The 55,763-nt window shown below is 60.1% G+C and carries 56 protein-coding genes (2 of these 56 cut by a window edge); 30 read left to right on the plus strand and 26 right to left on the minus strand.

Annotated elements, in window-relative coordinates; translation table 11 throughout:
- The 10 genes from ACYZTZ_RS26215 to ACYZTZ_RS26260 form a co-directional block, all read left to right on the plus strand.
- Positions 1–487, plus strand: the 3' portion of a protein-coding gene (locus tag ACYZTZ_RS26215; protein ID WP_429533151.1) for a YggS family pyridoxal phosphate-dependent enzyme. 200 nt of this gene lie to the left of the window's left edge; only the last 487 of its 687 coding nucleotides appear in the window; its start codon lies off the left edge, out of view; its stop codon occupies positions 485–487.
- Between the two features lie 35 nt (positions 488–522).
- Entirely contained in the window at positions 523–1,341 is an 819-nt protein-coding gene (proC, locus tag ACYZTZ_RS26220; RefSeq protein WP_056738949.1) for a pyrroline-5-carboxylate reductase, read from the plus strand.
- A gap of 10 nt (positions 1,342–1,351) precedes the next feature.
- Positions 1,352–1,942 carry a YggT family protein gene (locus tag ACYZTZ_RS26225; protein WP_008152625.1) on the plus strand — a complete coding sequence of 197 codons (591 nt, stop codon included), beginning with the start codon at positions 1,352–1,354 and terminating at the stop codon, positions 1,940–1,942.
- Between the two features lie 4 nt (positions 1,943–1,946).
- On the plus strand, positions 1,947–2,243 hold the full coding sequence (locus ACYZTZ_RS26230) for a DUF167 domain-containing protein (RefSeq protein WP_415758753.1): 297 nt from the start codon (positions 1,947–1,949) through the stop codon (positions 2,241–2,243).
- Between the two features lie 181 nt (positions 2,244–2,424).
- On the plus strand, positions 2,425–3,564 hold the full coding sequence (gene metX / locus ACYZTZ_RS26235) for a homoserine O-succinyltransferase MetX (RefSeq protein ID WP_462000111.1): 1,140 nt from the start codon (positions 2,425–2,427) through the stop codon (positions 3,562–3,564).
- Between the two features lie 7 nt (positions 3,565–3,571).
- Complete coding sequence (gene metW / locus ACYZTZ_RS26240; protein WP_008152632.1) at positions 3,572–4,192, plus strand: methionine biosynthesis protein MetW; 621 nt, start codon at positions 3,572–3,574, stop codon at positions 4,190–4,192.
- A 26-nt stretch (positions 4,193–4,218) separates the two neighbouring features.
- Positions 4,219–4,653 carry a DUF4426 domain-containing protein gene (locus ACYZTZ_RS26245; RefSeq protein ID WP_046045223.1) on the plus strand — a complete coding sequence of 145 codons (435 nt, stop codon included), beginning with the start codon at positions 4,219–4,221 and terminating at the stop codon, positions 4,651–4,653.
- Positions 4,650–5,246 (plus strand): RdgB/HAM1 family non-canonical purine NTP pyrophosphatase, encoded by a 597-nt coding sequence (gene rdgB / locus ACYZTZ_RS26250; protein ID WP_056738946.1) that lies wholly within the window; start codon positions 4,650–4,652, stop codon positions 5,244–5,246. Before ACYZTZ_RS26245 ends, rdgB begins: the two co-directional genes overlap by 4 nt.
- On the plus strand, positions 5,243–6,448 hold the full coding sequence (hemW, locus tag ACYZTZ_RS26255) for a radical SAM family heme chaperone HemW (RefSeq protein ID WP_462000112.1): 1,206 nt from the start codon (positions 5,243–5,245) through the stop codon (positions 6,446–6,448). The genes rdgB and hemW overlap by 4 nt, the downstream gene beginning before the upstream one ends.
- A gap of 22 nt (positions 6,449–6,470) precedes the next feature.
- Positions 6,471–6,794 carry a DUF3392 domain-containing protein gene (locus ACYZTZ_RS26260; RefSeq protein ID WP_462000113.1) on the plus strand — a complete coding sequence of 108 codons (324 nt, stop codon included), beginning with the start codon at positions 6,471–6,473 and terminating at the stop codon, positions 6,792–6,794.
- 131 nt (positions 6,795–6,925) lie between these two features.
- On the opposite strand, the gene trmB is transcribed toward ACYZTZ_RS26260, so the two are convergent.
- From trmB to ACYZTZ_RS26280, 4 genes are all read right to left on the minus strand, one after another.
- Entirely contained in the window at positions 6,926–7,651 is a 726-nt protein-coding gene (gene trmB, locus ACYZTZ_RS26265; protein WP_046053677.1) for a tRNA (guanosine(46)-N7)-methyltransferase TrmB, read from the minus strand.
- 9 nt (positions 7,652–7,660) lie between these two features.
- Positions 7,661–8,455, minus strand: coding sequence for a thiazole synthase (locus ACYZTZ_RS26270; protein WP_008068101.1), 795 nt, complete (start codon positions 8,453–8,455; stop codon positions 7,661–7,663).
- 60 nt (positions 8,456–8,515) lie between these two features.
- Entirely contained in the window at positions 8,516–8,716 is a 201-nt protein-coding gene (gene thiS / locus ACYZTZ_RS26275; RefSeq protein ID WP_054044430.1) for a sulfur carrier protein ThiS, read from the minus strand.
- Positions 8,717–8,806: 90 nt separating this feature from the next.
- On the minus strand, positions 8,807–9,178 hold the full coding sequence (locus tag ACYZTZ_RS26280) for a DUF423 domain-containing protein (protein ID WP_074871674.1): 372 nt from the start codon (positions 9,176–9,178) through the stop codon (positions 8,807–8,809).
- A gap of 74 nt (positions 9,179–9,252) precedes the next feature.
- On the opposite strand from ACYZTZ_RS26280, the gene mtgA reads away from it, so the two are divergent.
- Positions 9,253–9,975, plus strand: a complete 723-nt coding sequence (gene mtgA, locus ACYZTZ_RS26285; protein ID WP_462000114.1) for a monofunctional biosynthetic peptidoglycan transglycosylase — start codon at positions 9,253–9,255, stop codon at positions 9,973–9,975.
- 211 nt (positions 9,976–10,186) lie between these two features.
- Here the strand turns inward: mtgA and rpoH are convergent, their stop codons facing one another.
- From rpoH to ftsY, 4 genes are all read right to left on the minus strand, one after another.
- The gene (rpoH, locus tag ACYZTZ_RS26290) at positions 10,187–11,041 is read right to left on the minus strand and encodes an RNA polymerase sigma factor RpoH (RefSeq protein ID WP_007897890.1); all 855 of its coding nucleotides are present in this window, start codon (positions 11,039–11,041) and stop codon (positions 10,187–10,189) included.
- Positions 11,042–11,154: 113 nt separating this feature from the next.
- On the minus strand, positions 11,155–12,177 hold the full coding sequence (gene ftsX / locus ACYZTZ_RS26295) for a permease-like cell division protein FtsX (protein ID WP_008152652.1): 1,023 nt from the start codon (positions 12,175–12,177) through the stop codon (positions 11,155–11,157).
- Positions 12,174–12,845: a cell division ATP-binding protein FtsE gene (ftsE, locus tag ACYZTZ_RS26300; protein ID WP_008152655.1), complete on the minus strand. Its 672-nt coding sequence runs from the start codon at positions 12,843–12,845 to the stop codon at positions 12,174–12,176. The genes ftsX and ftsE overlap by 4 nt, the downstream gene beginning before the upstream one ends.
- Positions 12,842–14,350 (minus strand): signal recognition particle-docking protein FtsY, encoded by a 1,509-nt coding sequence (gene ftsY / locus ACYZTZ_RS26305; protein ID WP_462000115.1) that lies wholly within the window; start codon positions 14,348–14,350, stop codon positions 12,842–12,844. The genes ftsE and ftsY overlap by 4 nt, the downstream gene beginning before the upstream one ends.
- 609 nt (positions 14,351–14,959) lie before the next feature.
- Here ftsY and ACYZTZ_RS26310 point away from each other — a divergent pair.
- The 5 genes from ACYZTZ_RS26310 to ACYZTZ_RS26330 all read left to right on the plus strand — a co-directional run bounded on the left by ACYZTZ_RS26310 (position 14,960) and on the right by ACYZTZ_RS26330 (position 20,303).
- Positions 14,960–16,315, plus strand: a complete 1,356-nt coding sequence (locus ACYZTZ_RS26310; RefSeq protein WP_046045214.1) for a M16 family metallopeptidase — start codon at positions 14,960–14,962, stop codon at positions 16,313–16,315.
- Positions 16,308–17,798 (plus strand): M16 family metallopeptidase, encoded by a 1,491-nt coding sequence (locus tag ACYZTZ_RS26315; protein WP_462000116.1) that lies wholly within the window; start codon positions 16,308–16,310, stop codon positions 17,796–17,798. Before ACYZTZ_RS26310 ends, ACYZTZ_RS26315 begins: the two co-directional genes overlap by 8 nt.
- Positions 17,798–18,409 (plus strand): 16S rRNA (guanine(966)-N(2))-methyltransferase RsmD, encoded by a 612-nt coding sequence (gene rsmD / locus ACYZTZ_RS26320; protein WP_462000117.1) that lies wholly within the window; start codon positions 17,798–17,800, stop codon positions 18,407–18,409. The genes ACYZTZ_RS26315 and rsmD overlap by 1 nt, the downstream gene beginning before the upstream one ends.
- A 63-nt stretch (positions 18,410–18,472) precedes the next feature.
- Positions 18,473–19,471: a hydrolase gene (locus ACYZTZ_RS26325; protein ID WP_462000118.1), complete on the plus strand. Its 999-nt coding sequence runs from the start codon at positions 18,473–18,475 to the stop codon at positions 19,469–19,471.
- Positions 19,472–19,475: 4 nt separating this feature from the next.
- Positions 19,476–20,303, plus strand: coding sequence for an AraC family transcriptional regulator (locus tag ACYZTZ_RS26330; RefSeq protein ID WP_462000119.1), 828 nt, complete (start codon positions 19,476–19,478; stop codon positions 20,301–20,303).
- An 85-nt stretch (positions 20,304–20,388) separates the two neighbouring features.
- Here the strand turns inward: ACYZTZ_RS26330 and ACYZTZ_RS26335 are convergent, their stop codons facing one another.
- Entirely contained in the window at positions 20,389–21,243 is an 855-nt protein-coding gene (locus tag ACYZTZ_RS26335; protein WP_462000120.1) for a sulfurtransferase, read from the minus strand.
- A 33-nt stretch (positions 21,244–21,276) separates the two neighbouring features.
- Entirely contained in the window at positions 21,277–21,948 is a 672-nt protein-coding gene (locus ACYZTZ_RS26340) for a TetR/AcrR family transcriptional regulator (RefSeq protein ID WP_056738925.1), read from the minus strand.
- Between the two features lie 146 nt (positions 21,949–22,094).
- Here ACYZTZ_RS26340 and ACYZTZ_RS26345 point away from each other — a divergent pair, with 146 nt between their 5' ends.
- The 5 genes from ACYZTZ_RS26345 to ACYZTZ_RS26365 all read left to right on the plus strand — a co-directional run bounded on the left by ACYZTZ_RS26345 (position 22,095) and on the right by ACYZTZ_RS26365 (position 26,772).
- The gene (locus tag ACYZTZ_RS26345; RefSeq protein WP_462000121.1) at positions 22,095–23,525 is read left to right on the plus strand and encodes a coniferyl aldehyde dehydrogenase; all 1,431 of its coding nucleotides are present in this window, start codon (positions 22,095–22,097) and stop codon (positions 23,523–23,525) included.
- Positions 23,526–23,553: 28 nt separating this feature from the next.
- Positions 23,554–24,099: a twin-arginine translocation pathway signal protein gene (locus ACYZTZ_RS26350; protein WP_462000122.1), complete on the plus strand. Its 546-nt coding sequence runs from the start codon at positions 23,554–23,556 to the stop codon at positions 24,097–24,099.
- A gap of 128 nt (positions 24,100–24,227) precedes the next feature.
- Positions 24,228–25,823, plus strand: coding sequence for a GMC family oxidoreductase (locus ACYZTZ_RS26355; protein ID WP_462000123.1), 1,596 nt, complete (start codon positions 24,228–24,230; stop codon positions 25,821–25,823).
- A 115-nt stretch (positions 25,824–25,938) separates the two neighbouring features.
- Entirely contained in the window at positions 25,939–26,418 is a 480-nt protein-coding gene (gene coaD, locus ACYZTZ_RS26360; protein WP_008150570.1) for a pantetheine-phosphate adenylyltransferase, read from the plus strand.
- Positions 26,419–26,520: 102 nt separating this feature from the next.
- Positions 26,521–26,772 (plus strand): YfhL family 4Fe-4S dicluster ferredoxin, encoded by a 252-nt coding sequence (locus ACYZTZ_RS26365; protein ID WP_048722619.1) that lies wholly within the window; start codon positions 26,521–26,523, stop codon positions 26,770–26,772.
- 131 nt (positions 26,773–26,903) lie between these two features.
- On the opposite strand, the gene ACYZTZ_RS26370 is transcribed toward ACYZTZ_RS26365, so the two are convergent.
- The 3 genes from ACYZTZ_RS26370 to ACYZTZ_RS26380 are packed head-to-tail and all read right to left on the minus strand — an operon-like array spanning position 26,904 to position 28,937.
- Positions 26,904–27,227 carry a multidrug transporter gene (locus ACYZTZ_RS26370; RefSeq protein ID WP_462000124.1) on the minus strand — a complete coding sequence of 108 codons (324 nt, stop codon included), beginning with the start codon at positions 27,225–27,227 and terminating at the stop codon, positions 26,904–26,906.
- A gap of 53 nt (positions 27,228–27,280) precedes the next feature.
- Complete coding sequence (gene mutM, locus ACYZTZ_RS26375) at positions 27,281–28,093, minus strand: bifunctional DNA-formamidopyrimidine glycosylase/DNA-(apurinic or apyrimidinic site) lyase (protein WP_008150567.1); 813 nt, start codon at positions 28,091–28,093, stop codon at positions 27,281–27,283.
- Positions 28,094–28,121: 28 nt separating this feature from the next.
- Positions 28,122–28,937 (minus strand): HDOD domain-containing protein, encoded by an 816-nt coding sequence (locus ACYZTZ_RS26380; protein WP_462000716.1) that lies wholly within the window; start codon positions 28,935–28,937, stop codon positions 28,122–28,124.
- A 234-nt stretch (positions 28,938–29,171) separates the two neighbouring features.
- Between ACYZTZ_RS26380 and ACYZTZ_RS26385 the strand changes: the two genes are divergently transcribed.
- The 5 genes from ACYZTZ_RS26385 to ilvD all read left to right on the plus strand — a co-directional run bounded on the left by ACYZTZ_RS26385 (position 29,172) and on the right by ilvD (position 36,144).
- Positions 29,172–30,368, plus strand: a complete 1,197-nt coding sequence (locus ACYZTZ_RS26385) for a class I SAM-dependent rRNA methyltransferase (RefSeq protein WP_046045202.1) — start codon at positions 29,172–29,174, stop codon at positions 30,366–30,368.
- Positions 30,369–30,792: 424 nt separating this feature from the next.
- Positions 30,793–31,872: a SagB family peptide dehydrogenase gene (locus ACYZTZ_RS26390; RefSeq protein ID WP_462000125.1), complete on the plus strand. Its 1,080-nt coding sequence runs from the start codon at positions 30,793–30,795 to the stop codon at positions 31,870–31,872.
- Positions 31,869–32,846, plus strand: coding sequence for a diiron oxygenase (locus tag ACYZTZ_RS26395; RefSeq protein ID WP_462000126.1), 978 nt, complete (start codon positions 31,869–31,871; stop codon positions 32,844–32,846). The genes ACYZTZ_RS26390 and ACYZTZ_RS26395 overlap by 4 nt, the downstream gene beginning before the upstream one ends.
- Complete coding sequence (locus ACYZTZ_RS26400; protein ID WP_462000127.1) at positions 32,839–34,044, plus strand: multidrug effflux MFS transporter; 1,206 nt, start codon at positions 32,839–32,841, stop codon at positions 34,042–34,044. The genes ACYZTZ_RS26395 and ACYZTZ_RS26400 overlap by 8 nt, the downstream gene beginning before the upstream one ends.
- Positions 34,045–34,302: 258 nt before the next feature.
- Complete coding sequence (ilvD, locus tag ACYZTZ_RS26405) at positions 34,303–36,144, plus strand: dihydroxy-acid dehydratase (RefSeq protein WP_008150549.1); 1,842 nt, start codon at positions 34,303–34,305, stop codon at positions 36,142–36,144.
- Between the two features lie 72 nt (positions 36,145–36,216).
- Here ilvD and ACYZTZ_RS26410 read toward each other — a convergent pair whose 3' ends face one another.
- Both ACYZTZ_RS26410 and ACYZTZ_RS26415 read right to left on the minus strand, forming a co-directional pair.
- Complete coding sequence (locus ACYZTZ_RS26410; protein ID WP_462000128.1) at positions 36,217–37,431, minus strand: SGNH/GDSL hydrolase family protein; 1,215 nt, start codon at positions 37,429–37,431, stop codon at positions 36,217–36,219.
- Between the two features lie 178 nt (positions 37,432–37,609).
- Entirely contained in the window at positions 37,610–38,665 is a 1,056-nt protein-coding gene (locus ACYZTZ_RS26415; RefSeq protein WP_462000129.1) for an HAD family hydrolase, read from the minus strand.
- Between the two features lie 255 nt (positions 38,666–38,920).
- On the opposite strand from ACYZTZ_RS26415, the gene ACYZTZ_RS26420 reads away from it, so the two are divergent.
- A complete protein-coding gene (locus ACYZTZ_RS26420) occupies positions 38,921–40,312 on the plus strand; it encodes an L-cystine transporter (RefSeq protein WP_462000130.1) in 1,392 nt (463 codons plus the stop codon).
- Between the two features lie 99 nt (positions 40,313–40,411).
- Here the strand turns inward: ACYZTZ_RS26420 and ACYZTZ_RS26425 are convergent, their stop codons facing one another.
- Positions 40,412–40,924, minus strand: coding sequence for a dihydrofolate reductase (locus tag ACYZTZ_RS26425; protein ID WP_462000131.1), 513 nt, complete (start codon positions 40,922–40,924; stop codon positions 40,412–40,414).
- An 85-nt stretch (positions 40,925–41,009) separates the two neighbouring features.
- Between ACYZTZ_RS26425 and ACYZTZ_RS26430 the strand changes: the two genes are divergently transcribed.
- Positions 41,010–42,389, plus strand: coding sequence for a DUF2868 domain-containing protein (locus ACYZTZ_RS26430; protein WP_462000132.1), 1,380 nt, complete (start codon positions 41,010–41,012; stop codon positions 42,387–42,389).
- Complete coding sequence (locus ACYZTZ_RS26435) at positions 42,382–43,758, plus strand: GTPase/DUF3482 domain-containing protein (protein ID WP_462000133.1); 1,377 nt, start codon at positions 42,382–42,384, stop codon at positions 43,756–43,758. Before ACYZTZ_RS26430 ends, ACYZTZ_RS26435 begins: the two co-directional genes overlap by 8 nt.
- A gap of 49 nt (positions 43,759–43,807) precedes the next feature.
- Here the strand turns inward: ACYZTZ_RS26435 and ACYZTZ_RS26440 are convergent, their stop codons facing one another.
- The 8 genes from ACYZTZ_RS26440 to ACYZTZ_RS26475 form a co-directional block, all read right to left on the minus strand.
- On the minus strand, positions 43,808–44,314 hold the full coding sequence (locus tag ACYZTZ_RS26440) for a hypothetical protein (protein ID WP_462000134.1): 507 nt from the start codon (positions 44,312–44,314) through the stop codon (positions 43,808–43,810).
- A 111-nt stretch (positions 44,315–44,425) separates the two neighbouring features.
- Positions 44,426–45,025: a phosphonate degradation HD-domain oxygenase gene (locus ACYZTZ_RS26445; protein WP_462000135.1), complete on the minus strand. Its 600-nt coding sequence runs from the start codon at positions 45,023–45,025 to the stop codon at positions 44,426–44,428.
- Positions 45,025–46,158, minus strand: a complete 1,134-nt coding sequence (locus tag ACYZTZ_RS26450) for a TIGR03364 family FAD-dependent oxidoreductase (protein ID WP_462000136.1) — start codon at positions 46,156–46,158, stop codon at positions 45,025–45,027. The genes ACYZTZ_RS26445 and ACYZTZ_RS26450 overlap by 1 nt, the downstream gene beginning before the upstream one ends.
- Before the next feature lie 140 nt (positions 46,159–46,298).
- Entirely contained in the window at positions 46,299–47,324 is a 1,026-nt protein-coding gene (locus ACYZTZ_RS26455) for a putative 2-aminoethylphosphonate ABC transporter substrate-binding protein (RefSeq protein WP_415758727.1), read from the minus strand.
- Between the two features lie 36 nt (positions 47,325–47,360).
- Positions 47,361–49,085 (minus strand): putative 2-aminoethylphosphonate ABC transporter permease subunit, encoded by a 1,725-nt coding sequence (locus ACYZTZ_RS26460; protein ID WP_046045184.1) that lies wholly within the window; start codon positions 49,083–49,085, stop codon positions 47,361–47,363.
- On the minus strand, positions 49,085–50,161 hold the full coding sequence (locus ACYZTZ_RS26465; protein WP_415772062.1) for a putative 2-aminoethylphosphonate ABC transporter ATP-binding protein: 1,077 nt from the start codon (positions 50,159–50,161) through the stop codon (positions 49,085–49,087). Before ACYZTZ_RS26465 ends, ACYZTZ_RS26460 begins: the two co-directional genes overlap by 1 nt.
- A gap of 240 nt (positions 50,162–50,401) precedes the next feature.
- On the minus strand, positions 50,402–51,265 hold the full coding sequence (locus tag ACYZTZ_RS26470; protein ID WP_033060537.1) for a LysR family transcriptional regulator: 864 nt from the start codon (positions 51,263–51,265) through the stop codon (positions 50,402–50,404).
- Between the two features lie 16 nt (positions 51,266–51,281).
- Entirely contained in the window at positions 51,282–53,555 is a 2,274-nt protein-coding gene (locus ACYZTZ_RS26475; protein WP_462000137.1) for a heavy metal translocating P-type ATPase, read from the minus strand.
- Between the two features lie 85 nt (positions 53,556–53,640).
- On the opposite strand from ACYZTZ_RS26475, the gene cadR reads away from it, so the two are divergent.
- Positions 53,641–54,090: a Cd(II)/Pb(II)-responsive transcriptional regulator gene (gene cadR, locus ACYZTZ_RS26480; protein WP_056738877.1), complete on the plus strand. Its 450-nt coding sequence runs from the start codon at positions 53,641–53,643 to the stop codon at positions 54,088–54,090.
- 124 nt (positions 54,091–54,214) lie between these two features.
- Here the strand turns inward: cadR and ACYZTZ_RS26485 are convergent, their stop codons facing one another.
- The gene (locus tag ACYZTZ_RS26485) at positions 54,215–55,186 is read right to left on the minus strand and encodes a thymidylate synthase (protein WP_462000138.1); all 972 of its coding nucleotides are present in this window, start codon (positions 55,184–55,186) and stop codon (positions 54,215–54,217) included.
- A 48-nt stretch (positions 55,187–55,234) separates the two neighbouring features.
- A protein-coding gene (gene lgt / locus ACYZTZ_RS26490) for a prolipoprotein diacylglyceryl transferase (RefSeq protein WP_056738876.1) crosses the window boundary here: on the minus strand, positions 55,235–55,763 show its 3' portion. The gene runs 278 nt beyond the window's last position; the window shows 529 of its 807 coding nt (coding positions 279–807); its start codon lies off the right edge, out of view; the stop codon is at positions 55,235–55,237.

The raw sequence follows: 55,763 nt of genomic DNA on the forward strand, positions 1-55,763 counted from the left end.
CGAATTGGCCGACCTGCCCTTGATCTGGCACTTCATCGGCCCCATTCAATCGAACAAGACTCGCGCTATCGCCGAGCACTTCGCCTGGGTGCATTCCGTGGATCGTTTGAAAATCGCACAACGCCTGTCCGAACAACGTCCTGCCGATTTGCCGCCACTGAACATCTGCATCCAGGTCAACGTCAGCGGTGAAGCCAGCAAGTCCGGCTGCACCCCGGCCGACCTGCCGGCCCTGGCCAATGCCATCAGCGAACTGCCACGCATCAAGCTGCGCGGGCTGATGGCAATCCCCGAGCCGACTGAAGATCGCGCCGCCCAGGATGCCGCTTTTGCTGCCGTACAAAGCCTGCAAGCCAGCCTGAACCTGCCGCTCGACACACTTTCCATGGGCATGAGCCACGACCTTGAGTCGGCCATCGCCCAAGGCGCCACTTGGGTCCGTATCGGTACGGCCCTGTTTGGCGCCCGCGACTACGGTCAGCCTTGAAAAATGGCTGACTCCTCTCTTTATAAGGACCTGACATGAGCAAGACTCGTATTGCCTTTATCGGTGCCGGCAACATGGCCGCCAGCCTGATTGGCGGCCTGCGCGCCAAAGGTCTGGACGCCGCGCAGATCCGCGCCAGCGATCCGGGCGCTGAAACCCGCGCTCGCGTGAACGCTGAACACGGTATCGAGGTGTTCGCCGACAACGCCGACGCCATCCAGGGTGCCGAAGTCGTCGTATTGGCGGTCAAACCTCAAGCGATGAAAGCCGTCTGCGAAGCGCTTCGCCCAAGCCTCAAGCCAAATCAACTGGTGGTCTCGATTGCGGCCGGCATCACCTGCGCCAGCATGAACAACTGGCTTGGCGCCCAACCGATCGTGCGTTGCATGCCCAACACCCCGGCGCTGCTGCGTCAGGGCGTGAGCGGCTTGTTCGCCACGGCTGAAGTGAACACCGAGCAACGCAAACAGGCACAAGAACTGCTGTCCGCCGTCGGCATCGCACTGTGGCTGGATGAAGAGCAACAACTGGACGCGGTCACCGCCGTCTCCGGCTCGGGCCCTGCATACTTCTTCCTGCTGATCGAAGCCATGACCGCCGCGGGCGTGAAGCTCGGTCTGCCAGCAGACATCGCCGCACAACTGACCCTGCAAACCGCTTTGGGCGCTGCTCACATGGCCGTGGCCAGTGACGTCGACGCTGCGGAACTGCGTCGCCGCGTGACCTCGCCTGCGGGCACGACGGAAGCGGCGATCAAGTCGTTCCAGGCCGGCGGCTTCGAAGCCCTGGTAGAAAAAGCACTCGGCGCCGCTGCGCACCGCTCGGCCGAGATGGCCGAACAATTGGGTCAATAAGGAGCCTTACATGATTGGATTGAACACTGCAGCGGTCTACGTGCTGCAAACCCTCGGCAGCCTGTACCTGCTGATCGTGCTGCTGCGCTTCGTGCTGCAACTGGTACGCGCGAACTTCTACAACCCGCTCTGCCAGTTCGCCGTGAAAGCCACCCAGCCGCTGCTCAAGCCACTGCGCCGGATCATCCCTAGCATGTTCGGCCTCGACATGTCCTCGCTGGTGCTGGCAATCCTCGTGCAACTGGCGTTGATGGCCCTGACCCTGCTGCTGACTTACGGCACCACTGGCAACCCGCTGCAGTTGCTGATCTGGTCGCTGATCGGCGTGACCGCGCTGTTCCTGAAGATTTTCTTCTTTGCCCTGATCATCAGCGTGATCCTGTCCTGGGTCGCACCGGGTAGCCATAACCCTGGCGCCGAGCTGGTGAACCAGATCTGCGAACCGGCCCTGGCGCCGTTCCGCAAGATTCTGCCAAGCCTTGGCGGCCTGGATATTTCGCCGATCCTGGCGTTCATGGTGCTCAAGCTGATCGACATGCTGGTGATCAACAACCTCGCCGCCATGACGATGATGCCGGAAATCCTGCGTCTGCTGATCTGACCCGGTGAGCTACTTTCGCTGGGACGGTGACGACCTGATTCTGGAATGTCACCTGCAACCGGCGGCCCGCAGCGATGATTTCTGCGGGCTGCATGGTGATCGATTGAAGATTCGCCTGACGGCACCGCCGGTTGAAGGCAAGGCCAATGCGTATTTGATAGCGTTTCTGGCCAAGGCGTTCGGGGTGTCCAAGAGTCAGGTGAGTTTGATTAGCGGCGAGTTGAACCGGCAGAAGCGGGTGCGGATTTGCTCGCCGAAGAAGTTGCCGGACTTGCCTGACCTGCTGCGCCCGGCAGGCTGACCGCGTCATCGTTCATCGCGAGCAGGCTCACTCCCACAGGGGAATGCAATCCAATGTGGGAGTGAGCCTGCTCGCGATTGCAACACCTCGGTCTAACTGAATGAAATCAGGCCCGGCCTTAGCTTGCTGCTAAAGGCAGCGGTCTTTAGACTTACGCCTCATTTCAACGAGAGCAGGGTCGATGCCAGCTGCCTTTCCCCCCGATTCTGTTGGTCTGGTGACGCCGCAAGTGGCGCACTTCAGTGAACCCCTGGCCTTGGCCTGCGGCCGTTCGCTCCCAGCTTATGACCTGATCTACGAAACCTACGGCACGCTGAACGCCGCGGCGAGCAACGCCGTGCTGATCTGCCACGCCTTGTCGGGTCACCATCACGCTGCCGGTTTCCATAGCCCCGACGACCGTAAACCCGGTTGGTGGGACAGCTGCATCGGGCCTGGCAAGCCAATCGACACCAACAAATTCTTCGTGGTCAGCCTGAACAACCTCGGCGGTTGCAACGGTTCTACCGGCCCGAGCAGCACCAACCCGGAAACAGGCAAGCCGTTCGGTGCCGACTTCCCGGTGTTGACCGTGGAAGACTGGGTTCACAGCCAGGCGCGCCTGGCAGACCTGCTCGGCATCAACCAATGGGCCGCCGTGATTGGCGGCAGTCTCGGTGGCATGCAGGCGATGCAGTGGAGCATCACCTACCCGGATCGCATTCGCCACTGCCTGGCCATCGCCTCGGCCCCCAAGCTGTCGGCGCAGAACATTGCCTTCAACGAAGTGGCGCGCCAGGCGATCCTCACCGACCCCGAGTTCCACGGCGGTTCGTTCCAGGAAGCGGGCGTGATCCCCAAGCGTGGCTTGATGCTGGCGCGGATGGTCGGGCACATCACGTACCTGTCCGATGACTCCATGGGCGAGAAATTCGGCCGGGGCCTGAAGAGCGAAAAGCTCAACTACGACTTCCACAGCGTCGAATTCCAGGTCGAAAGCTACCTGCGTTATCAGGGCGAAGAGTTCTCCGGGCGCTTCGACGCCAACACGTACCTGCTGATGACCAAGGCGCTGGATTACTTCGACCCGGCGGCGAACTTCGACGACGACCTGGCGAAAACCTTCGCCAACGCCCAGGCCAAGTTCTGCGTGATGTCCTTCACCACCGACTGGCGCTTCTCCCCTGCCCGCTCGCGGGAACTGGTGGACGCGCTGATGGCGGCCAAGAAAGACGTCTGCTACCTCGAGATCGATGCTCCGCAAGGCCACGACGCCTTCCTGATTCCGATCCCGCGCTACTTGCAGGCATTCAGCAATTACATGAACCGCATTACGTTGTGAGAAAGCCATGAGAGCTGATCTGGAAATCATCCAGGAATGGATCCCCGCCGGCAGCCGCGTGCTCGACCTCGGTTGCGGCGATGGCGAATTGCTGACCTGGCTGCGCGATAACAAGCAAGTGACCGGCTATGGCCTGGAAAACGACCCGGACAACATCGCCGAGTGCGTGGCCAAGGGCATCAACGTGATTGAGCAGGACCTGGACAAGGGCCTGGGCAACTTTGCCAGCAACAGCTTCGACGTCGTGGTCATGACCCAGGCGCTGCAAGCCGTGCACTACCCGGACAAGATCCTCGACGAAATGCTGCGCGTCGGTCGCCAGTGCATCATCACCTTCCCCAACTTCGGTCACTGGCGCTGCCGCTGGTACCTGGCGAGCAAGGGCCGGATGCCGGTGTCCGATTTTCTGCCGTACACCTGGTACAACACGCCGAACATCCACTTTTGCACCTTCGAAGACTTTGAAGCGTTGTGTCGCGAACGTGAAGCCAGGGTCATTGATCGGCTTGCCGTGGATCAACAGCATCGGCACGGGTGGGCCAGTAAGCTATGGCCTAATCTGTTAGGTGAGATCGGTATTTACCGTGTCAGCAGCCCCGGGCTGCAGGATCACAAGGTCGCTGTCTGAACCACGCCATTCCAAGGAGAACGAACATGGGTCGTCTAGCGCTGTTTTTACTCACTGCCTGCCTGAGCGTCACCGCCATGGCCGCCGACGTCATCAAAGGCGAGCGCAAGGAAACCTTTGGCGATGTAACGGTGCACTACAACACCTTCAACTCCACCTTCCTGACACCCGACATCGCCAAAGCGGCCGGGCTGACGCGGAGCAAGAACCAGGGGGTGATAAACGTCTCCGTGCTCAAGGATGGCAAGCCACTGACCGCTGACGTCAGCGGATCGGTGAAAGACCTGACCAGCCAGACCGTGCCGTTGAAGTTCAAACAGATCACTGAACAAGGCGCGATCTACTACATCGCCCAGTTTCCGGTCGATCAGCAGGAAGTCCGGACCTTCGACATCAAGGTGCAGAACGGCGATAAAATCAACACCATCAATTTCAACCAAGAGCTCTTCCCCGGCGAATGATCAACTTCACGCAACTCGTACTGGCCAGCCACAACGCCGGCAAACTCAAGGAACTTCAGGCCATGCTCGGCGAATCGGTGCAATTGCGCTCGATCGGCGAGTTCAGCAGCGTCGAACCTGAAGAAACCGGCCTGTCGTTCGTCGAAAACGCCATCCTCAAGGCCCGCAATGCCGCGCGCATCTCCGGCCTGCCGGCGCTGGCCGACGATTCGGGGTTGGCCGTGGATTTCCTCGGCGGTGCGCCGGGTATCTACTCGGCTCGTTATGCCGACGGCCAAGGTGATGCGGCGAACAACGCCAAACTGCTCGACGTATTGAAGGATGTGCCGGAAGCCGAGCGCGGTGCGCAGTTCGTCTGTGTGCTGGCGCTGGTGCGTCACGCCGATGATCCGCTGCCGATCCTCTGCGAAGGCCTGTGGCACGGTCGTATCCTGCCTGCGGCCAGCGGCGAACACGGTTTTGGTTACGATCCGCTGTTCTGGGTGCCGGAGCGCGATTGCTCCAGCGCCGAGTTGAGCCCGAGCGACAAGAACCTCATCAGTCACCGCGCCCGTGCAATGGATCTGCTGCGCCAGCGTCTGGGCCTGAAATGATCCATGACTCATCCGCATCGCCGCTGATCTTCGGCGGCGATGCCCACTCGCCTCGGGCCGCGCTGCCTGTGCTGCCGCCCCTGGCGCTGTACATCCACATCCCGTGGTGTGTGCGCAAATGCCCTTATTGCGACTTCAATTCCCACACCGCCAGCCCGGTGCTGCCGGAAGAGGAGTATGTGGACGCGCTGTTGGCCGACCTCGATCAGGACCTGCATGCGGTTTACGGCCGTGAGCTGAGTTCGATCTTCTTTGGTGGCGGCACGCCGAGCCTGTTCAGCGCTGAAGCCCTGGGCCGCTTGCTTAAAGGTGTCGAGGAACGCATCCCGTTTGCCAGCGACATCGAAATCACCCTGGAAGCGAATCCCGGGACGTTCGAACAAGAGAAGTTCGTTGCCTACCGCGCGCTGGGCATCAATCGCCTGTCGATCGGTATCCAGAGCTTTCAGGAAGAGAAACTCAAGGCGCTGGGGCGGATTCACAACGGTGACGAAGCGGTACGTGCCGCCGGCATGGCCCGTCAGGCCGGGTTTGATAACTTCAACCTGGACTTGATGCACGGCTTGCCCGATCAGTCCCTGGACGACGCATTGAGCGACCTGCGTACAGCCATCGCCCTGAAGCCGACTCATCTGTCCTGGTATCAGCTGACCCTGGAGCCGAACACGGTGTTCTGGAACCAGCCGCCGACGCTGCCGGAAGACGACACGTTGTGGGACATTCAAGAGGCCGGTCAGGCGCTGTTGGCCGAGCACGGTTACGCGCAATACGAAGTCTCGGCTTATGCGCAACCTGGTCGCCCGGCGCGGCATAACCTTAACTATTGGAGTTTCGGCGACTTCATCGGCATCGGCGCCGGGGCTCATGGCAAACTCAGCCACCCGGACGGGCGCATCGTCCGTACCTGGAAGACCCGTCTGCCGAAGGACTACCTCAACCCGGCCAAAAGCTTCAAGGCCGGCGAGAAAGCGCTGACCAACGATGAAATGCCGTTCGAGTTCCTGATGAACGCGCTGCGCCTGACCGAAGGCGTCGAATCGCGGCTGTATCCGGAGCGCACCGGGATGACCCTGGAAAGCCTCGCCGAAGGTCGCCGGGTCGCCGAACAAAGTGGCTTGTTGCAGGTCGAACCGTCACGTCTGGCGGCCACCGAGCGCGGACAGCTGTTTCTCAATGACTTGCTGCAGACATTTCTGAGCTGATTTCAGCCTTAAGGGAAAACGAATGGATTTGATACTCGACCTGCTCGCCACCGCGTCCCGCTGGAGCCGTAGCAACCTGTCTGAAATCGCTCTGGCACTGGTGGGCTGCCTGCTGGTGTTGTTTGGCTCCGATATCAAAGGCTGGGTCGACCAACGCTTGGGCAGCATCGCCGGCGCCTTGCGCGTCCCGCTGATGGCCCTGCTGTGCATGATCGGCAGCGGCGTCGCGCTGATCTACGCCACGCCGTGGATCATCAAAGGCCTGAGCCAGTTCAACAACTACAGCCTGGCGCCGGTGTTGTTGGTGGTGCTGGTACTGATCGGCGTAGTCGCCGACCGCCGCTGAATTCAGCTACAACCGAAAACAACTGTGGGAGCGAGCCTGCTCGCGAAGAGGGAGTGTCAGTCGACATTAATATCGACTGATACACCGCCTTCGCGAGCAAGCCCGCTCCCACATTGGGTATTGCGTAGGGCTTAGGACTGCTTTTCGAACTTCAAATCCCACACGCCATGCCCAAGACGTTCGCCGCGGCGTTCGAATTTGGTGATCGGGCGCTCGGTCGGGCGCGGGACGCATTTGCCGTCTTCGGCCAGGTTGCGATAACCCGGCGCGACGTTCATCACTTCCAGCATGTACTCAGCATATGGTTCCCAGTCGGTGGCCATGTGCAGCACACCGCCGACCTTCAACTTGCTGCGCACCAGTTCAGCGAACGACGCCTGAACGATACGGCGCTTGTGGTGACGGCTCTTGTGCCACGGGTCCGGGAAAAACAGCATCAAGCGATCGAGGCTGTTGTCGGCCACGCAGCGGTTGAGCACTTCGATCGCATCGCAATCGTAGACCCGCAGGTTGGTCAGGCCCTGAGTCAGCACGCCGTTGAGCAGCGCACCAACACCCGGACGGTGCACTTCCACGCCGATGAAATCCTGCTCCGGCGAGGCCGCGGCCATTTCCAGCAGCGAATGGCCCATGCCGAAACCGATTTCCAGCGAGCGCGGTGCCGAACGACCGAACACCTGATCGAAGTCCACCGGCGCATCGGCCAGAGGCAACACGAACAGCGGCGTGCCTTGCTCCAGACCTTTTTGCTGGCCTTCGGTCATGCGCCCGGCGCGCATCACGAAACTCTTGATGCGGCGGTGTTGGCGCTCTTCGCCTTCTTCCGGCTGGATAGGCGTTTCGTTTGATTCAGTCATCAATGGCTCTTACTTGATCAGACCATCCAGCGGCGAGGAGGCGCTGGCATAGAGTTTTTTCGGCATGCGGCCGGCGAGGTAGGCCAGGCGGCCTGCAACGATGGCGTGTTTCATGGCTTCAGCCATCATGATCGGCTGCTGGGCGTGGGCGATGGCCGAGTTCATCAGCACCGCTTCGCAACCCAGTTCCATGGCAATGGTAGCGTCGGAAGCAGTACCGACACCGGCGTCCACCAGCACAGGAATCTTGGCTTCTTCGAGGATGATCTGCAGGTTGTACGGGTTGCAGATCCCCAGGCCCGTGCCGATCAGACCGGCCAGCGGCATCACCGCGATAACACCGATTTCCGCCAATTGACGGGCGATGATCGGGTCATCGCTGGTGTAAACCATCACGTCGAATCCTTCCTTGACCAGCACTTCGGCGGCCTTGAGGGTTTCGATCACATTGGGAAACAGGGTTTTCTGATCCGCCAGCACTTCCAGCTTCACCAGGTTGTGGCCACCGAGCAGCTCACGGGCCAGGCGGCAGGTGCGCACAGCCTCGGTAGCGTCGAAGCAACCGGCGGTGTTAGGCAGGAAGGTGTAGCGATCCGGCGACAGGACTTCGAGCAGGTTCGGTTCGCCCGGGTTCTGGCCGAGGTTGGTGCGGCGCACGGCGAAGGTGACGATCTCGGCACCCGAGGCTTCGATGGCCAGGCGGGTTTCTTCCATGTCGCGGTACTTGCCGGTGCCTACCAGCAAACGCGACTGGTAAGTACGACCGGCCAGGACGAAGGGCTTGTCGCTACGAACGATGCTCATGGGAAATCCTCTGTAGGGGTGAGGTTCTTGCAGAATTCTGTGCCCTTGCGGGCCGGACGACTAGCCGCCGCCGATGGCGTGGACGACTTCAACGCTGTCGCCGTCGTTCAGCGTGGTGTCGGCATGCTGACTGCGCGGGACGATATCCAGATTGAGTTCGACCGCCACCCGGCGTCCGGTCAGATCCAGACGGGTCAGCAGGGCCGCAACGGTTTCGCCGTCGGGCAGTTCAAGGGATTCGCCGTTCAACTGAATGCGCATGCCGAATGCCGCCATCATTTTTAGGGGCTGGCATTCTAGCCCGATCAGTCTTGGCGACCCAAGCCATTCGTCATGAAATGGACCACCCGGTCAGCTCAACCGCCAGGCGGCAAGCCCCAGGCATAACCAGCCGACCAGAAATGCCAGGCCGCCGAAGGGGGTGATGATCCCTAGCTTGCTGACGCCGGTCATGGTCAACAGGTACAGACTGCCGGAAAACAGCAGGATGCCGACGACAAACGATGCTCCCGCCCAGGTGATCAGGCGCCCGGGAATCTGCGTGGCCAGCAGTGCAACGCCCAGCAATGCCAATGTGTGCACCAACTGATAGGTCACGCCGGTGTGGAAAATTGCCAGGTACTCGGGCGTCAGACGGCTTTTCAAGCCATGGGCGGCAAACGCGCCAAGGGCAACGCCGGTGAAGCCGAAAAAAGCGGCCAGCATCAGAAAGCCACGCAGCATGAAGAACTCCAGTCAGACTCGATCCACAGGGTCTGTATAATGGCCCGCTCAACGGGTTCGGCCAAGCCATCTCTATGCTGCGTATATTTTTGCGACGATTCACGAAGGCCCTGCTCTGGTTCGCGGGTGGCAGCGTATTGCTGGTGCTGATCTTTCGCGTGGTACCGCCACCAGGAACCGCGTTGATGGTCGAGCGCAAGGTCGAATCCTGGTTCGACGGCGAGCCCATCGACCTGCAACGCACCTGGAAACCCTGGGATGAAATCTCCGATGACCTGAAAGTCGCAGTGATTGCCGGCGAAGATCAGAAATTCCCGGAGCATTGGGGCTTTGACTTTGGCGCGATCCAGGCTGCACTGGCCCACAACGAACTCGGCGGAACGATTCGCGGCGCCAGCACCTTGAGCCAGCAGGTCTCGAAGAATCTGTTTCTGTGGTCCGGCCGCAGCTGGTTGCGCAAAGGCCTGGAAGCCTGGTTTACCGGGCTGATCGAAGTGTTCTGGCCCAAGCAGCGAATTCTTGAGGTGTACCTCAACAGTGTCGAGTGGGATGACGGTGTGTTTGGCGCTGAAGCAGCAGCCAGGCATCACTTTGGCGTCGGCGCTCGCTCGCTGTCCCGGCAGCAGGCCAGTTTGCTGGCGGCGGTGCTGCCTAACCCGCGGGTGTGGAGCGCCAGTCATCCAACTAACTACGTCGCACGGCGAGCGGGATGGATTCGACAGCAGATGAGTCAGCTCGGCGGCGATAGCTACCTTGTAGGAATCAATGATTCACGCCGCGCACCTTGGGCTCAGTAGCCGATCACTATCTTATGAACACTGAAGCCCCCCCTGTGGGAGCGAGCCTGCTCGCGATGGCGGTGGATCAAACAACATTTACAGTGCCTGACCTGACGCCATCGCGAGCAGGCTCGCTCCCACATTGGTTTTGCGGCGGAGCAGGAATATCGGCCACAAACAAAAACGCCCCGATCAATGATCGGGGCGTTTTTTTATGCCGGAGCTGCGGTTAGGCAGCAATCGACAACTTGAGCTTGTTCATCGCGCTCTTCTCGAGCTGACGAATACGCTCGGCCGACACGTTGTACTTCTGCGCCAGGTCGTGCAGCGTGGCTTTTTCTTCCGCCAGCCAGCGCTGGTAGAGGATGTCACGGCTGCGATCGTCCAGCACTTCAAGCGCTTCGTGCAGGTTGTGGTTGGAGTTGTCGCTCCAGTCGGCATCTTCCAGTTGACGGGCCGGGTCGTACCGGTGGTCTTCCAGATAGTTGGCCGGCGATTGGAAAGCACTGTCGTCGTCCGCTTCCGCGGCCGGGTCGAAGGCCATGTCATGGCCGGTCAGGCGACTTTCCATCTCACGCACTTCCCGAGGCTCTACACCGAGGCTTTCCGCCACGCGGTGAACTTCCTCGTTGTTCAGCCACGCCAGACGTTTCTTCTGGCTGCGCAGGTTGAAGAACAGCTTGCGCTGGGCCTTGGTGGTCGCGACTTTCACAATGCGCCAGTTGCGCAGGATGAACTCGTGGATTTCCGCCTTGATCCAGTGCACAGCGAACGAAACCAGGCGCACACCCATTTCCGGGTTGAAGCGCTTCACCGCCTTCATCAGGCCGACGTTGCCTTCCTGGATCAGGTCAGCCTGAGCCAGACCGTAGCCGGAATAGCTACGGGCGATATGTACAACAAAACGCAGGTGGGCGAGCACCATCTGCCGAGCCGCCCCCAAATCCTGCTCATAATAGAGACTCTCGGCCAGTTCACGCTCCTGCTCCGGCGTCAGCAATGGAATGCTGTTCACGGTGTGCACATAGGCCTCCAGGTTCGCACCCGGGACCAGAGCATATGCAGGTTGCAAAGAATTGGTCATACGAAAAAACCTCCGACTTACATAACTCGTGCAGTTCAGCACTGCGAAAATTGACCGGAAACCGAAAGACAAGTTCCCATAAACGCTGAAAGGTCAATACGAGCAAAATGACATTACTTTGGCGCAAGCTCCCGCAGGTGGCGTGCGACTGCAATCCATGCACCGATATACCCCAACAGCACCGCGCCAAGCAAGAGAGACAGACCGTCGGCAACTGGCACTCCGGCCAGCGCAAAATCACTGCCGTACAGACCGGCCAACCCAACCACCGCGTCGTTCAGCCAATCAAGGCCGAACGCCAATACGCCCCAGGAAAGAATCCCCGCACCGAAGCCATAAAGCGCGCCCATATACAGAAAGGGCCTGCGCACATAGCTGTCAGTGCCGCCGACGAGTTTAATCACTTCTATCTCTGTGCGGCGGTTTTCAATATGAAGACGAATGGTATTGCCTATCACCAAAAGTAATGCAGAAACCAGAAGCACGGTCAGACCGAAGACAAAACGGTCACCCAGCTTGAGGATGGCTGCCAGACGCTCGACCCAGACTAGATCAAGTTGCGCCTGTTGTACCTTCGGCAGCTCGGAAAGTTTTTGTCGTAATGCTTCAAGCGCGGGCTTGTCGACTTCGTTCGGGGTGACCAGAACCACGCCTGGCAGCGGGTTTTCCGGCAGTTCCTTGAGCGCCTCACCCAGACCTGACTGCTGCTGGAACTCTTCCAGCGCCTGATCACGGCCGACATATTCAGCATCAGCTACGCCAGGCATGCCTTTGATCTGCTCGCGCAACGACTCGCCTTCAGCGGGGCTGGCCTCGATTTGCAGGTACAGGGAAATCTGCGCCGCCCGCTGCCAGGAACCGCCGAGACGCTCGACATTACTTAGCAAAAGTGACAGGCCCATCGGCAAACTCAGGGCAACCGCCATCACCATGCAGGTGAAGAAACTACCGATTGGCTGCTTGCCCAAACGACGCAAGCTATCGAGCAGGCTGGCGCGATGACTCTCGACCCAGGCACGGAACAGTGTGGCGAAATCCGGGCCGTCATCATCGTCGCGTTTTTTCTTCTGCGGCTGCTGGTCGGCGGCCTTGGGGGCCACGCGCTCGGAAACCTTGGGGCTGCGGGTCGCACTCATACGCCGGCCTCCCCGTCACCGATCAATCGGCCGCGTTGCAGGGTCAGCATGCGGTGGCGCATGCGGGCGATCAGTGCCAGGTCGTGACTGGCAATCAGCACGCTGGTGCCCAGACGGTTGATGTCTTCGAACACGCCCATGATTTCTGCCGCCAGACGCGGGTCGAGGTTACCGGTCGGTTCGTCCGCCAGCAGCAGGGCCGGGCGGTGAACGATGGCGCGGGCGATGCCGACGCGCTGCTGCTGACCGGTGGACAGGTCGCCGGGGTACAAATCGGTTTTATCCGACAGCGCCACGCGCTCCAGCGCCGAATCCACGCGCTTGGCGATCTCGGCCTTGGACAGCCCAAGGATCTGCAAGGGTAGCGCGATGTTGTTGAACACGGTGCGATCGAACAGCAGTTGGTGATTCTGGAACACCACGCCGATCTGGCGTCGCAGGTAAGGAATCTGTGCGTTGCTGATGGTGCTCAGGTCTTGCCCGGCCAGCAGTAATTTGCCGGTGGTCGGACGCTCCATCGCCAGCAGCAGGCGCAACAAGGTGCTTTTACCGGCGCCAGAGTGGCCGGTCACAAACAAAAACTCGCCCCGACGGACTCGAAAGCTCAGCTCATGCAAGCCGACGTGACCGTTCGGGTAGCGCTTACCGACCTGTTCGAAACGAATCATGAACGCTCCCGCTCGGCAAACAATGCCTGGACAAAGGGTTCTGCTTCAAAGGTACGCAAATCATCGATGCCTTCACCGACGCCGATGTAGCGAATCGGCAGGCCAAACTGCTTGGCGAGGGCGAAAATCACCCCACCTTTGGCGGTGCCATCGAGCTTGGTCAGCGCCAGGCCGGTCAGTTCAACGGTCTGGTTGAATTGTTTGGCCTGGCTGATCGCGTTCTGGCCAGTGCCGGCATCGAGCACCAACAGCACCTCGTGAGGCGCGTCGGCGTCGAGCTTGCTGATCACCCGGCGAACCTTCTTCAGCTCTTCCATCAAGTTGTCTTTGGTGTGCAAACGACCGGCGGTGTCGGCGATCAGCACGTCAATGCCACGGGCCTTGGCGGCTTGCACGGCGTCGAAGATAACCGAAGCCGAGTCAGCGCCGGTGTGCTGGGCGATGACCGGGATCTTGTTGCGCTCGCCCCAGACCTGCAATTGCTCGACGGCGGCGGCGCGGAAGGTATCGCCGGCCGCGAGCATGACTTTCTTGCCTTCGAGCTGCAGCTTCTTCGCCAGTTTGCCGATGGTGGTGGTCTTGCCCGCTCCGTTGACGCCGACGACCAGAATTACGAACGGCTTGTTCTGCGAAGTGATTTTCAGCGGTTGCTCGACGGGTTTGAGCATCGCCGCCAGTTCCGCTTGAAGGGACTTGTACAGCGCGTCGGCATCGGCCAGTTCTTTACGGGCGACCTTCTGGGTCAGATGCTGAATGATCACCGAAGTCGCCTCGACGCCCACATCGGCGGTCAGCAGGCGGGTTTCGATGTCTTCGAGCAGCTCGTCATCGATGATCTTCTTGCCCAGAAACAGGCTGGCCATGCCTTCGCCGATGCTGGCGCTGGTCTTGGACAACCCTTGTTTCAGGCGGGCGAAGAAACCGGCTTTGGTTTCTTCTGTACGCACAGGCTCGGCAGGCGCTTCGACGGGAACGACAGGTGCGGCGGGAGCGACGACCGGTGCCGGCGCGTGAACAACCGGAACAACCGGAGCAACGAATGCGGGCACCACAGGTTCCGGAGCAACCGGTTCAGGCTCGGCCACCACCACTGGCGCGACAACCGGCTCAACCACTGGCGTTTGAACAGGCTCAGGAGCAAAGGGAGTCGGTGCTGGAATGGGTGGTGTAACGTGCGGCGCCAGATCATCTACGACCAATGCCACCGGCTCTTCCGCCACGGGCAACGTCAGCCATGGCTCGGCAACGGGCGTGAGCGGCACCTGGGTCACGACTTCGGCGACGACATCAGGCTCAGGCTCGGCGACCGGTTGCAGCACCGGCTCGGCGATTGACAGGGCAATCGGCGCGGGCTCTTCTTCTATTACCGGCGCAGGCGTGGGCTCAGGAAGTGGCTGTGGCTGTTCGACGACGGGTTCCTGCGGCTTTTTGCGCAGCCATCCGAACAGGCTTTTCTTCTCACCAGCCGCAGCTGGGGCTTTCTTGTCGTCGTTGGAACCAAACATGGAGGACGGCTATCTCACGGTAGCGACGCGCCAAAGGGCGCCTCGGCAAATAAATATTCGATGCAGAACAGACTGCGATTGACCCAGCTTGTTCACGCGCAACATTTTGTCGAGGTGCAAACAGCACCTCAAAGGTCGACTAATACGAAGGACTGGAACGGCATCGTCGGCGAAAACGCAGAGTTTAGCTGACAAACTCAAAGCTTCCGCCGTAAACCCAAACAACCTGCTGACCGATCAAAGGCCTGATAGGCGTGGCCGCCAGTAAAACGGATCAGTATCCTAGGGCGTGTCATCAATCATTACCAGTACCGCGTGGCCGCCTGAAAACGGGCCAGGCAAGGCGCAGGCCGCAGGGAATGTGCTTTCCTTGCCAAGGACTGCAACGCAGCATGGCCCGTTTTCAGGCACCACCCGGAGGGCCGGGCCTGATAGTGTGCAGGGCTGCGTTGCTCGGAGTTTATTTGGAATGACCAAACTACACTCCTCGCGCCTTGCCCTGCGCACTATCAGGCTCCGGCGCGGTACTGGTAATGATTGATGACACGCCCGACCTCCTCGCCCGCCTAGGCTAAGACCAAGCGGGCAGCCCCAAAGGTTTAAAAACGAATGAATGCTCTAGCCCGCCGCGCTGCAGGCCTGCTGCTCAGCACAGTTTGTCTGCCCCTCTCGGCCCTGGCTGCCGATCCACAACCCACCCACGAATTCACCCTCGATAACGGCCTGAAGGTCGTCGTGCGCGAAGACCATCGTGCACCGGTGGTGGTTTCCCAAGTCTGGTACAAGGTCGGCTCTAGCTACGAGACGCCGGGTCAGACCGGTTTGTCCCACGCCCTGGAACACATGATGTTCAAGGGCAGCGAGAAAGTCGGCCCTGGCGAAGCGTCGCTGATCCTGCGCGACCTCGGCGCCGAAGAGAACGCTTTCACCAGCGACGACTTCACCGCTTATTACCAGGTGCTGGCCCGCGACCGTCTGGGCGTGGCCTTCGAGCTGGAAGCCGACCGCATGGCCAGCCTGCGCCTGCCGGCCGACGAGTTCGCCCGCGAGATCGAAGTCATTAAAGAAGAACGTCGCCTGCGCACTGACGACAAGCCGATGTCCAAGGCCTACGAACGCTTCAAGGCCATGGCTTACCCGGCCAGCGGTTACCACACGCCGACCATCGGCTGGATGGCTGACCTGGACCGCATGAAAGTCGAAGAGCTGCGCCACTGGTACCAATCCTGGTACGTGCCGAACAACGCCACGTTGGTGGTGGTGGGCGATGTGACCCCGGACGAGGTCAAAACCCTGGCCCAGCGCTACTTCGGCCCGATCGCCAAACGTGACGTGCCACCGGCGAAAATCCCGTTGGAACTGGCCGAACCCGGCGAGCGGCAGATCACCCTGCATGTGCAGACTCAACTGCCAAGCCTGATGCTGGGCTTCAACGTGCCAAGCATCGCCACCGCTGAAGACAAACGCTCAGTCAACGCCTTGCGCCTGATCTCCGCCCTGCTCGACGGCGGCTACAGCGGACGTATCCCGACACAACTGGAGCGCGGCGAAGAGCTGGTGTCCGGCGGTTCGTCGAGTTACGACGCCTATACCCGAGGCGACAGCCTGTTCACCTTGTCGGCAACGCCCAATACCCAGAAAAACAAAACCATGGCTCAGGCTGAAGCTGGCCTGTGGAAGCTGCTCGAACAGCTGAAAACCACCGCGCCGTCCGCTGAAGAACTGGAACGCGTCCGCGCCCAGGTCATTGCCGGCCTGGTTTTCGAGCGTGACTCGATCACCAGTCAGGCGACCGCCATTGGCCAATTGGAGACCGTCGGCCTGTCCTGGAAGCTGATGGACACCGAACTCGCCGACCTGGAAAGCGTGACCCCGGAAGACATCCAGAAAGCCGCCAAGCTGTATTTCACCCGCGAACGTCTCAGCGTCGCCCATGTATTGCCAGAGGAGACGACTCATGAGTGAGCGTAAAAAACCGCGCTTGGCGCTGATTGGCCTGATCGCTGTCGCATTGATCGGGTCTGCCGCGTTTTACTTCTCGAAGACCGACGAATCCAAGGCCAGCGAAGCCCTCGACAAGGCCAAGACCAGCCAGAAGCTGCAATCGCTGGCCGAACTCGACGGCAAAGCGCCAGGCCACCGCACCCTGGACGTGCAGACCTGGAAAACCGCCGAGGGCGCCAAGGTGCTATTCGTTGAAGCCCGGGAACTGCCGATGTTCGACATGCGCCTGATCTTCGCCGCCGGCAGCAGCCAGGACGGCGACGCTCCTGGCCTCTCCGTGCTGACCAATGCCATGCTCAATGAAGGCGTGGCCGGTAAAGATGTCGGCGCCATCGCTCAGGGCTTCGAAGGCCTGGGCGCAGACTTTGGCAACGGCGCATTTAAAGACATGGCATTGGCGTCCCTGCGCAGCCTCAGCGCCGCGGACAAACGCGAACCGGCCCTGAAGTTGTTCTCTGAAGTCGTCGGTAAACCGACCTTCCCTGCCGATTCCTTTGCGCGCATCAAGAACCAGATGCTCGCCGGTTTCGAGTACCAGAAGCAGAACCCCGGCAAACTGGCGAGCCTGGAGCTGATGAACCGTCTGTACGGCGATCACCCGTACGCGCACTCCAGCGACGGTACGGCGAAAACCGTTCCAGCGATCACACTGGCTCAACTGAAGGCGTTCCATGAGAAGGCCTACGCGGCTGGCAACGTGGTGATTGCGCTGGTGGGCGACCTGTCTCGTGCCGAGGCGGAGGCGATTGCTGCGCAAGTCTCCAGCGCGCTGCCAAAAGGCCCGGAGCTGGCGAAAATCCCGCAACCGGAGGAACCGAAAGCCAGCATCGGTCACATCGAATTTCCGTCCAAGCAGACCAACCTGATGCTCGCGCAATTGGGCATCGACCGTGACGACCCGGACTACGCGGCACTGTCCATGGGTAACCAGATTCTTGGCGGCGGTGGCTTCGGCACCCGGTTGATGAGCGAAGTGCGCGAGAAGCGCGGCCTCACGTACGGCGTGTATTCGGGCTTCACCCCGATGCAGGCTCGCGGCCCGTTCATGATCAACCTGCAAACCCGCGCCGAGATGAGCGAAGGCACGCTGAAACTGGTGCAGGACGTGCTCGCCGACTACCTTAAAACCGGCCCGACCCAGAAAGAACTCGACGACGCCAAGCGTGAACTGGCCGGCAGCTTCCCGCTGTCCACCGCCAGCAACGCCGATATCGTCGGCCAACTCGGCGCCATGGGTTTCTACAACCTGCCGCTGAGTTATCTGGATGACTTTATGCGCGAGTCCCAGAGCCTGACGGTCGAGCAGGTCAAAACCGCACTGAACAAACACTTGAGCACGGACAAAATGGTCATCGTCAGCGCTGGCCCGACCGTGCCGCAAAAGCCGTTACCGGCCCCAACTGATAAACCTGCCGAGCAACCGCTCGGGGTTCCGGAGCATTAATGGCCACTCGTCCTAAAAAACCCGTACACAACGTCCATAACGGCGTGAACCAACTGCGCATCATCGGCGGTGAATGGGGCAGCCGAAAACTGAGCTTCCCGGATGCACCGGGCCTGCGCCCTACCCCGGACCGGGTGCGTGAAACCCTGTTCAACTGGCTCGCGCCTTATGTGGCTGGCGCCAAGGTTCTGGACCCGTTCGCCGGCAGCGGCGCGTTGTTCCTCGAAGCCTTGTCCCGTGGCGCGGCCATGGGTCAGGCGCTGGACGCCAGTAACATCGCGGTCGCCAGCATCAAGGAACATCTGGGCACGCTGCGCTGCACCACCGGCCAGATTCAGACCGCCGATGCCCTGCGCTACCTGGAAACCCAAGCAGCGACCGCTTACGACCTGGTGTTCCTCGATCCGCCGTTCAACCAGAACCTGTTGCCGGGCGTTTGCGCATTACTTGAAGAGCGTCAGTGGCTGGCTGATGAAGCCTGGATCTACACTGAAAGCGAGAATGCGCCATCGAGCCTTGGCTTACCAGGCAACTGGCGCCTGCACCGGGAGCAGAAATCCGGGCGGGTGTATTACGCGTTGTGGCAACGTATGGCAGAGATTGCCGGTTAACCAACCGGCCTGAAAAAGGTGCGCGCCTCAAGCGAGGCTCGCACCGCTGCATCGAGAACCATCGTGCCCCAAACGCCAGAACGCTTCACCCCCGCCTTCGGCCTCGGCAACCCGCACTTGCAAACCTTGTGGGGACCGCTGTGGCGCAAAACCACACACATCGAACGCCAGCGCGAACGCTTGTGGCTTGAGGATGGCGACTTTCTCGATCTCGACTGGCATGGCCCGCACAGCGCCGATGCACCACTGGTGTTGGTGTTGCACGGCCTGACCGGTTCTTCCAATTCGCCTTACGTGGCCGGGGTGCAGAAAGCACTGGGTGCCCAAGGCTGGGCCAGCGTCGCGCTGAACTGGCGCGGCTGTTCGGGCGAGCCGAATCTGCTGCCGCGCAGCTACCATTCCGGCGCCAGTGAAGACCTGGCCGAAACCATCAAACACCTGAAGGCCCAACGACCGCTCGCGCCGTTGTATGCGGTCGGCTATTCCATGGGCGGCAATGTGTTGCTCAAGCACTTGGGCGAATCCGGCAGCAATAGTGGCGTGGTCGGTGCGGTGGCGGTGTCGGTGCCGTTTCGTCTCGATCAATGCGCCGACCGTATCGGCCAGGGTTTCTCCAAGGTCTATCAGGCGCATTTCATGCGCGAGATGGTGGCCTACATTAAAAACAAGCAGCGCCAGTTCCAGCACGATGGGCGCGAGGAAGGACTGGCGGCATTGGCCGCGCTGGGCTCGCTGGAGAACATGCGCACGTTCTGGGATTTCGATGGCCGGGTCACCGCGCCGCTGAACGGTTTTGCCGATGCCAAGGATTACTATGACCGCGCCTCAAGTCGCTATTTCCTTGGCGAAATTCGTACGCCAACCCTGATCATTCAAGCGACCGATGACCCGTTTATATTTCCTCATAGCCTGCCGCACGCCGACGAATTGTCCGCCTGCACTCAATTCGAGTTGCAGACCAAGGGTGGGCATGTCGGCTTCGTCGATGGTTCGTTCCGGCAACCGGGTTACTACCTGGAACGCCGCATCCCGCAGTGGCTGACCGCCGTGGGTCGTCAGTAAGGCCATGGACGTCGATCAGGTCGAGTCGATCCGGTTCTGGCAAACAGCGCCGTTGGCCGGCGTCGAGTTATTGTCCGCACGCTACATCGAACACCGTTTCGCGCCCCATGTGCATGACGGTTACGTGATCGGCATGATCATGGCGGGCGCCCAGCGCTATCGTTATCGCGGTGCCGAACACCTGGCCGGTAGCGGTACGCTGGTGCTGATCAATCCGGACGAACTGCACACCGGCCATAAAGGCACGGAGGATGGCTGGCTGTATCGGGCGTTTTATCCGGACAGCGGTCAGATTCTGTCGCTACTCGATGAACTGGAACTGCCGACCAACGACTTGCCAGCATTTGGCGCCACGCTGTATCGCGATCCGGATCTGGTGAAGGGTTTCTGCCAACTGCATCGTCTACTGGAAAGTCCGTCCACTGCCTTGCAACAACAAACAGTCTGGCGGGAAATGATGCTGTCGCTGCTGCAACGGCACGCCGCCGTGCCGATTGCAGGCAAGCCGGGAAAGGAACATCGGGCGGTGACACTGGCCAAGGATCTGATGCAGGCACAATTGGCGACGCCGCCTTCGCTGGAAGAACTGGCAGCGGCAGTCAACCTTTCACCCTTCCACTTCGCCCGGGTGTTCCGCCGCGCCACGGGCATGCCGCCGCACACCTGGCTGATGCAGCAGCGCATCGCTCGGGCGCGAGCGCTGTTACAGAACGGCTGTTTGCCGCTGGAAGTGGCGACGCAGTTGGGGTTTGCTGACCAGAGTCATCTGAGTCGGCAATTCAAGCAGGTTTACGGCGTGGGACCGGGCGCGTATCGCAGCGCCCGGCTTTAGAATCAAAAGATCGCAGCCTGCGGCAGCTCCTACAGGTGTACACATTCCACTGTAGGAGCTGCCGCAGGCTGCGATCTTTTGATCTTCATTCACCGATGGCGACGCCCCGCGCAGGATCGTTGATCCACTCGCTCCATGAACCGGCATACAACGCGCCCAACGGATAACCCGCCAGGCACAACGCGAACAGGTTGTGACAGGCTGTCACGCCAGAACCGCAGTACGCCACCAGATCGGTTGGCGAACGATCACCGAGCTTCGCGGCAAAACGCTGTTTGAGCAGATCGGCCGGCAGAAAACGCCCGTCGCTGCCCAGGTTGTCGGTGAACGCCGCACATTGCGCGCCTGGGATGTGCCCGGCAATCGGGTCGATCGGTTCTACTTCGCCCTTGAAACGCGGCAAGCCACGAGCATCAAGCAGGGTCAGCGCAGGCTGGCCGAGACGTTGCTGGAGCTGTTCGGCGCTCAAGACCAGCGCGTTGTCCGGTGTCCCCGTGAAGGTGCCACGTTCAATCTGTGGCGCATCAAGACTCAGGGGCAAACCGGCCGCGTGCCAGGCCTTGAGCCCGCCATCCAGAATGAACACGCCATCACGTTTGCCCAGCCAGGCCAGCAACCACCAGGCCCGCGCCGCGTACGCACCCGGACCGTCGTCGTACAAAATCACATCGCTGTCGGCGTTGACGCCCCAGGCTTGCAGACGTTCGATCAAGTCTTCAGGTTCAGGCAACGGATGACGCCCGGTCACACCCTTGACCACTGTCCCGCTCAAATCACGCTCAAGATCGGCAAAGCTCGACCCTGCGATATGCCCTTCGGCATAACTGCGTTGACCGTAATCCGGGTCTTCGAGGGCAAAACGACAATCCAGAATCACCAGCCCCGGCTGCTCCTTTTTCAGGTCCAACGCTTGCGGGCTGATCAGTTGAGCAATGGGCATAACGGGCTCCTGTGATTAAGTCTGTTTTGAATCCTACTGCACTTCTTCCAGCGCTTGGGCCAGCGGCACGTAAAACTCCTCGAACAACGCGTTTACCGCGTCGCGAGACTGATCCGTGACAAAACCGGCCTCAAGCACCAGCACCTGATACACACCACGTTTAATAGCCTGTTCGCTCAGGTGATTGGAATTTTCACGGGTGGTGCACAGAAAACGCACCCAGGACGTCAGGATGATCCAGGCATTGAGCGTCAGGGATTCGATCTGAACCTTGTCCATTTGCAGGATGCCGGCCTCGACGAAGCCCGCGTAGATGTGCGTGCCATGGATCAGGCAGCGCTGGGAAAAGCGCCGATAACGGGCGGCCAACTCCGGATCACTGTCGAGCAGGTGCTCCAGATCGCGGTGCAAAAACCGGTAGCGCCACATGGCGGCCAGCAATTCCTGGAGGTAGAAACGCTTGTCTTCGACCGTGGCGGCACGACCCTGGGGCGGGCGCAGGAAGCTGTCCACCAGGCTTTCGTACTCACTGAACAACACGGCGATGATCGCCTGCTTGTTGGGGAAGTGGTAGTACAGGTTGCCCGGGGAAATTTCCATATGGGCAGCAATGTGGTTGGTGCTGATGCTGCGCTCACCCTGCTGATTGAACAGCTCCAGGCTGTTCTGCACGATGCGCTCACTGGTTTTGATCCGAGGGGCCATGGCTTGGGCTTTAATTCAAAGTGCGTTGACCGGCATCTTACGACCTATCTGCGAGTGGATAAAACAAAGCTGCACCATGATGTCATTTGACTTTCTAGAGTATAGACTCTAAAAAGTCCCTCATTACAATAAATCCGGAGCCGACCATGACTGCTGACATCGCCTACTTGCAGAACCTGCAGCTGCCCCTGGAAGAGCTCCAGACCCTGTTCGACGCCCAACGCGCGGCGTATGCCGCCAACCCGATGCCACCCGCCGCCCAGCGCCAGCAATGGCTGAAAGCCCTGCGCGATCTGTTGAGCAATGAGCGTCAGGCATTGATCGATGCCATCAGCCAGGATTTCAGCCATCGCAGCGCCGATGAAACCCTGCTCGCCGAACTGATGCCCAGCCTGCACGGCATTCACTACGCCAGTCAGCACCTCAAAGGCTGGATGAAGGCGTCGAAGCGCAAGGTCGGGATTGCCTTTCAACCCGCGGCGGCCAAAGTCGTTTATCAACCTTTGGGTGTGGTCGGGGTGATCGTGCCATGGAACTACCCGCTGTATCTGGCCATCGGGCCATTGGTCGGCGCGTTGTCGGCAGGCAATCGGGTGATGCTCAAGCTCAGCGAATCGACCCCCGCCACCGGTGTGTTGCTCAAGGAACTGCTGGGTCGAATCTTCCCGCAAGACCTGGTCTGCGTGGTACTGGGCGAAGCCGATATCGGCGTAGCGTTCTCCAGATTGCGGTTCGATCACCTGCTGTTCACCGGCGCCACCAGCATCGGCAAACATGTGATGCGTGCGGCGGCCGAGAACCTGACCCCGGTGACCCTCGAACTCGGCGGCAAATCCCCGGCCATTGTGTCCCGCGACGTGCCGCTCAAGGACGCTGCCGAACGCATCGCCTTCGGCAAGACGCTCAACGCCGGGCAGACCTGCGTGGCCCCGGACTATGTGCTGGTGCCGGAAGATCGCGTAGGCGCTTTCGTCGAAGCCTATCGTCAGGCGGTTCGCGGGTTTTATCCGACCTTGACCGACAACCCGGACTACACCGCGATCATCAATGACCGACAATTGGCGCGCCTCAACGGCTACATCAGCGACGCCACCAGCAAGGGCGCGCTGCTGATTCCGCTGTTCGACAAGGGCCAGGGGCGTCGCATGAGCCACAGCCTGCTGCTCAACGTCAGCAACGACATGATGGTGATGCAGGACGAAATCTTCGGTCCGTTGTTGCCGATCGTTCCCTACAAGGATCTGGATCAGGCCTTTGCCTACATCAATGAACGACCTCGTCCGCTGGCCCTGTATTACTTCGGCTACGACAAGCGTGAGCAACACCGCGTACTTCACGAAACCCATTCCGGCGGCGTGTGCCTGAACGACACCCTGCTGCACGTCGCTCAGGACGACATGCCATTCGGCGGCATCGGCGCCTCGGGCATGGGCCACTACCACGGCCACGAAGGTTTCCTGACCTTCAGCAAAGCCAAAGGTGTGCTGATCAAACAGCGGTTCAATGCGGCGAAACTGATCTACCCGCCGTACGGTAAATCCATTCAGAAGCTGATTCAGAAACTGTTTATCCGCTAACGATCATTCCCTTCGGGTAATAACAATAATGAGCCCAAGTCTGTCCGATACCCCCGCGCTGTCACGGCGCGGCTTGCTTAAATTCAGCCTGGGTGCCAGCGCGTTTCTCGCCACCGTCGGTTTGGGCGCGAGCCTCAGCGGCTGCTCATCGAGCCTGCCGGCCAGCGGTTTCGCGATTCTGCGCAGCGGTGACTTGCTGTTTCTGCGGGCACTGATTCCGGTGATGCTCGACGGCGCTGTGGCCGTCGAAAAAATGCCGACGGCCGTCGGTGAAACCCTGCACTGCCTGGATAACGGTCTGAATCACCTGTCGTCGGAAATGCTCAAGCTGACCCTGCAGTTGTTCGATGTGCTGGGAATGGCCGTGACTCGCGGGCCTCTGACCGGGATCTGGGGCAGCTGGGAAAACGCCAGTGCCGACGAGATCCGGCACTTTCTCGATCGCTGGGAAAACAGCTCGTTGAGCTTGCTGCACATGGGCCACAGCTCCTTGCTGCAACTGGTGATGATGGCGTGGTACAGCCGGTCGGAATCGTGGGCGCATTGCGGGTATCCCGGGCCGCCCACCGTCTGAAACCGAGTTGACCCTATCGCGAGCAAGCTCGCTCCCACAGGGGTTACGCGATCCATGTGGGAGCGAGCCTGCTCGCGATAGCGTCTTCTGCCTCACCACCGAATCCAAAACAAGAAGAGAGCCTGAAAATGCCCGTACCCGATCCGTTCCGCGAAGGCCTGGCCCGTGGCTGGAAAGCCTATAACGGCTCACAACTGACCCAGGACCTGACCCTCGAAGCGGACGTGGCGATTATCGGCAGCGGCGCGGGCGGTGGCACCACCGCCGAAATCCTCAGCGCCGCGGGCTACAAGGTATTGCTGATCGAGGAAGGCCCGCTCAAGACCAGCAGCGACTTCAAGATGCTCGAAGACCAGGCCTACACCAGCCTCTATCAGGAAGGTATCGGCCGCATGAGCAAGGACGGCGCGATCACCATCCTTCAGGGCCGGGCGGTGGGCGGCACCACGCTGATCAATTGGACCTCCAGTTTTCGCACGCCGGACCCGACCCTCGACCACTGGGCCAAGGAACACGACGTCAAAGGCCACACGTCGGCCGAGATGGCGCCGTGGTTCGAGAAAATGGAGCAACGCCTGGGCGTCGCCCCCTGGATGATCCCGCCCAACGCCAACAACGACGTGATCCGTAAAGGCTGCGAAAAACTCGGCTACGCCTGGCATGTGATCCCGCGCAACGTGCGTGGCTGTTGGAACCTGGGCTACTGCGGCATGGGCTGCCCGACCAACGCCAAGCAATCGATGCTGGTCACGACCATCCCGGCGACCCTGGAAAAAGGTGGGGAGTTGCTCTATCTGGCTCGCGCCGAAAAGCTCTTGATCAGCGGCGACAAGGTCACAGGCTTGCACTGCGTCGCGATGGACGACCGCTGCGTCGCACCTACCGGACACACGATCACGGTCAAGGCGCGGCATTACGTGCTGGCCGGCGGCGGAATCAATAGCCCGGCGTTGCTCATGCGCTCTGAGGCGCCGGACCCACACAAACGACTGGGTAAACGGACTTTTCTACACTTGGTGAACATGTCGGCCGGGCTGTTCGACGAGGTGATCAACCCGTTTTATGGCGCGCCACAGTCGATCTATTCCGACCATTTCCAATGGCAGGACGGCACCACCGGAAAAATGTCTTACAAACTCGAAGTGCCGCCGCTGCACCCGGCACTGGCCACGACCCTGCTCGGCGGTTTCGGCAAGGAAAACGCCCAACACATGGAAAACCTGCCCCACACCCACGCCATGCTGGCCTTGCTGCGGGATGGCTTTCACCCGGACAGCCCCGGCGGCAGCGTCGAGTTGCGCGGTGACGGCACGCCGGTGCTCGACTATCAGGTTTCACCCTATGCCTGGGACGGATTGCGTCGGGCGTTCCACAGCATGGCCGAGATCCAGTTCGCGGGTGGTGCCCATGCGGTGATGCCCATGCATGCCGACGCTCGCTACGTGAAAACCCTCGCCGAAGCGCGCACGCTGATCGACAGCCTGAGTCTTGAGCTGTATCGCACACGCCTGGGCAGCGCCCATGTGATGGGCGGTTGTGCCATGGGTGAAGACCCGAAAAACGCGGTGACCGACAGCCTCGGCCGGCATCATCAGCTAGGCAATCTGTCGATTCATGATGGCTCGCTGTTCCCCACCAGCATTGGCGCAAACCCGCAATTGTCGGTCTATGGGCTGACGGCGCAGCTGGCAACTTCTTTGGCTGAACGTTTGAAAAACCCATGAAAAGGGAGAATATTCCAATCGTCTATAGTGCTTTCTTACCCAAAAGGCGACTTGGCCGACCGGGAAGGCTGCGATACCATCCGACTCCCCAACGGACTCCCGCCAGGACGACGCGATGAACCGAGTGTTGTACCCAGGTACCTTCGACCCTATTACCAAGGGCCATGGCGATCTGGTCGAACGCGCCGCGCGCCTGTTCGATCATGTGATCATCGCCGTCGCCGCCAGCCCGAAGAAAAACCCGTTGTTTCCCCTGGAACAGCGTGTGGCGCTGGCCCGCGAGGTCACTAAACATCTGCCGAACGTTGAAGTCGTCGGCTTCTCGACGTTGCTGGCGCATTTCGCCAAAGAGAAGAACGCCAACGTGTTCCTGCGTGGTTTGCGTGCGGTGTCGGACTTCGAATACGAATTCCAGCTGGCCAACATGAACCGTCAGCTGGCGCCGGATGTGGAAAGTCTGTTTCTTACCCCGTCCGAACGTTATTCGTACATTTCCTCGACGCTGGTCCGTGAAATTGCAGCCTTGGGCGGCGATATCACCAAGTTCGTCCACCCTGCGGTGGCGGACGCCCTGAACGAACGCTTCAAGAAGTAACAACCGCTCAAGCGGCGTCCGCGTGCACTGCGGGCGCCAATGCGGCACAATTGTGCGCATTGGTTTATTGCGCCCGGGCCTTCCGCCCTGGCTGGAGTTAGCATGTCCCTGATCATCACCGACGATTGCATCAACTGCGACGTCTGCGAACCTGAGTGTCCGAACGCCGCCATCTCCCAGGGCGAAGAGATCTACGTGATCGACCCGAACCTGTGCACCCAGTGCGTCGGCCACTACGACGAACCTCAGTGCCAGCAAGTGTGCCCGGTGGATTGCATTCCGCTGGACGAGGCGCATCCGGAGACTGAAGAGCAGTTGATGGCGAAGTATCGGGTCATTACCGGGAAGGCTTGAGTCAGATAGTTTTGTAGCGGCTGTGCCGGCCCTATCGCGAGCAAGCTCGCTCCCACAGTTGATCGCGATCTACTGTGGGAGCGAGCCTGCTCGCGATAGGGCCATCAGCCACACCAAAGAAGTAACTGACTTCACTCCCTCTGCTCAAACCCCTCCCCGATACACCCAAGGCACCGTACGAACGCCGCTTTCGCCGGGTCAACCACCAACGCCTGTCCCGCATCGCCAACGCCGCCGCCCAACGCGGTAAACGGCAACGACACCACAAACGCTCCGGCACCGATCACCGTCGCCACGACCAACAAAGGTCGGGCAATCAGCAAATCGCCGAGCATGGCGTACGCCGGGGGATTCTGGATGGTGTAACGCGGGTCGCCGCTGCCCGTGTTTGCCGCCAGCGCTGGCGCACCGACGCTCAGCAGCAAAACGACGATAACGGTTCGAAACAGGTTCATGGCACGGTCCTTGGGCTAGGCAGTCAGAACACTGACTATAGACCCTGGGCGTTTCAGCTCTGACAACGCGGGCAAAAGACGCTGGCGCGCTGCCCGAGCTTCACTTCCCGCAACTCCGTGCCACAGACCTTGCAGGGCGCACCGCCACGGCCGTACACGAACAGTTCCTGCTGGAAATAACCCGGCTGACCGTCACCGCCGATAAAGTCTCGCAGTGTGGTGCCGCCGCGTTCGATAGCGGCCGCCAGGATACGTTTGATCTCGATCGCCAGTTTCAGATAACGCCCCCGAGAGATGCTTTTGGCCTCACGACGCGGGTCGATACCGGCGGCGAACAACGCTTCGGTTGCGTAGATATTGCCCACACCGACCACCACTGCGTTGTCCATGATGAACGGTTTGACTGCCATGGATCGCCCACGGGACTGCTGGAACAAGCGCTCGCCGTCGAACAGGTCGGTCAACGGCTCCGGCCCCAGGCGAATCAACAATTCATGGTTGAGTGGGTCAAGGCTCCAGAGCATCGCGCCAAACCGTCGCGGATCGGTGTAACGCAAGGCCAGGCCGGACTCCAGTTCGATGTCCACATGCTCATGCTTGGCCACCGGCGTGCCGATTTCCACCAGACGCAGATTTCCCGACATCCCCAAATGGCTGATCAACGTGCCGACTTCGGCATTAATCAGCAGGTACTTCGCGCGTCTTTCCACCAGCACGATGCGCTGGCCAGACAGCCGCACATCCAGGTCTTCGGGAATCGGCCAGCGCAAGCGCCGCTCACGCACGATCACCCGGCTGACGCGCTGGCCTTCCAGGTGTGGAGCAATTCCGCGGCGGGTGGTTTCGACTTCAGGCAGTTCCGGCATGGTGCTCTCGAATCAGGCTGTGCAACGCTCAGCGGTGAGCGCCAAGGTCACGAATCGTTTGTTTGAGGGTCTCGAAGTCGTAGTCCGAGAGACCGACATAATCGAGAACCAGCGGTGCGATGCTGTTCCACTCGTGGTCATCACGCTGGCTGCCCAGCACCCGGAAGGACGCACAAATGTGCTCGGCCATTTTCAGGATCGCCAGCAGGTTCTTCAGCTGACTGTTGCGCGACGACTCGTCGCTGAAGATCGCCAACGCATTGTGGTGATTGGCGATGGCGGCGGTCACATGCTCCGGCAGGCGCCAGGATTTGGCGGTGTAATAACCCACCACCGCATGATTGGTATTGAACACCCGATTCTCGGTATCCACCACCCGGCATTCGGCGCTGGCATTGGCGTAGGCCTCTTCCAGAACGGTCATGTAGTTGGGGAAGCGCTGAAGCATCAGCGGCACGCCGCAGTCATGGAACAGGCCCAACGCGTACGCTTCATCGCCGGCCTGGGTGCCAATGCGCTTGGCCAGGGTCAGGCAGGTCATCGCCACGTCCTGGGCGGTATCCCAGAAGCGATTCAAGGTAACGATGGTGTCGTCGTTCATCTCGCCCTTGATCGACTGCGCGTTGATCAGGTTGATGATCGAGCGGCTGCCCAGCAGATTCACCGCACGCTGAATCGAGGCGATCTTGTTGCTCAAGCCGTAGTACGGCGAGTTGACGATTTTCAACAAGGCGCCAGAGAGGCCCGGGTCCTGGGAGATCAGCTTCGCGATCACCTCCAGATCCGGATCGGGCATGTACTGTTCCATCTGCAAATCCACCATGATTTGCGGCTGGGCCGGCACGCTGATGCCTTGCAGGGACTGTTGAATCTGTTCGGAAGTCAGCTCTGGGGACATAAGTACACACTCTGGGACAGGCGGCGATTCTAACCCTTATAAAGTTGGATCCGACACCTTGGCCGGTCCATCGCCTGAAGTTTCATCAAATGCCTGGCCCTTCCTCACCGCATGTCCATCCGCCAAACCGTGGCTGTGCGCAACACGCTATACTCCCGCTCTTTTTTCCGGAGCGACGTCATGTCCCTGCCTAGCCTGCGCCTCAAAGCCAACGCCGACCGTCGCCTGCGAAACGGCCACTTGTGGGTCTACAGCAACGAAATCGATGTAGCCGCTACACCTTTGCACGGCTTCAAGGCCGGCGATCAGGCGATCCTCGAAGCAGCCGGCGGCAAGCCGCTGGGCATCGTTGCCATGAGCCCGAACAACCTGATCTGCGCCCGTCTCTTGTCGCGCGACATCAAGTTGCCGCTGGACAAGTCGCTGCTGGTGCATCGCCTGAACGTCGCGCTGTCCCTGCGCGATCGCTTGTTCGACAAGCCGTTCTATCGCCTGGTCTACGGCGATTCCGACCTGCTGCCGGGTCTGGTAGTCGACCGTTTCGGCGACATCCTGGTGGTACAGATCGCTTCGGCAACCATGGAAGCCCATAAAGAAGACGTGATCGCAGCACTGACCCAAGTGATCAAACCTAGCGGCATTCTGTTCAAGAACGACTCCGCTGCCCGTGATGCCGAAGGCCTCAACCGCTACGTCGAAACCGTGTTCGGCCTGGTGCCGGAGTGGGTTGCCCTGGAAGAGAACGGCGTGAAATTCGAAGCGCCCGTCATCCAGGGACAGAAAACCGGCTGGTTCTACGACCACCGCATGAACCGCGCACGCCTGGCACCTTATGCCAAAGGCAAGCGCGTTCTCGACCTGTACAGCTACATCGGCGGCTGGGGCGTGCAAGCGGCTGCGTTCGGCGCCAGTGAAGTGTTCTGCGTCGACGCATCAGCCTTCGCCCTCGACGGCGTCGAGCGCAACGCCGCGCTGAACGGTTTCGCCGACAAGATGACCTGCATTGAAGGTGACGTGTTCGAAGCCCTGAAAGAGCTGAAAGCCAGCGAAGAGCGTTTCGACGTGATCGTTGCCGATCCTCCGGCGTTCATCAAACGCAAAAAAGACATGAAGAACGGTGAAGGTGCCTACCGTCGCCTGAACGAGCAAGCCATGCGCCTGCTCAGCAAGGACGGCATCCTGGTCAGCGCTTCGTGCTCGATGCACCTGCCGGAAGACGATCTGCAGAACATCCTGCTGACCAGCGCCCGTCACCTGGACCGCAACATCCAGATGCTGGAGCGCGGCGGTCAGGGCCCGGATCACCCGGTTCACCCGGCCATCGCCGAAACCCGCTATATCAAGAGCATCACCTGCCGTCTGCTGCCAAACAGCTGATTTCGCCGGTTTAACGGGGAGCCCGCCGGCTCCCCGTTCTGTTTTCTGTTATTGAACTCTCCAACTTCCTACTCCGGCAGTCTTAATGACTTGCAGGACGTTTCGCTGTGTCTTTTATTTTAGCGGACAGAACTTACAAGATTCATCCAACCCTCAGATCGATCCGACAAAATTACTGGAACATTCCTACCCAATTTCCCCTTGATAAGAACTCATTACAAACTATGATTAAGTCGTCACAAAGGAGTGACACTCACTATCAATTACAAGGAGTTCAAAACATGAAAGCAATTACTCTGGAATCTAACAAAATCGCCAACCTGTCTTTTCTGGTTGCTCCAAAAGCCCGTTAAGTGAATGAAACGCTGGGGAGTGCCGGCTACCCAGCGTTTTCTATGGCAAAGACCAGAGTGAGTCGCCAATCATGCAGATAAACCCCTATATATTCATACTTCCCCGCACGCCCAACCAAATAGTCTGGGATTACAAGAACCACAAACAGTTCGAATTGAACCTTGAATATTCAACCCGCCTTGCACACCTTATCGACAACCCTGAAAAGTTTGATAACAACAACATAATAGACACGCAACTCCTGAACGCGGGAATACTCACACCTTCAATACAAGACCCACTTGAATGGGGCTGGGATGAACTGTCGAAGATATTTCATATCGGCACCAAGAACATTCCTTGTGAATACGTCCCCCAAGATATTAATGAATGGTCGAGACACTATCTGGACCATTGCGCCGAAGTACTGGCCACTCCTGCCCCGCAGGTCAGACTCACAGAACGCCCGACAAGCGAGCGGATTGCCCTGCCCCAACCTTCCTGTCTGCCGCAAAGCGCACTTGCAAAGACGTTGATCGACCGAAAGACCTGTCGCTCCTTCACGGGTGAAGGGCTTTCTCTCGACGATGTGGGCACTCTTTTGTATTTGTCCCTTGGCTATCTACGTGAGCGCGACAACGACATCGACGAAACCATCGCTGAAGGTCTCGGCGCCCGGCGTAGCAGTCCATCCGGTGGCGGGCTGAATGCCTGCGAAGGTTTTCTGCATGTTCAGAACGTCAGCGGCCTGAATCCCGGGCTCTACGCCTACCACCCCGACGAACATGCGTTGAGCTTCGTCAATCCGGTGCCTGACTCGCCCTTGGGCCAGTTGTTATGTGGGCAGCATTTCATCAACAACCTGCCAGTCGGCCTGTTCATCACCGCTCGCTTCGACAAACTGTGGTGGAAATATGAACACTCGCGGGCCTACCGAATGGCTTACGTCGAGGCAGGTCATATTTCCCAGACCTTTCAACTGGTGGCCACCGCACTTGGGTTAAGCACCTGGCTGACCGGTGCGTTGGCCGACGATCAGGTCGAAACGTTGCTGGGGATCGAGGACAGCGCCGAACAAGCGTTGTTTTTTGTGGGTTGCGGCCAGAGTGACGGGCAAGTGATGTGCAAGGAATTAAAAGCACTGCTCAGCAGCCGAGGCTCACAACAATGACCGAGCCCCGCACAGACGACCTGTCACTGCCCGACGCCTGGGCACAGCGCTTCACCCTCGGCGACTGGAACACCCGGGCCTCGGTACGAACCAGCGAGCACACCTATCAATTGCCATCAGATCTGGAACGGCAACTGGAAACACGACACTGGTTCCCGCCCGCCTTCTTGCCCTACCTGAATCACCCGGTGATCGAAGCAGCCGGCAGCGCGATCATCCATCGTTTATCGGCCAACCATCTGGTGTACTTCCTCGACTACACCACCCGGCTCGAACATCGGATCGTCAACCGCTCCGTGGAAACCATCGTCCACGATGAGCTCGGTGCGTCCATTCCCCGACGAATGAAAACGGCCGCCCTCCAGCTCTATACCGATGAGGGTTATCACGCGCTGTTCTCCAATAGTCTCGCCGAGCAGATAGCCGACCTTTACGGCATGACCCAACGCCCGGTGATGCCCCACCGCATTACCCGACTGAACGCCCTGCTTGACCACGCACCTGACAGGCATAAGGCGCTGGCCTGGTTTCTCGTCGGCTTCGTGTCCGAGACCATCATCGCCAGGGAACTGCTCGAAGTTTGTCGCAACGAGCTGGTGTCCAGCGTCCAGGAAATGCTCAGGGACCACCTCACCGATGAGGCCCGACACAGTCGTTATTTTTGCGAAGTGTTCCATTATCTGTGGCTGACCCTGAACAGCAGCCAACGCACGTTCGCCGCGAAGCTGCTGGTGGACATCCTCCTGATTTTCTTTGAAGTCGATGAGCGATGGCTGAAGGAAAGCCTGAACAGCGTAGGCCTCAGGGAGAATTGCGTCGCAGAAATCCTCAGTGCCCTGACCGGCCCGCAAGCCTGCCTTCAGCGCGCCCGATCAGGTGCCGGCGCGACGCTACAGGCAATGGAAAAGGCAGGTTTTTTCGACCTGCCTTTTAACCAGCAGCTCTTTGCACAGGCAGGACTTGTCGATGGATGAAGGAAAATCTGCGGTCAGTGTCAAACACCGCCGCTCTGCGATAACCCTGTTAATGACCATGGTGATGCTCGGGGTCTTCCCTCTGGATGTTCTGTTGCCATCGTTCCCGGCGCTGGCCGAACACTTCCGGACCACACCAGGCGACATCGCGTTTTCCATCAGCCTGTTTGCCATCGGGATCGCACTTTCCCAACTACTGGTCGGGCCGCTTTCGGATGTCATCGGGCGCAAAAGTCTGCTGCTGGCGGGAATGGCGGTCTCGATTGTCGGTGCGACGGGTTGCGTGCTGTCCACCGACTACGCCTGGTTCCTGATGTTCCGGGTGGTGCAGGCCATCGGCTGCGGTTGCTTCGTACTCTCGCAGGCGCTGGTCCAGGACCTGTTCGACGGCAAGGAGCGGGATCAACTGCGGATTCTGATGGTCACCGCCAGTGGGATCTTCATTTCCGTCTCGCCACTGGCTGGCACCCTGTTGCAACAGGCACTGGACTGGCCCGCAAGCTTCATTGTCTTTATTGCCCTCGCCGCCGCCGTGTTCCTTAAGGCCTGCTTCTTTCTTGAAAACCGGCACACCGCCACAACCCCGCGCCGAAGCATTCTTCAGTCCTACCGGCGCGTCTGTCGCGATGCGGGGTTCCTCGGCTATTGGCTGATCGCCGCCATCGCCTTCACCTGCCACTTTTCCTTCATTGTCATCTCGCCCCTGATCTTCATGGAGCAGTTGCAGCTTTCGGCCTACGAGTTTTCCCTGACACTGCTGCTGTATGGCGTGGCTTACATCATCGGCGGCATTGTCGCTCGAGTCCTGGCTGGGCGAATCGCACCCAATACACAGATCATTGTTGGTTTGAGCCTGATCTTCTTTTCGGGGCTGGTAATGCTCTTGCTCTCAAATCTGCTGGGGCTTTCAGCCCTGACCGTGCTGATCCCTATGATCATCTGCACTGCCGGCACGACCATCGTCCGCCCTGTCGCCACCTCGAAGGCGATGGAGGTTTTTCCGGACATGGCCGGCACCTCGGCGTCGGCCGGGAACACGCTGGTATTCATCTTCGGCGGGGTGATCAGCGCCCTGATCAATCTGAGTGGAGCCCATCTGCAAACGACTCTCGCATTGAGTTTCCTCGCCTTGAGCACCGTCGGCGTTTCCTTCAATGCACTGATCACACGTCGGCAGCTCTCGCTGAATAGCGGGTGATTCCTGCCGGTCGTCATCCCACACGCTCCGTCAGCGCTGGATCCCCCTTTTCCGGCATTCCCTCCTGACGCCAGCCGTGTAGAATCGCGACATTCATCGCCAGTCATCCCCCGGCGGGTTTATGAGCTCAAGCTGAAGCGCGCGGCGATCCCGCAAAGTTATCGGCAACTTCCGGACACACGGCCATTTCTGAGTGTTCCAGACGTCAATAGAAGCTCACTTCCCTTTTGATACCTGATTAGCCGCCCGGAGTGCTTCATGCCTGATTACCGCTCGAAAACATCCACCCATGGCCGCAACATGGCCGGCGCCCGCGCACTGTGGCGCGCAACGGGGATGAAAGATGACGACTTCAAAAAGCCGATCATCGCCATTTCCAACTCCTTCACCCAGTTCGTACCGGGCCACGTCCACCTCAAGGACCTGGGCCAACTGGTCGCCCGCGAAATCGAACGCGCCGGCGGTGTCGCCAAAGAATTCAACACCATCGCCGTGGATGACGGCATCGCCATGGGTCATGACGGCATGCTGTATTCGCTGCCGAGCCGCGAGATCATCGCCGACTCCGTCGAGTACATGGTCAACGCCCACTGCGCCGACGCCATCGTCTGCATCTCCAACTGCGACAAGATCACCCCAGGCATGTTGATGGCTGCCCTGCGCCTGAACATCCCGGTGATCTTCGTTTCCGGCGGCCCGATGGAAGCCGGCAAGACCAAACTGGCCAGCCACGGTCTCGACCTCGTCGACGCCATGGTGATCGCCGCCGACTCCAGCGCTTCTGACGAGAAAGTCGCTGAGTACGAGCGCAGCGCCTGCCCGACCTGCGGTTCGTGCTCCGGCATGTTCACCGCCAACTCGATGAACTGCCTGGTTGAAGCCCTGGGCCTGGCATTGCCGGGCAACGGTTCGACCCTCGCCACCCACAGCGACCGCGAACAGCTGTTCCTGCAGGCCGGCCGCACCATCGTCGAGCTGTGCAAGCGTTACTACGGCGACAACGATGAGTCGGTATTGCCGCGCAACATTGCCAACTTCAAGGCGTTCGAAAACGCCATGACGCTGGACATCGCCATGGGCGGTTCCACCAACACCATCCTGCACTTGCTGGCCGCAGCCCAGGAAGCCGAGATCGATTTCGACCTGCGCGACATCGACCGTCTCTCCCGTCACGTGCCGCAACTGTGCAAAGTCGCGCCGAACATCCAGAAGTACCACATGGAAGACGTGCACCGCGCCGGCGGGATCTTCAGCATCCTCGGCTCGCTGGCCCGTGGCGGTCTGCTGCACACCGACCTGCCGACCGTGCACAGCAAGACCCTGGCTGAAGGCATCGCCAAGTGGGACATCACTCAGACCGACGACGAAGCCGTGCATCACTTCTTCAAGGCCGGTCCGGCGGGCATCCCGACGCAAACCGCGTTCAGCCAGTCGACCCGTTGGGAAACCCTGGACGACGACCGTGAAAACGGCTGCATCCGCAGTGTCGAACACGCTTACTCGAAAGAAGGCGGCCTGGCCGTTCTCTACGGCAACATTGCGCTGGATGGCTGCGTGGTGAAAACCGCCGGCGTCGACGAGTCGATCCACGTCTTCGAAGGCAACGCGAAGATCTTCGAAAGCCAGGACAGCGCCGTACGCGGCATCCTTGCGGATGAAGTGAAGGCTGGCGACATCGTGATCATTCGTTACGAAGGCCCGAAAGGCGGCCCGGGCATGCAGGAAATGCTGTACCCGACGTCGTACCTGAAATCCAAAGGCCTGGGCAAAGCTTGCGCCCTGCTCACCGATGGTCGTTTCTCCGGCGGCACCTCGGGCCTGTCCATCGGCCACGCTTCCCCGGAAGCGGCAGCGGGCGGCGCGATTGGTCTGGTGCAGGATGGCGACAAAGTGCTGATCGACATTCCGAACCGCTCGATCAACCTGTTGATCAGCGACGAAGAAATGGCCGGCCGTCGTGCCGAGCAGGATCAGAAAGGCTGGAAGCCTGTGGAAAAACGTCCACGCAAGGTGACCACCGCACTGAAGGCCTACGCTCTGTTGGCGACCAGCGCCGACAAGGGTGCCGTGCGTAACAAGGCCATGCTCGACGGGCTGTAAGCGTCGATCACCGCTATAAGAATGCCCCGCCAAGTGCGGGGCTTTTTTATGGGCCGATGATGAGATCTCGCTTTACGGCCCCACCAACCGAGCTTGCAGGTAATCGTAAAGTTCGCCGGCGCTTTTTTTATAACCTTCACCATTCAGGTGAATCAGATCATTTTGAGCCAAATGCGCTGCCTGCCAGCGCTCAATTGAACAGGCGCCGCCCATGTAAGCTTGCCAGTCCCAGAACAAGGCTGCGGCCTTCAGTGCTGCTTGCCTTTGAATTTGAATGATCTGAGCCAGTTTTGCCGGTTGGCGCCCGGCGCACGAGTCAGCGGACCGTTGTTTTATCGAGTCTGCTGGCCCGACCAGCAAGATCACGAGATCAGGCAAGGTGCGTCGCAACAGGACAAGCTTCTCGCTCAGGTCAGCCTCATAAAGTGTCAGGTCCAGATCGTCGTCAAATGCTTCATTACCCCCATACGCGAGTACCAGCAAGTCAGGGCGCAAGGCTTGCAGAGTGCTTTGCCAGCCGTCTTGCCACCTATCGAGAATCTTCAACATCGCACCATTAACACCCAATGCAGAGTACGTCACTCCACTCTCTGTCAAAGACTCGATGTTCCAGCCTCCCAGTTCTACGGTCTGATTCGAGGCTATCACCAGATCCACCGGCAGACTTACGGGTTGGATAGCCGGGCTGAAACGCCACTGTCCAGATGTTGGCAACAGCTCGACACTGGCAGAGTCCCCTCCAGCAATGGCGGTCAGGCGGCTATTGAAGAGCGCACGGTACAGCGCCGATATTCGATATATGCCGTCATTCGATGCTCGTGATTCGATATGCACCCCTGCGCCCGGCCTCATGGGCAGCGACAGATAGCCCCCCAATGGAAACTCGCCACTGTACTGATTGCGACTGGAAACCAGACGCCACTGCCCATCTACCGTCGACAGAACAACCTGATCGTAACGAGTGCCTGGTACAGGCATCGCCGCGATGAAGCCAATGCCGCCGACGCCGTATTGTTTCTGGAACAGTCGGCGCATTTCGCCTGTGAACAAATCGGCAGCCGTGTGAGAGTCGCCCAGCTGCACAATACTGACCGACGTGCTGCGCGAGGCTTTTAGTTTGCCCACCAGTTTACTCAAGTTCAGGGTCGAGGCCCCTTGAGGCACGTCTGGTGAAATGACTTGATCATTTCGCGGCATCAACTCAGCCGCCGCACTCGTGCAAAGCCAGCCGTATCCGCTCAGCGTGGTGATCATCCACGCGATAAAGACCCGATGTAATCGTCGCATGCCCCCGTTCCTTCGGTCGTTGCCCGAGCCAACTGCCCAGCACCGTATCACCCAATGATTAACCAATGAATATAGGCAGCTTACAGCCACCGCGCGTCGTTATTCCGAACAAAAAAAAGCCCCGCATTGGCGGGGCCGGTCGCGCCCACACACTGTGCGGGTGCGATTATCGTGGCATTTACTGAATCTCTTCAGGCTTGACGATCACCCAGTTCTTGTCCGCCGTGACCTGCAACCCTTCCTTGGCCTGAGCTGCAGCGTGCTTGGCCATCATGCCGTTAATCTGGGTCATGTATTTGTCTTTGCGGTTGACCCACAAGTGGATGCCACCCTTGGCCACGTCGACATCGTGGAACAGCATGTAACCGTCGCTGCTCGGCGTATCGCCGCCCACCAGTACCGGTTTTTTCCACTCGTCGATGTAAGTCAGGATCGCCGCGTGCTTGCCGGCCATCCAGGTCGCCGGAGTCCACAGGTACGGGGTCAGTTCGAGGCCGAGGTTAGCCTTCTCGTCATACTTGCCCGCGGTGATCTGCTTGCGCGCGGTGGTCAGCTCGCCGGTCTTCGGGTCCTTGAGCAACAAGCTCACGCCGATCACGTTCTGCGGTTTCACGTTGTAGCCGTACTTCGGATCGGCAGCGACCATGCGCACCAGTTCTTCGGAGGCAGCGGTCATCACGTAGACCTCGATGCCGTTCTCCATCAGCTTGTTGTAGAGCTCTGCCTGGCCGGTGAAGACTTTTGGCGGATTGACGTCGAGCTTCTTGACCACGTCGCCGTCGTAATACGTCGCCGGCACCGGTTTACCGGACGCCATCAACTCATCGACGTAGCCTTTGAGTTCCTGGAGGGTGAAGCCGGAGAACACTTGGGCGACCCATGGATAGCAGACCATGTCGTCGACTTCGCAGAGGCGATAGTAGTAACTGAACAGGCTTTCCTTGTGGTCGGCAGTGTCTTTGAACGGCATCAGTTTCAGGGAGGGGTCGAGTTTCTCGCGGGTGATCAGGCCCTTGTTTTCCATGAACGGCAGCAACGACTCTTCGAGGTCGTAGCGGTAACTGGTGTTGTCCATGTCGAACACCGCGTAGTTACCTTTGTTGGCGTTGGCGGCAATCATTGCGTCCAGCGCCTTGGCCTGATCGGCTGGCCAATGCTTCAAATCCGTGGCGAATACCTGGCCGGCAAGGCCCAGGCAGAGTGCAGCGACCATAAATTTCGGTGCGAGCTTCATCGGCATACTTCCCTTATTAAAAGACCCTGAATCAAAGAGATCGACGCTATCAAATTAATATGACACCTCTCGTCTACCTGCGACCGCTAACGTGCCTATTGCGCCAGCTGCATCTCTGTCAGCGACACTCGCTTATTCCAAAAACGACAGTATTCAGATGTTTTTGATATTAATTCATTAGATATCAAGCTGTTAGGCTTGTCGGTTCGCGGCTGCCCCGGAAGGTAGCCGGCACAAGTCTTTATCGGAGTTCCAATGAATCTGCCGCTGATCCTCAATCTGCTGGTGTTCCTCGCCCTGCTCTTTGGCCTGGCGCAAACCCGTCACACCACCTGGAGCCTGGCGAAAAAAGTCCTGCTCGCGTTGGTGCTGGGCGTGGTCTTCGGTGTGGCTCTGCACACCGTTTACGGTGCCGGCAACCCGGTACTGAAAGCCTCGATCGGCTGGTTCGATCTGGTGGGCAACGGTTACGTGCAGTTGCTGCAAATGATCGTGATCCCGCTGGTGTTCGCCTCGATCCTCAGCGCCGTGGCCCGTCTGCACAACGCCTCGTCGCTGGGCAAGATCAGCTTCCTGACCATCGGCACACTGTTGTTCACCACCGCCATCGCGGCGCTGATCGGTATCGGTTTGACCAACCTGTTTGGCCTGACCGCCGAAGGCCTGGTGGCCGGCACTCAGGAAATGGCGCGTCTGCAAACCATCCAGACCGACTACGCGGGCAAGGTTGCCGACCTGAATGTGCCGCAGCTGTTGCTGTCGTTCATTCCGCAAAATCCGTTCGCCGACCTCGCTCGCGCGAAGCCGACCTCGATCATCAGCGTGGTGATTTTTGCTGCATTCCTTGGGGTCGCGGCGCTGCAACTGCTGAAAGATGACGTCGAGAAAGGTCAGAAAGTGATCAACGCCATCGACACCCTGCAAGCCTGGGTGATGCGTCTGGTGCGTCTGGTGATGAAGCTGACTCCCTACGGCGTATTGGCGCTGATGACCAAAGTGGTCGCCGGCTCCAACCTGCAGGACATCATCAAACTCGGCAGTTTCGTGGTGGTTTCCTACATCGGGCTGGGCCTGATGTTTGTGGTCCATGGCCTGCTGGTGTCGGCGGCCGGGATCAATCCGCTGCGCTTCTTCCGCAAGATCTGGCCGGTGCTGACGTTTGCTTTCACCAGCCGCTCCAGCGCCGCGACCATTCCGCTGAGCATCGAAGCCCAGACCAGCCGTTTGGGTATTCCACAGTCCATCGCCAGTTTCGCCGCGTCGTTTGGCGCGACCATTGGCCAGAACGGCTGTGCCGGTCTGTACCCGGCGATGTTGGCGGTGATGGTTGCGCCGACTGTCGGCATCAATCCGCTGGACCCGCTGTGGATCGCGACGCTGGTGGCGATTGTGACGCTGAGTTCGGCTGGTGTGGCCGGCGTGGGCGGTGGCGCGACGTTTGCCGCGTTGATCGTGTTGCCGGCGATGGGCTTGCCGGTGTCACTGGTGGCGTTGCTGATTTCGGTTGAGCCGTTGATTGATATGGGGCGTACGGCGTTGAACGTGAGTGGTTCGATTACCGCCGGTGCGATCACCAGCCAGATCATGCAGCAGACGGATAAAGAACTGCTGGATGCGAATGAGCATTCGGAGTTGGCTCAGGCTTAAGTAGCGCCTGATAGTCCGCCTTCGCGAGCAAGCCCGCTCCCACATTGGATTTGTGATCGACACACAACCCCTGTGGGAGCGGGCTTGCTCGCGAAGCTTTTAGGCTTTTTCCCACACTTCGAAGTTGTACGCCGGCTTGTCATCCACAGCTGGATTTTCGGTATTCGACACCAGTTTCCACACTTTCAAATCAAACTCCGGAAACCACGCATCCCCTTCCGGGCTCAGCGCCACGCGCGTCAAATACAGCCGATCAGCCTGAGCCATCCCCTGCGCATACAATTGCGCCCCACCAATCAGCATCAGCTCATCGACGCCCTGTTCCCGCGCCCACTCTTCAGCGCGAACTACTGCGGCCTCCAGCGACGGATAAACCTCCGCACCTTCCAACAGCAGATCCACCTGACGGCTGACCACGATGTTCAACCGGCCCGGCAACGGCCGACCGAGGGAGTCCCAGGTCTTGCGACCCATGATGATCGGCTTGCCCAGGGTGGTGGCCTTGAAGTATTTGAAGTCCCCCGGCAAGTGCCAGGGCATGCTGTTGTCGACGCCGATCACACGGTTTTCACCGAGGGCTGCAATCAGGCTGAGGGGGAGTGATTTAGTCATGCCGGCGAGGATACCAGAGCCTCCCGTACCCCGATAAGCGCCACAGCGGTTATGCTCACCGTTCAATTGAGCGACGGGATGCCGCGTGACTGAACTGACTCCACTGCAAAACCTCTGGCTGACCGAGACAGTGCGCCTGCGTGAAGAACACGCCGGCCCCCTGGATGATCTGGAAGCCAACCGACTGGCCCGCAGCGCGGGCGGTGATCTGCCGACACGTATTCAACGCCGTGCCCTGTGGCTGGCCGAGCGCGATGGGCTGACCAGCGCCCTCAAACATTGGCTGCAAGGTGCGCGGCTGGCACTGTTGGTGCTGGCTGTTCTCGCTATTGCCAGCGGCGCCGGCCTGGCGTTTGCCGCGCTGGGCGACGGACAAACTCCAGTGAATGTGTTCTGGGCCTTGGGCAGTCTGCTCGGGTTGAACCTGATTCTATTGCTGAGCTGGGCATTGGGCCTGGCCTTCGCCGGCGAACACGGCGCCACCCTCGGCCGCTTGTGGTTATGGCTCAGCGAAAAACTCGCTCGCGATGCCAAAGCCGCGCAACTGGCGCCGGCCCTGTTGTTATTGCTGCAACGAAAGAAACTCAATCGCTGGGCGGTCGGCGTACTGGTCAACGGTTTGTGGTTGCTGGCAATGCTCAGCGCACTGGTGATGCTGTTAATGCTGATGGCGACCCGGCGTTACGGTTTCGTCTGGGAAACCACCCTCCTCAGCGGCGACACCTTCGTCGCCATGACCCAGGCCCTCGGCGCCCTGCCGGCCATGCTTGGTTTCAACGTACCGACCGTGGAGATGATCCGCGCCAGCGGCGATGCCGCGCTGAACATCGAAAGCGCCCGTCAGGCCTGGGCAACATGGCTGGTCGGCGTGCTGGTGGTCTACGGTGTTTTGCCGCGACTGTTGCTGGCGCTGTTCTGCCTGTGGCGCTGGAAAACCGGGCAAGCGGCATTGCGTCTGGATTTGAACCTGCCCGGTTACGCCCAACTGCGCGAACGGTTGATGCCGACCAGTGAACGCCTGGGCATCAGCGACGCTGCGCCAGAGCAATTGCATCGTATTGAAAGCGGTGTCAGCGACCTGCCAAGCGATGGCGCGCTGTTGGTCGCCATCGAGCTGGACGATCAACGCCCCTGGCCGCCGCCACTGCCGAAAACCGTGGGCAACGCCGGGATTCTCGACAGTCGCGAATCACGGCACAAACTCCTCGAACAGCTGAGCCGCTTCCCGCCGGCCCGTCTGGCCATCGCTTGCGATCCGCGACGTTCGCCGGACCGCGGCAGTCTGGCACTGATCGCCGAACTGGCTCGCAGCGCCAGCGCCACCCGCGTCTGGCTGCTGCAAGCACCGCCGGGCGAAGCGCTGGATGCCGAAAGGCTGGGCGACTGGCACGTGGCGTTGCAACAGCTGGACTTGCCGTTCGCCGATTGCGCTCCATTGAATTGGCTGGAGAGCGGTCATGACTAATCCATGGAAAGCGCCCTTGAAGCTGGCAGTGGTCGGCCACACCAACGTCGGCAAAACGTCGTTGCTGCGAACGCTGACCCGCGATGTCGGTTTCGGTGAGGTGTCTCATCGCCCCAGCACCACTCGACACGTCGAAGGCGCGCGGTTGTCGGTGGACGGCGAGCCGTTGCTCGACCTCTTCGACACGCCGGGACTGGAAGACGCCATCGCCCTGCTCGACTACCTCGAACGTCTGGAACGACCGGGTGAACGCCTCGACGGGCCGGCGCGTCTAGCGCGCTTTCTTGAGGGCAGCGAAGCCCGGCAGCGTTTCGAACAGGAAGCCAAGGTGCTGCGGCAACTGCTGACCTGCGACGCCGGTCTCTACGTGATCGACGCCCGGGAACCGGTGCTGGCCAAGTACCGCGACGAACTGGAAGTGTTGGCCAGCTGCGGCAAACCTTTGCTGCCGGTGCTGAATTTCGTCAGCAGCGCTAACCACCGCGAGCCGGACTGGCGTGAAGCGTTGGCACGGTTGGGCCTGCACGCACTGGTGCGTTTCGACAGCGTCGCGCCGCCGGAAGATGGCGAACGGCGACTGTATGAAAGCCTCGCGCTGCTGCTGGAAAACGCCCGGCCACAACTGGAACGCCTGATCGCCGATCAGCAAGCGCAACGCCTGGCTCGTCAACAGAGTGCGGCGCGGCTGATTGCTGAATTATTGATCGACTGTGCCGCGTGCCGACGCAGCGTGGTCAGCGAAGCCGAGCAAGAACAGCAGGCCATCAATGAACTGCGCAAAGCGGTTCGACAACGGGAACAACGCTGCGTCGAAGCGCTGCTCAAGCTCTACGCCTTCCGCCCACAGGACGCGGCAGCCAGTGATCTGCCACTGCTCGATGGCCGCTGGGGCGATGACTTGTTCAACCCGGAAACCCTGAAACAACTGGGGGTCCGGGTTGGTGGCGGTATCGCGGCTGGCGCGGCGGCCGGTGCTGGCGTGGATCTGCTGGTCGGTGGCCTGACCCTCGGCGTGGCGGCATTGGCCGGGGCGATCGCTGGCGGCGCCCTGCAAACCGCGCGCAGTTATGGCAGCCGCTTGCTGGGCAAGATCAAGGGCCAGCGGGAGCTGACCGTCGATGACAGCGTGCTGCGGCTATTGGCATTGCGTCAGCGGCAACTGCTGCATGCGCTCAATGCGCGTGGGCATGCGGCGATGGACAGCATTCAGGTCGCCACACCCCAGGACAAATCCTGGCGCGAAGGCAAACTGCCCGAGGCACTGAACAAGGCTCGGGCGCATCCGCAGTGGTCGTCGCTTAATCCCCAGTCAAAGTTGAACCAGGCTGAGCGGCAGGAGCAGGTTGAGATGTTGGCGCAGCAGCTTTAAGTAGCGCGTCCTCGCGCTCACTTCCATTTGAACTTCAGGTAAGTGGCGCTCAGCAACGAAACCAAACCAAACCACGGTCCACTGCATCAATATCGCCATCGTTATCCACATCAAAGTGGATCGACCAGTCCAGTGTGCCGTTGTTATCCGTGTCGTAGGCAGCCGCAGTGCGGGTCAACGTCCTGTCGGTCGGTTTCCCGTTGCCTTCGTGAAAATGCAAACGCACGGTATCCGGGCTGCCATCTTCGGCAAAATCCTCGGCGAAGATCTTCAGATAGCGTTTTGTGGAAGCACCGGGATTGAACCAGTTGAGTTTGAGACAGGCATTGGCAAAGGTTTTCAGCAGACGCTGGTCCACACTGTTTTCCCTGCCGTCATTGGTGACGTCGCCCATTTTGTAATCGACGTTGCCATCGGCATCGAAATCCAGTGCGAAGGCTTTGTTGACCAGGACATCTTCGCCTGGCGTACAAGCAGATTCATAGAACTGCAGCAAAACAGAATCCGGTCGACCATTGCCGACCCGATCCTGAACGGTGACTTTCAAATAGCGCATGAGCATTCCTTGCCAATTAAAGAAGCTCAAACACTAGCGACTCCACCGCGTTGCGCGCCATGGCGCCAATTCGCCAATTCGCCAATTCGCCGCGAGGAGTAGGGAATTTCGCTAAACATTGCCCGTAGAGTGATCAGTGAACGAAGGGCATTCCCCCTGGACCAGTAGCGCCGCCGCTTTCGCCTTCAGCACTTCAAGATCAATCAGCGGCACGTTCATCTCCTTGGCTTGTTCATCCCACTGACGCATGCGCAAACTGACCCCACATAACGGATCACGCTCGAACGCCTCAGCCTCGCCAACCGTCATCACCCCACCCTGATACGCCAGCGTCCGGCGGCTGGCTTCGCTCAAGCGCTCGTAATACCCCGATTCCTTCAGCGTCAGATAACGCTTGGCCTGAACGTGATATTCCACCAACCGCGCCATCCGCTCGCTGAAACCTGCGCGCCGCAAATAGTCGGCGCCCAGGTGTTCGTGGCTGACCACTCCGTAGCCGCCCATGTTCTCGGCGCTCTCGGCGCAGATATGTCCAATGTCGTGGAAGAACGCCGCCAGCACCACTTCATCATCGAAACCCTCGGCCATGGCCAGTTCGGCGGCCTGGGACATGTGCTCGATCTGCGACACCGGCTCGCCGATGTAATCGCTGTCACCAAAGCGCTCGTACAGACCGAACACCTCGGCGATCACTTGCTCATTGCGGTCCATCAAAGCTCTCCCAACACAGTCGCTACGTTGCGTTCAGCCATCGCTGGCCCGACGCTCATGCCGACACCCGTGTGCATCAGTGCCACGCTCACACCCGGCATCGGACGCAGGAACGAGAACGGCCCCGGTCCACGAGAACCATAGACACCCTGCCAGCGTTCGACCACTTGCACCTTGCAACCCAACGTCTGCTCGGCCAGTTCGATCATCCAATTGTCCACTTGCTCGGCATTGAACGGCGACGGGTCACTGCCGTAATGGTGTGAGTCGCCGATGATCAATTCACCATACGGCGTTGGGCTGATCAGCAGGTGAATGCCGTTTTCATGCAGGTGCGGCGCGTCCCGCTGGATTTGCGCCTGCACGGCGGCGGCCTCTGGCAGATCGGCGAAGGCGCCGTAGTGCACGCAGCTCAAACCGGTGAGCAACGCGTGTTGCAGGTTCAGATTGACTTGCGGTCGGGCGCGGAGCATTTGCAGGCGGCAGATTTGCGGGTTGAGTTCGGCGATCGGCTCGGCCAGCAGCGTCTGATAATCGTGGCCGGAACAGACGATGATCTGCTCGGCGCTGAAGGATCCGGCGGTGCTGTGCAAGCGCCCGGGCTCGATGTCGCGCACCAGGGTGGAGAAGTGAAACGCGACGCCGAGTTCGCGGCGCAGGTAGTCGATCAGCGCTGGAATCGCTTCGCGGGAATACAGTTGCTGATCGTCCATGCCATGCAACGCGGCGCGGTGATGGCTGAACTGGCCGCCGTACAAGTCGTGCAATGCAGCGCCGCGCAACAGGTCGACGCGGTAACCGTGCTCCACGGCACGACCGGCGCAGAAGGCTTCCAGCAGATGTTCTTCGGCTTCGGTGCGGGCAAACAGGTACGAGCCGTTGCGCTTGAGTTGCAAGCCGGCCAGTTGCGCCCATTGGCCCCAGATCTTGCGGCTGGCCTTGGCTAGTTCGAGCATCGAGCCCGGTGGTTGGCCGGTGACCAGTGCCTGACCGAAGTTGCGTACCGATGCGCCCAAAGGGGTTTCGCTGCGTTCGAAAACGGTGACTTTCAGACCGCGCTTGGCGGCGGCGTAGGCGTGGGACAGGCCGAGAATGCCGGCGCCTACGATCAGCATGTCGTTGTGTTGTGTCATAGAGTTTTGTCCTGAACTCAGGACCGCTATCGCGAGCAAGCTCGCTCCCACATTGGATTTGTGATCGACGCACATCCCTGTGGGAGCGAGCTTGGTCCGGGCGGCGTTCCGACGATGAGGCCCTGTCAGCCTACGAGGATTTACTTGGCAGCCACTTTCTCGGACTTGCCGTCATAGCGCTTGCGCCACTCGGTCAGGATTTCATCGCGATTCTTCGACGCCCAGGCGAAGTCGTTCTTGATCAAACGCTGCTCGTAATCCGCCGGCAATTCAGTCTGCGGCTTGGCAATACCCGGTTGCGCGAGGACAGCGAAGTTCTCTTTATAAAGCTCCATCGCCGCCGGACTGGCCGAGAAGTCAGCCAGCTTCTTCGCCGCCTCTTCATGCGGTGTGCCCTTGATCACAGCCGTCGCTTCGATCTCCCAGCCCAGGCCTTCTTTCGGCAGGATGATGTCCAGCGGCGCGCCTTGGCGTTTCAGCTGAACGGCCGGGTATTCAAAGGAAATACCGATCGGGAACTCACCCGAAGCCGCCAGCTTGCACGGCTTGGAACCGGAGTGAACGTACTGGCCGATGTTCTGGTGCAGGTCGTCCATGTACTGCCAGCCCTGCTTCTCGCCGAAGGTTTGCAGCCAGGCGCTGACGTCGAGGAAACCGGTGCCGGACGAGGCCGGGTTCGGCATCACGATCTTGCCTTTGTACTCAGGCTTGGTCAGGTCCTGCCAGCTCACGGGCTTGCTCAAGCCCTGCTTTTCGGCTTCGACAGTGTTGAAGCAAATGGTCGCCGCCCAGACGTCCATGCCGACCCAGGCTGGCGGGTTGGCGGCGTCGCGGTAGTTGCCGCCGATTTTGCCGAGGTCCTTCGGTGCGTAGCTTTGCAGCATGCCTTGCTGGTCGAGGATTGCCAGGCTTGAAGCCGCCAGGCCCCACACCGCGTCAGCCTGCGGGCGAGCTTTTTCGGCCAGCAGTTTGGCGGTGATGATGCCGGTGGAGTCGCGCACCCACTTGATCTCGACGTCCGGGTTGGCCTTTTCGAAAGCCTCTTTATAGGTCTTGAGTTGTTCGGCTTCGAGGGCGGTGTACACCGTCAACTCGGTTTTCGCCGCGAAGGCGTTCAGGCTGAAAGCGGTGAGGACAGCAGCGGCCAGGGCCATAGGCTTGAACATGATCTTTTCCTGTTTGAGTTGAGGGGTTGAAGCGAATCAATGGCCGGGCGCGGTCTGCCGCCAGGCCTGGGAGCGGCGCAACAAACCGCGCGAAGCCCAGGCCAGCAGCAGGGACACGCCCGCCGAGGTGAACAGAATCAGGGTCGACATCGCTGCCGCGCCGCCGACGTTGCCGGCGTCATCCATGTTCAGTACCGCCACCGCCGCGAGGATGGTGTCGGGGCTGTAGAGGAAGATCGCCGCCGAAACGGTGGTCATGGCCGAGACGAACAGGTAGCGCACGATGTCCAGCAGCGCCGGCAGGCAGATCGGCACGGTGACGCGCAGGTAATGCCGATACAGAGGCGCCTTGAGCGACAACGCGGCGGCTTCGAACTCGGCGTCGAGCTGGCGCAGCGCCGTGGTCGCGGTCATTTGCGCGGTGGTCAAATAGTGAGCAATGGTGCAGACCACCAGCAGGGTCATGGTCCCGTAGAGCACATGCAGCGGGTTGCCGGTGAGGTTGAAGAAGAAGACGTAACCCAGGCCCAGCACCAGACCCGGCACCGCCATCGGTACGAAACTGAGCATGCGCAGTGTCAGATTCAATCCGCGCTGGCCCTTGGTTTTTTCCATCAGGTACGCGCCGGTAAAGATCAGCACGCTGCCGATCAATGCCGTACACAGCGCCATCTTCACGCTGTTGCCATAGGCCAGCCAGCCACCGCCAGCCGTGTCGTTGAACTGGTAATGGTTGAGCGAGAGCGACAGGTTGTACGGCCAGAATTTCACCAGCGACGAATACACCGCCATGCCGAACACCAGCAACAACACCGCGCAGATCAGCAGCACGATGGCCAGGTAGCAACCGTCCCGCAGTTTCGACGGCGCCGGTTGAAAGACCTGCGCCCGACCGCTCATGGAATCACCGTGACGGCGACGCAACCAGGCGTCGACACCGAAGCTGAACAGCGCTGGCAGCAGCAGGACCATGCCGATCAACGCGCCGCGACCGAATTGTTGCTGGCCGACCACGGCTTTGTAGGCTTCCAGCGCCAGCACCTGATAATCGCCACCGACCACCACGGGCACGCCGAAGTCGGTGATGGTCAGGGTGAACACCAGACAGAACGCCGCGAACACAGCCTGACGCGTTGCCGGCCAAGTGATGCTGCGGAAAGCTTTCGCCGGACTGGCGCCCATGCTGGAGGCGGCATCGAAGAGTCGCGCATCCGCCAAGGACAACGCCGACAGCAGAATCATCAGCGCGTGTGGGAAGGTGTAGATGACCTCACCGAGAACAATCCCCCAGAAGCCGTAGATATTGTCCGAAAGCAAACCGCGCAACATGCCCTGGTTGCCGAACAGATAAACCAGCGCAATGCCCGGCAACATCGACGGCGCCATCAGCGGCAACAGCGACATGCCGCGCCAGATGCCTTTGCCCGGTATCAATGTGCGTTGCAGGGCGTAGGCAAACAGGTAGGCCAGCGGTACGACAATCGCCGCCACGCTGAGGGAAACTTTCAGGCTATTGCCCAGCAGCCAATGAAAATTCGCACTGGTCACCAATTCACGGGCGGCCACCAGACCGCCGCCCTGCCCGGCTTCCGAACTGAAGCCGCGCCAGAAGATCGCCAGCAACGGCATCAGCACCGCAACGCCGAGCAACGCCAGTAACAGGACCTTGCCGCCGACCACGAACACCCGGTCGCCGATCTCGGCACGGGAGGTCTGCCGAACCTGCTTGTGCGGTATCGGCAGCGCGAGGTTCGCGCTCATCAGGCAAACACCTGCAGGCTGCGTGGCGGCAAGGCGACCATGATCTGCTGGGCGCCGAGGCGTGGCATGGCTTCTGGCGCCAGTTCCGCCAGCAATGCATGGCCTGGCAGTTGATCGAGTTCGAAGCTCATGCGGCAGCGGTTGCCGAGGAAGGTGATCTCGCGAACCTTGGCCGGGAACAGGTTTTCTTCATGCACGGGCGGGTTGACGTTGATCGCTTCCGGGCGGCAAAACAGACGACCCGATGCGGCGTTACCCGAACCGGCGGCCAGGCGCATGTTCATACCGCCGACCTGGGCGTGGCTGTCGCTGCTGCGCTGGAATGGCAGCCAGTTGCCCTGACCGACAAACTCCGCCACAAACGGTGTGGCCGGGCGGTCGTAGATTTCCTGCGGCGTGGCGTATTGCTCGACCTTGCCGTTGTTCATCACGGCGATGCGGTCGGCCATCAGCATGGCTTCGTCCTGATTGTGGGTGACCATCAGGGTGGTGATGCCGAGGTTGCGCTGCAGTTGGCGCAATTCGGTGCACAGATGCTCGCGAACCCGGGCGTCGAGGGCCGACATCGGTTCGTCCAGCAGCAGCAACGAAGGCGCCGGCGCCAAGGCCCGAGCCAGTGCGACACGCTGCTGTTGGCCGCCGGACAATTGGCCGGGGTACTTTTTCTCACTGCCGATCAGGCCGACCAGTTCCAGCATCTGACCGACACGCTTGCGCACTTCATCGCGACCACTGCCGGCGAGGCCGTAGGCGATGTTCGCTTCGACGGTGAGATTGGGGAATAGCGCGTAGGACTGAAACAGAATGCCGTAGTCCCGCGCCTGGGGTGCCAGGTGGGAAACGTCGCGATCGCCGAGGTACAACTCGCCGCTGTCCTGCTTCTCAAGACCGGCGATGCAGCGCAGCAAAGTGGTTTTGCCACAGCCCGACGGGCCCAGCAGGCACACCAGTTCACCGGCCGCCACGTCGAGGGAAACGTTATCCAGCGCGGTGAAGGCGCCGAAGCGTTTCTGCACGCCGCGCACTTTCATCGGGGCGCCGGGGTTGGTCAGGGCAGTTGCGATCGAGTGGTTCATGGACAGGCCTCATCAAGCAGATGAAGGCCATCCTAGATTTGTAATGCGTCCGTCATGTGGCAGTGAGGCAAAAACGGCTGATAGTGGTATTCAGGGATTTGGGTTGGGGGTCCTGGTTCTGTGTTGTTTGATCTGGCGCCTTCGCGAGCAAGCCCGCTCCCACAGTTGATCTGTGTTCGACGCAAATCAAATGTGGGAGCGAGCTTGCTCGCGATGAGGCCAGAACAAGCAATAGAGATTTCAGGCGGGGGCCATTTCCTGCGCCAGGCCGAGAAACGCCGCCGGCAGCCGCGCGCCTTTTCGCTCCTTGAGGCAGTACAAATACTCGGGAATCTGCGGCGCATTCTCGATGGTCAGCACGCGCAGTTGCGGATCATGGGGCACTTCCTGCCGGGCAATGATGCTGATGCCGATATTGCGCAACACCGCCTCACGAATCGACTCACGGCTGCCAATCTCCAGCAGCGGCCCGAAACTCACCCCGGCGCTGGCCAGTAACTCCTCGGTCAGACGTCGAGTGGTCGAGCCCGATTCGCGCATCAATAAGGTATGCCCGGCCAATGCACTCAGAGGAACATGGTCGTGGACCGCCAGCGGATGATTGCGATGCACCGCCAGCACCAGCGGATCGCTGCCGAGCACCCGGCGAATCAGCCGCGCATCGTCGAGCAACTGTGACGACGCCGCGACATCCACCCGGTAATCCTCCAGTGCTTCAAGCACCTGCTGGGAGTTACCGATTTCCACCGACACTTCCACCTGCGGCAAGCGCTCGCGAAAGGTCTTCACCAGGTCGAGGATGTAATACGGCGCGGTAGCGGCGATGCGCAATGTGCCTTGGACCTGACCGCTGTTACGCAGGAAAAACTCGATGTCGGCTTCCTGCTGCAACAGTGCCTTGACCATCGGCAGCAGCCGCGCACCTTCATCGCTGACGCTGAGGCGGCGGCCGCCACGGTAGAACAGCTCGACCGAGTACTGACTTTCCAGATTGCGAATCTGCGTGGTCACCGTGGGTTGGCTCAGGCCGAGTTTTTTCGCCGCCAGGGTAATGCTGCCCAGGCGGGCAACCATGTAAAACGCCTTCAGCTCGGCACTCAGCACACCCTTTCCTCATCGTTTATTTGCGCAACAGGCGCAAACCGTTGAACACCACCAACAGGCTCACGCCCATGTCGGCGAACACCGCCATCCACATGGTGGCGATCCCGGCGAAGGTTACCCCAAGAAAGATCGCTTTGATGACCAATGCCAGGGCAATGTTCTGTTTGAGGATGCTTGAGGTTTGCCGTGACAGCCGGATGAAGGTCGGAATCTTGCGCAGATCGTCGTCCATCAGGGCGACATCGGCGGTCTCGATGGCGGTATCGGTGCCCGCCGCCGCCATGGCAAAACCGATCTCGGCTCGCGCCAGCGCCGGTGCGTCGTTGATGCCATCACCGACCATGCCGACGTTATGGCCCCGCGCATAAAGGGCTTCGATGGCTTGCAGCTTGTCGGTCGGCAGCAGATCGCCCTTGGCCTCGTCGATGCCGACTTGCGCGGCAATCGCCTGAGCGGTGTGGACGTTGTCGCCAGTGAGCATCAGGGTTTTGATGCCAAGGTCGTGCAGTTGCTGGATCGCCTCGCGGCTGGACTCTTTTACGGTGTCGGCCACGGCGAACAGCGCCAGCGGGCCGGATTGGTCGAGCAGCAGCACCACGGACTTGCCCTGTTTCTCCAGCGCGAACAGCTTTTCCTCCAGTGCGGGCGAGCACAGGTTCAGTTCTTCCACTAAACGGTGATTACCCAAGTGGTAAACCTGACCATTGATTTCGCCGCGCACACCGCGACCGGCCAGCGCCTCAAAGTTATCCACAGTCAGCGGTGCGCGTTGTTTATCCACAGCCGCGTTGGCAATGGCCAAGGACACCGGGTGATCGGAGCGACCGGCCAGCGCCGCTGCAATCGCCGGAGCTGATGCGTCAGCGGTTGGATCAAGCGACAGGTAATCGGTCTGCACCGGTTTGCCGTGTGTGATCGTGCCGGTCTTGTCCAAGGCCAGGTAATCGAGCTTGTAACCGCCCTCCAGATAAACGCCGCCCTTCACCAGAATCCCTTTGCGCGCCGCCGCCGCGAGGCCGCTGACGATGGTCACTGGCGTAGAAATCACCAGCGCACACGGGCAGGCAACCACCAACAACACCAGCGCCCGGTAGATCCAGTCGAACCACAGCGCGCCCATAAACAGTGGTGGAATCACCGCCACCGCGAGCGCCAGGATAAACACTGCAGGCGTATAGATTTTCGAGAAGCTGTCGACGAAGCGTTGGGTCGGTGCCCGTGCGCCTTGGGCCTGTTCCACCGCGTGGATGATCCGCGCCAGGGTCGAGTTGTTGGCCGCGGCGGTCACGGTGTATTCCAGCGAACCCGCCTGGTTGATGGTGCCTGCGAAGACTTTATCGCCCACCGTCTTCTCGATCGGCAGGCTTTCGCCGGTGATCGGCGCTTGATCGATGGTAGAAGTGCCAGACACTACTTGGCCGTCAAGGCCGATTCGCTCGCCGGGACGCACCCGCACCCGCGCGCCCAACTCGATGGTTTTGACGTCTTGCTCGACCCAACTGCCGTCGGCCTGCTGCACCGTGGCCTGTTCCGGGGCCATCTGCATCAGGCCGCCGATGGCGTTGCGCGCCCGGTCCAGCGACTTGGCTTCGATCAACTCGGCCACGGTGAACAGGAACATCACCATCGCCGCTTCCGGCCATTGACCGATCAGGATCGCGCCAGTCACCGCGATGCTCATCAGCGCGTTGATGTTCAGGTTGAGGTTTTTAAGTGCGATCCAGCCCTTCTTATAGGTGCCGAGGCCGCCGCTGAGGATCGAGATCAGCGCGATGACGGCCACGACCCAAGTCGGTGCGGCGTTGGTGAAGTGGATAACCTCTGCAGCCAGCGCGCCCACGCCGGACAGCGCCAAGGGCCACCAGTGCTTTTTCTCGGGGATTGGCGCTGGGGCTTCGGTGCCCTGCTCCATCGGTTCGGCCACCATGCCCAGGGACTTGACCGCCTCAATGATCGGCGCAGTGCTCGGCAGGTCATGGGTGACGCCCAACACGCGGTTGATCAGGTTGAATTCCAGTTGCTGCACACCCGCGAGCTTGCCGAGTTTGTTCTGGATCAGCGTCTGCTCGGTCGGGCAATCCATGGCGTCGATGCGAAAGCTGCTCAGTCGCGCACCGGCCGTTGGGGTTTCGCTCAACTTGATCAGCGACGACGCCGCCACTTTGGACGAACAGCAGGAATCCCCGTGGCCGCTGTGGTCATGCTTCTGTACAGGCTGCAGCTTGTGGCTGTGATCGTGATCGTGATCGTGATCAGCCTCGGGTTTGTTCGTGTGAAGGGAATCGCTCATTGGGTCGCGTCCAGAAAGGTGCCTGTTGCCAAGTAAAGACCCTGTAGCCACTATAGGGTCAAGCACCTATTTGGAGATTGCCGTCATGAAGATCGGAGAACTGGCCAAACTCACCGACTGCGCCGTGGAAACCATCCGCTACTACGAGCGCGAAAACCTCCTGCCGGAACCGGCCCGCAGCGACGGCAACTACCGCGTCTACACCCAGGCTCATGCCGAGCGTCTGACCTTCATCCGCAACTGCCGAACCCTCGACATGACGCTGGAAGAAATCCGCAGCCTGCTGGCCCTGCGCGACAGCCCGCAGGATCAATGTGAAAGCGTGAATGCGCTGATCGACGAACACATTCATCACGTCAAGGCGCGGATTGATGGGTTGATGGCGTTGCAGACACAACTGCTCGACCTGCGCCAACGTTGCAGCGAAGGGCCGGATATCGATCAGTGCGGGATTTTGCAGCGGCTGGAGGTGAGTGGCGGGGTTGTGGCGACGGAGGTTGAGCATTCTCATGTTGGCCGCAGTCACGGGCATTAAGAACACCAAATAACCCTGTGGGAGCGGGCTTGCTCGCGAATGCGGTGTGTCAGACAACATCTCTGTCGACTGACACTCCCTCTTCGCGAGCAAGCCCGCTCCCACATTTGGTCGGTGTTAAGGCTTAAACCGCCATCGGCGCGGTCATTGGGGCGTGGTGCTCGTAGCCTTCCAGCGAGAAATCGCTCGGCTCGATCAACTCCAGCCACTCCGGCTGATACACACCGGTCTTGGCAAACTCTGGCACACGATCACTAATCACCAGTTTCGGCATCGGGAACGGCTCGCGCTTGAGCTGTTCATTCAGCATGTCCAAGTGGTTTTCGTAGACGTGGGCATCACCGATGAAATAGGTGAACCAGCGCGGCGTGTAGCCGGTCAGGCGACCGATCAGGCTCAGCAGCGCGGCGCCTTCGGTGAGGTTGAACGGCGTGCCCAGGCCCAGGTCGTTCGAACGGATGTAGAGGGTCAGGGAGATTTCCTTCGTCTCGACATTCGGGTGGAACTGGTACAGCAGATGGCACGGCGGCAGGGCCATTTCATCAAGTTGCGCGACGTTCCAGCCGTGGAACAGGATGCGGCGGCTGCCCGGGTCTTTGATGATGGTGTCGACGCACTGGCGGATCTGGTCGATCGCCTTGTACAGCACCACGTAGGCCTGACCGTTTTCTTCGCCTTCAGCAATCTGACGATAACCTTGGCTCAGGGTCTGTTCGATAGCGGCCTGGTTGCTGACCGGGATCTGCTTGTACGCCGGCCATTTGCGCCATTGCACGCCGTAGATCTCGCCGAGGTCGTCTTCGCCCTGACGGAACGGGTTGGCCAGCCACTGGGCGTTTTCGTTGGCGTTCTGATCCCAGACTTTGCAGCCCAAGGCACGGAACTCGGCGGCGTTGTTCACCCCGCGCAGAAAACCACACATCTCGCCGACGGCCGATTTGAAGGCCATCTTGCGCGTGGTGATCGCCGGGAAACCTTCCTTCAGGTCGTAACGCAGCATCGCGCCAGGGAAGCTGATGGTGTTCACGCCGGTGCGGTTGGCCTGTTTGGTGCCGTTCTTGATGACGTGGGCGACCAGTTCGAGATATTGCTTCATGAGTTACCTGTGTCCTTGAACCCGGGACCGTCGCCCCGGGGTTCGAATTTATACGGCCGCCGCTGGAGCCGCCGGTGCACGGTGATACGCCAGCCAGATCAGGTACAGACCGCCGACGATCATCGGCACGCAAAGTACTTGACCCATGGTCAGCCAGTTCCAGGCCAGATAGCCCAGTTGCGCGTCCGGCACCCGGACGAATTCGACGATGAAACGGAAGATGCCATAGAACAGCGCGAACATCCCGGACACCGCCATGGTCGGCCGCGGCTTGCGCGAGAACAACCAGAGAATGGCAAACAGCGCCACGCCTTCAAGCGCGAACTGGTACAGCTGCGACGGGTGACGCGCCAGTTGTGCCGGATCGGTCGGGAAGACCATCGCCCACGGCACATCGGTGGCCTTGCCCCACAATTCGGCGTTGATGAAGTTGCCAATACGTCCGGCGCCCAGACCGATCGGCACCATCGGTGCGACGAAGTCCATCAGCTGGAAGAACGACTTGTTGTTCTTTTTACCGAACCACAACGCGGCCAACATCACGCCGATGAAGCCGCCATGGAACGACATGCCGCCC

The sequence above is a fragment of the Pseudomonas sp. LB3P58 genome, from assembly GCF_054897895.1.

Excerpts from the sequence above, each read along its gene's own strand:
- rsmD (WP_462000117.1), top strand. The coding sequence starts at position 17,798 with ATGGCCACTCGTCCTAAAAAACCCGTACACAACGTCCATAACGGCGTG.
- ACYZTZ_RS26350 (WP_462000122.1), top strand. The coding sequence starts at position 23,554 with ATGAGCCCAAGTCTGTCCGATACCCCCGCGCTGTCACGGCGCGGCTTG.
- trmB (WP_046053677.1), bottom strand. The coding sequence starts at position 7,651 with ATGACTGAATCAAACGAAACGCCTATCCAGCCGGAAGAAGGCGAAGAG.
- thiS (WP_054044430.1), bottom strand. The coding sequence starts at position 8,716 with ATGCGCATTCAGTTGAACGGCGAATCCCTTGAACTGCCCGACGGCGAA.
- ACYZTZ_RS26260 (WP_462000113.1), top strand. The coding sequence starts at position 6,471 with ATGGATTTGATACTCGACCTGCTCGCCACCGCGTCCCGCTGGAGCCGT.
- ACYZTZ_RS26445 (WP_462000135.1), bottom strand. The coding sequence starts at position 45,025 with ATGGACCGCAATGAGCAAGTGATCGCCGAGGTGTTCGGTCTGTACGAG.
- ftsX (WP_008152652.1), bottom strand. The coding sequence starts at position 12,177 with ATGAGTGCGACCCGCAGCCCCAAGGTTTCCGAGCGCGTGGCCCCCAAG.
- ftsY (WP_462000115.1), bottom strand. The coding sequence starts at position 14,350 with ATGTTTGGTTCCAACGACGACAAGAAAGCCCCAGCTGCGGCTGGTGAG.
- ACYZTZ_RS26440 (WP_462000134.1), bottom strand. The coding sequence starts at position 44,314 with ATGCGCTATTTGAAAGTCACCGTTCAGGATCGGGTCGGCAATGGTCGA.
- ACYZTZ_RS26330 (WP_462000119.1), top strand. The coding sequence starts at position 19,476 with ATGGACGTCGATCAGGTCGAGTCGATCCGGTTCTGGCAAACAGCGCCG.
- ACYZTZ_RS26435 (WP_462000133.1), top strand. The coding sequence starts at position 42,382 with ATGACTAATCCATGGAAAGCGCCCTTGAAGCTGGCAGTGGTCGGCCAC.
- proC (WP_056738949.1), top strand. The coding sequence starts at position 523 with ATGAGCAAGACTCGTATTGCCTTTATCGGTGCCGGCAACATGGCCGCC.
- ACYZTZ_RS26415 (WP_462000129.1), bottom strand. The coding sequence starts at position 38,665 with ATGAAGCTCGCACCGAAATTTATGGTCGCTGCACTCTGCCTGGGCCTT.
- ACYZTZ_RS26355 (WP_462000123.1), top strand. The coding sequence starts at position 24,228 with ATGCCCGTACCCGATCCGTTCCGCGAAGGCCTGGCCCGTGGCTGGAAA.
- ilvD (WP_008150549.1), top strand. The coding sequence starts at position 34,303 with ATGCCTGATTACCGCTCGAAAACATCCACCCATGGCCGCAACATGGCC.
- ACYZTZ_RS26365 (WP_048722619.1), top strand. The coding sequence starts at position 26,521 with ATGTCCCTGATCATCACCGACGATTGCATCAACTGCGACGTCTGCGAA.
- ACYZTZ_RS26245 (WP_046045223.1), top strand. The coding sequence starts at position 4,219 with ATGGGTCGTCTAGCGCTGTTTTTACTCACTGCCTGCCTGAGCGTCACC.
- ACYZTZ_RS26425 (WP_462000131.1), bottom strand. The coding sequence starts at position 40,924 with ATGACTAAATCACTCCCCCTCAGCCTGATTGCAGCCCTCGGTGAAAAC.
- mtgA (WP_462000114.1), top strand. The coding sequence starts at position 9,253 with ATGCTGCGTATATTTTTGCGACGATTCACGAAGGCCCTGCTCTGGTTC.
- ACYZTZ_RS26345 (WP_462000121.1), top strand. The coding sequence starts at position 22,095 with ATGACTGCTGACATCGCCTACTTGCAGAACCTGCAGCTGCCCCTGGAA.
- mutM (WP_008150567.1), bottom strand. The coding sequence starts at position 28,093 with ATGCCGGAACTGCCTGAAGTCGAAACCACCCGCCGCGGAATTGCTCCA.
- ACYZTZ_RS26400 (WP_462000127.1), top strand. The coding sequence starts at position 32,839 with ATGGATGAAGGAAAATCTGCGGTCAGTGTCAAACACCGCCGCTCTGCG.
- rdgB (WP_056738946.1), top strand. The coding sequence starts at position 4,650 with ATGATCAACTTCACGCAACTCGTACTGGCCAGCCACAACGCCGGCAAA.
- metW (WP_008152632.1), top strand. The coding sequence starts at position 3,572 with ATGAGAGCTGATCTGGAAATCATCCAGGAATGGATCCCCGCCGGCAGC.
- ACYZTZ_RS26280 (WP_074871674.1), bottom strand. The coding sequence starts at position 9,178 with ATGCTGCGTGGCTTTCTGATGCTGGCCGCTTTTTTCGGCTTCACCGGC.
- ACYZTZ_RS26410 (WP_462000128.1), bottom strand. The coding sequence starts at position 37,431 with ATGCGACGATTACATCGGGTCTTTATCGCGTGGATGATCACCACGCTG.
- hemW (WP_462000112.1), top strand. The coding sequence starts at position 5,243 with ATGATCCATGACTCATCCGCATCGCCGCTGATCTTCGGCGGCGATGCC.
- cadR (WP_056738877.1), top strand. The coding sequence starts at position 53,641 with ATGAAGATCGGAGAACTGGCCAAACTCACCGACTGCGCCGTGGAAACC.
- ACYZTZ_RS26225 (WP_008152625.1), top strand. The coding sequence starts at position 1,352 with ATGATTGGATTGAACACTGCAGCGGTCTACGTGCTGCAAACCCTCGGC.
- ACYZTZ_RS26485 (WP_462000138.1), bottom strand. The coding sequence starts at position 55,186 with ATGAAGCAATATCTCGAACTGGTCGCCCACGTCATCAAGAACGGCACC.
- ACYZTZ_RS26315 (WP_462000116.1), top strand. The coding sequence starts at position 16,308 with ATGAGTGAGCGTAAAAAACCGCGCTTGGCGCTGATTGGCCTGATCGCT.
- ACYZTZ_RS26335 (WP_462000120.1), bottom strand. The coding sequence starts at position 21,243 with ATGCCCATTGCTCAACTGATCAGCCCGCAAGCGTTGGACCTGAAAAAG.
- coaD (WP_008150570.1), top strand. The coding sequence starts at position 25,939 with ATGAACCGAGTGTTGTACCCAGGTACCTTCGACCCTATTACCAAGGGC.
- rpoH (WP_007897890.1), bottom strand. The coding sequence starts at position 11,041 with ATGACCAATTCTTTGCAACCTGCATATGCTCTGGTCCCGGGTGCGAAC.
- ACYZTZ_RS26395 (WP_462000126.1), top strand. The coding sequence starts at position 31,869 with ATGACCGAGCCCCGCACAGACGACCTGTCACTGCCCGACGCCTGGGCA.
- ACYZTZ_RS26340 (WP_056738925.1), bottom strand. The coding sequence starts at position 21,948 with ATGGCCCCTCGGATCAAAACCAGTGAGCGCATCGTGCAGAACAGCCTG.
- ACYZTZ_RS26310 (WP_046045214.1), top strand. The coding sequence starts at position 14,960 with ATGAATGCTCTAGCCCGCCGCGCTGCAGGCCTGCTGCTCAGCACAGTT.
- metX (WP_462000111.1), top strand. The coding sequence starts at position 2,425 with ATGCCAGCTGCCTTTCCCCCCGATTCTGTTGGTCTGGTGACGCCGCAA.
- ACYZTZ_RS26270 (WP_008068101.1), bottom strand. The coding sequence starts at position 8,455 with ATGAGCATCGTTCGTAGCGACAAGCCCTTCGTCCTGGCCGGTCGTACT.
- ACYZTZ_RS26390 (WP_462000125.1), top strand. The coding sequence starts at position 30,793 with ATGCAGATAAACCCCTATATATTCATACTTCCCCGCACGCCCAACCAA.
- ACYZTZ_RS26385 (WP_046045202.1), top strand. The coding sequence starts at position 29,172 with ATGTCCCTGCCTAGCCTGCGCCTCAAAGCCAACGCCGACCGTCGCCTG.
- ACYZTZ_RS26420 (WP_462000130.1), top strand. The coding sequence starts at position 38,921 with ATGAATCTGCCGCTGATCCTCAATCTGCTGGTGTTCCTCGCCCTGCTC.
- ACYZTZ_RS26475 (WP_462000137.1), bottom strand. The coding sequence starts at position 53,555 with ATGAGCGATTCCCTTCACACGAACAAACCCGAGGCTGATCACGATCAC.
- ACYZTZ_RS26450 (WP_462000136.1), bottom strand. The coding sequence starts at position 46,158 with ATGACACAACACAACGACATGCTGATCGTAGGCGCCGGCATTCTCGGC.
- ftsE (WP_008152655.1), bottom strand. The coding sequence starts at position 12,845 with ATGATTCGTTTCGAACAGGTCGGTAAGCGCTACCCGAACGGTCACGTC.
- ACYZTZ_RS26370 (WP_462000124.1), bottom strand. The coding sequence starts at position 27,227 with ATGAACCTGTTTCGAACCGTTATCGTCGTTTTGCTGCTGAGCGTCGGT.
- ACYZTZ_RS26460 (WP_046045184.1), bottom strand. The coding sequence starts at position 49,085 with ATGAGCGCGAACCTCGCGCTGCCGATACCGCACAAGCAGGTTCGGCAG.
- ACYZTZ_RS26465 (WP_415772062.1), bottom strand. The coding sequence starts at position 50,161 with ATGAACCACTCGATCGCAACTGCCCTGACCAACCCCGGCGCCCCGATG.
- ACYZTZ_RS26455 (WP_415758727.1), bottom strand. The coding sequence starts at position 47,324 with ATGTTCAAGCCTATGGCCCTGGCCGCTGCTGTCCTCACCGCTTTCAGC.